Genomic DNA, 57,671 nt, shown 5'->3' with positions numbered 1-57,671 from the left:
ATGCACCAACTCCCACAAACATTTCTACGAAATCTGATCCTGATAATGAGAAGAAAGGCACTTTCGCTTCTCCAGCAACAGCTTTTGCTAATAAGGTTTTACCTGTACCTGGAGGTCCTACTAATAAGGCTCCTTTAGGGATACGTCCACCTAATTTTGTGAATTTTTCTGGGTGTTTCAAGAATTCAACGATTTCTTCAATTTCTTCTTTTGCACCTTCTAAACCTGCAACATCTTTGAAAGTTGTTTTGATATGATCATCACCTTCAAATAATTTCGCTTTCGATTTTCCGACAGAGAAAATTCCTCCGCCACCTCCAGCAGATCCACCTCCGCCCATTCGTCTGAATAGTAAGAAGTAGATTAATCCGAAGAAAATCAATGAAATGAAAAGATTCATAAACAAACTTCCAAAACCATTTGAAATTTGTGTGTTAAGAACGGCAGTTTTATTTGGGCTCTTTTCTACGTTAGCATAAAAATCTTTTTCAAAATTTCCTGCATCAGCAACATTGAAAATAAAGTTTGGAGCACCTGTAGCAAAAGGATTTAAAGTCTCGTTTGATTTTTTAAACTTTTTAAATTCTTCAGTATTGAGAGCTGCGTCCGTTAAATATACACTTACACGTCCTGATTCTTTTTCTAGATTGGCTTCTTTTACGTAACCTTTTTCTACATAAGAAAGGAAAGTCGTACGGTCTATGTTTTTAGTAGTTCCGCCGGCACCTCCAATATTATCAGAAAATAATAGAAAGGCAATCAGCAATAATCCAATAATGGCATATATCCATGTAGGATTAAACCCCGAAGGTTTAAAATTATTTTTTTTCAATTTTTTTTGGTTTCAGTTATGATTAATATTCCATTTCGATACGCGTCTCTACAGCATCACCCCAAAGACTTTCGATATCGTAATATTCTCTGTATTCTTTTTGGAAAATATGGACAATAACATTAGTGTAGTCCAACAAAACCCATTGATTATTTTGCGTTCCTTCTACATGAAAAGGTCTTTCTGACATTTCTGTTTTTACAGTTCTTTCAATCGAACCAGCTAAAGCACTAACTTGTGTATTCGAGTTTCCGGTACAAATAACGAAGTATTGACAAAATGCATTTTCAATTTCGCGTAAATCTAGAATTGTAATTTCTTCTCCTTTAACATTTGTAATTCCGTCAACAATGCTATCTAGCAAGTCTTTTGTATATTGAGTATCTATCATCTTTTATTTTGTAATTCGCAAATTTAGTGAATCCTTATTAAAGTTTAAACTTTTTAAAATAACTTTAACCACTCTATAAAAATAGTAAAAAAAATGTATTTAATTAGTTTTGATTCTTTGCCTAATACGAATGAGTTCTTGGTGGATTTGTCCAAAAAAGATGCCAATAGTTGGACTGTCATACATGCTAAAAATCAAACAAAAGGAAAAGGTTACGCAGGAAATGAGTGGAAAGTTGTCGCAGGAGAAAATTTAACCTTTAGTTTTTTGCTGAAAACGGATTATAGTTTTCAAGAATTAATTTATTTTAATGAATGGATTTCAAATGTTATTTGTCTATTTTTAAAACAATTTCATCCAAAATCTAACGTAAAATGGCCAAATGATATCATTTTAAATGATAAAAAGGTTTGCGGAATTTTAATCGAAAATCATCGTTCCAATGGAATAATGAATTCTGTAATTGGAATAGGAATTAATGTCAATCAAGCTGATTTTAATCACTTACCAAAAGCAACATCTATTCGAAAAGTAACTGACAAAGAATATGACATCGAGGAAATTTTGGCAGATTTAATGCATCATTTCGAAAATGAATATCCAATTTTAGAACAGAAAAATTTCGAACAAATTCATCAAACATATTTAGATAATCTTTTTAGAAAAGATGAAATCTCGCATTTTAGATTGGATGGAGTAGAAGTGGACGGAATTATTAGAGATGTAAATGAAGCGGGAAATTTACTGATCGAAATCAATCAAGCATTGCGAGAATTTAAGCACAAAGAAATCGAACTTCTTTTTTAATCCTACATAAATGGTTATTTTTGTTTTATGGAAGAATTTGTAGTTTTAGTTGATCAGGACGATCAAAAATTAGGATTGATGGAGAAGCAACAGGCTCATGTAGCTGGTTTGTTGCATCGTGCATTTTCTGTTTTTGTATTCAATTCCAAAGGAGAATTGATGATTCAGCAACGAGCTGCGAGCAAATACCATTCGCCAACGTTGTGGACGAATACATGTTGTAGTCATCCGCGCGATAACGAAACATACGAACAAGCGGCGCACAGACGTTTGGAAGAAGAAATGGGATTTGATTGCGAATTAGAATATAAATTTAATTTCATTTACAAAGCACATTTAGAAAATGATTTGATTGAGCATGAATTAGACCATGTTTTTATCGGAACATTTGATGACGAACCAAAGCTAAATCCTGATGAAGTGATGGCTTATCGTTGGGTAGAATTGGATGATTTGAAAAAAGATATGGAAAAAAATCCTCAGAATTATACAGCTTGGTTCAAAATAATTTTTGAACATTACGTTTCGTATATCGAAGAATAAAAATTTATACAGATGAAAGTTACTGTCAACAGAAAAGCACATTTTAACGCTGCGCACCGATTGTTTAACAAGAATTGGAGCGATGAACAGAATTTTGAAGTTTTCGGAAAATGTTCTTACCCAAATTATCACGGACACAATTATGAAATTATTGTGGCGGTGAAAGGTGAAGTTGATCCAGAAACAGGTTTTGTGATGAATTTGGACGAATTACGAAAAATTATCGCGGTTGAAGTTGAAGATTATTTGGATCATAAAAATCTGAATGTTGATATTGAAGAATTTAAAACTATCAATCCAACTGCCGAAAATATTGTGATTTTGATTTGGAATAAAATTAGAGCAAAATTAGCGACTGATTTAGAATTGAAAGTAACCTTATACGAAACTCCACGTAATTTCGTAGAATACGCAGGCGAATGAAATTAGGTGATCACATTCCAACTTTTTCGTTGGAGGATAATAAAGGAAATTGGTTTAATTCGGACGAGTTTTTGTACAAAAAATATTTTGTTTTATTCTTTTATCCAATGAATTTTACGCCAATGTGTACAAAAGAAGTCTGTCAATTTCGTGATGTAAATGCAGAATTTAATGCTTTGGATGCTGTGATTGTTGGAATAAATGGACAATCAACATCTTCTCACGAAAAGTTTTATACAAAACATCAACTCAACTTTCCGTTACTTTCTGATAAAGGCGCAAAGTTGTCGAAATTGTTAGGAATTAAAAAGAAATTTGGCTTAATCACACCACGAGAAACTTTTGTATTCAATAAACAAGGAAAATTAATCAAACACATTGTTTCAAATGTTGCCGAAACGCACATCGAGGAAGCGATGAAAGCAATAAAAAAAGACCAAGAAAATTAGTTTTCTTGGTCTTTTTGTTTGTATAACATTTTTCTTACAACAACGCGATAAATAAAAAAGATAACCGTTCCAATTGCCGAATAAACCAACATTGTTTGTACATCGCTTTTATCAAACAGATATTTTAGTCCAAACAACACGAAAAAGAAAATGATACTATAAATGATATTTTGTTTCATGTGGTAAAAGTAGGGATTAATCCCATTTCATATTAGTTTTTTTCATGTCATCTGTTGGTTCATCAATTTCAATAATATTTACTGTTATCCAAATAGAATAATCACAGTTTCTAAATATTTCATTTTCTTTCTGTTTTTCTTGGGTTATTACTTTCGCATTGTCTAAATCTTCTTCATCTAAAGTTAAATGTATTGTTGATGAATTATCAGTAAAATAATATGATCCAGTTTTATCTTTTAAAACTTTGCCATAATATACTTTTATGTCATCTTCTTTATTTGAATTTTCTAGGATTAGGCAGATAGATTTGTCTAGTAGTTTTTTACGATTTCTCATTTATTAATTTATAATGTTTAGGGTTGTCTTAAAACTTCAACTCTCTAATTCGAACTTCGAAACTTGTTTCTTTTGCGGTTAATGAAAAGTAAAGGTTAGAAACTAGATATTTGTTATTGCTTCATATTATTTTCTAATATAATATCCTTTTTCATTGGTTTGATTATTTTTTATAATTAAAATATATCCAAAACAATACTGAGTTTCATTGTTAGAAACTCCTTTAGATTTTTCCAAGATATCTCCAATATGATATCCATTTCTATATTTCCAATTCTGATTATTTATATAATAGTTAGAATTAAAATAGAGAAATGTGCAGCATATTATTAGAAATACAATTTCTATTATTTTTTTCTTTTTCATAAAGTTATTTCTCCAATCCTAACTAATTTCTCAGAAGTTGCTAATTGATTTGGATTTGTTCCTGGTTCATTTTGTGGAACATCTTTTCCTTTTTTACGATAAAAATCTATCCAAAAATCATCAATAATTCCGGTTCCTTTGTTTTTAAAATTCATAGGAATTAGTTCAAAAACGTTATCATCACGAAAAGCTCTTTCTATAAAATCGGAACAATATAATTCGTCATCATTCAGAATATATAACCAATTATAAGGCTTTCCGAGCATTGTTTTAGCTTTTTCAATTGCATGAGGAATCGTAGATTGATATTCATTTTTGAGACGATAAATGACAATTTTATTATTTTTTTCGGTTTGAGAAGTATAAAAATGATGAATTTCTTCTCGTTGCGATCCGCCCATTGGAGCAGCATGTAGAACAAAAATAGAATCAGCCGTTTTTTCGATCAATCCAACATGATCAAAATTGGTTTCATTATTTATTTTTGTCACTCTATTTATCGCACCCGAAAGTTCTTCGGTTTGCGCACCAACAAAAATCAAATCTCCATTTTGAATATTTTGTAATGAAATTGAATGTTTTTCTTTTAATATTTTTGATTTTGTACAACTATTCATTGTCAATGTAAATAGGAGTAAAAAGATAGGAAATAAAACGAATATTTTTTTCATTCGGAATGAATTATTACTTTTAATCCACGAATTAACCAAAAAGATGGATTTTAAAAAAATTTTAACCATATCAATTGTCGTTTTATTGATTTTAGTTGGTGCTGCAATTATTATTGGAAGCAACAAAGATCGACGTGTTTTCTTTATTGAGAGCTTCGATAAACCAATTGAAAATGTTATTAATTCTCGTTTGGATACAGATTATTCGTACGAAATTGTAAAAGTAAAAGGTAAAACAAACGATACCATTTTGATTATTCCTTGCGAAGGTTGTCAACCATTGAAATTATCAGGAAAAATAAACGAAAAGTTTATGAACAAATTTGGTAAAGGAAAATCGGTTATGCGTTTCGAGCCGTATAAAGCGACGGAAGGGAATTTAAAAATTATTCACAAAATTAGATAATCTTCTATTTAAGAAATTTTCCTAACAATTAATTCCTTATTTTTGGGAGAATTATAAACTTATCAAAGCAAACAAACAATGAAAGTAACTGCATTAAACCAAAAGCACAAAGATTTAGGTGCGAAAATGGTTCCTTTTGCTGGATATGAAATGCCAGTGCAATACGCAGGTGTTAACCAAGAACACTTTGCTGTTCGCGAAAAAGTTGGTGTTTTTGACGTTTCTCACATGGGACAATTTTTTGTAAAAGGAGAAAAAGCAACAGACTTATTACAACACTTATTGACTAATGATGTAACGAAAGTTGCAATTGGTCAAGCTCAATATAATGCAATGCCAAACGAAAAAGGAGGAATTGTAGATGATTTAATTATTTATAAAATCTCTGATGATGAGTGGATGGCAGTTGTAAATGCATCTAACATCGATAAAGATTGGGAATGGATGAACAAACACAATACGTTTGGTGCAGAGTTAACAAACAAATCTGATGAGATGTCTTTGTTAGCAATCCAAGGTCCAAAAGCAATTGAAGCAATGCAATCGTTGACAGATGTTAATTTAGCTGAAATTCCGTTCTATCATTTCGCAATTGGTACATTTGCAGGTATGGAAAATGTGATTATTTCTGCAACAGGTTACACTGGTTCTGGAGGTTTCGAGATTTATTTCGCGAATGAACAAGCAAACGAAATGTGGGATAAGGTGATGGAAGCTGGAAAATCTTTCGATATCGAGCCTTGTGGTTTGGCTTCTCGTGATACATTGCGTTTAGAGAAAGGTTACTGTTTATACGGAAATGATATCAACGATGACACAACTCCATTAGAAGCTGGTCTTGCTTGGGTAACAAAATTGGATACAAATTTTATTTCTTCTGATATTTTGAAAGCTCAAAAAGAGGCTGGAGTTGAGAAAAAATTAGTTGGTTTCAAAATGATTGAAAGAGGAATTCCTCGCCACGATTATAAAGTTGTAGATGACAATGAGAATACAATCGGTATTGTAACTTCTGGAACGCAATCTCCAATGTTGAAACAAGGAATTGGTTTAGCATATGTTCACACAGATTTTGCTAAAGTTGGAACAACAATCAGAATTCAGATTCGTGATAAAAATGTATTAGCAGAAGTTGTAAAAACTCCTTTTGTTTAAAACAATATAAAGTCAAAATATAAAAAAGCTTTCGAGAATTTCGAAAGCTTTTTTTATGAATTCATATTAATTGATACTTTTATAGATGTCTTTTTTAGATAAAATCAATAAAATAGATTATTAACTACGAATATTATAAAATTGTTAATATTTCTTAAAAAAAACACAACTTAGATTTGTTTAAATATGATATATGTTATATTTTTGAGATAACAATATTACTAATCAGTAATACAATTAACACTAATTATGATTTTAAGACCTCTTATTTAAGAGGTCTTTTTTTATTGAAACTTTTGAGAATCAGAACTTGGTCCATAACTAGAAGGTAAATCTATTCCCAATAAACGATAAAATACCCCTAATTGAGCGCGATGATGTGTGATTTGATTTAGTGCATGACGAATTGCTTCATATTTTGTAAAATCTGCGAAGACTGTATCACCAGCAACAATTTTCCAATTATTATTCAATTCTTCATCCGTTGCGTTTTTCAAGGAATTTTCACCCGCTTCGTAATCTTCGTCTAATTTCTTTTGTAAATCTTGCACAGAAGTAAAACTTGTCGGTTTGTAATCTCCTGTAGCAAAATCTAATTTATCAGTTGTTAAAATCAAAGCTGGCCAAGCAAATATTTCGACAATATGATTCGTCAACATTGTAATGTCCATACTTTTTTCATGAGGTTTGTATGTCGTTTTATCCTCAGGGAATCTTGCAATAAATTCTTTGGTAATTTGAAACTCGTTTTGCAATTCTTTTGCTAATAATTCTACTATTTTCATGTTGTTTTGATTTGTAGTTAAAAGGTACAAATTTTTGAAATAATTCATAAAAAAAACTGCTTTACTAAATTGTAAAGCAGTTTATATTTTTAGATATCGTCTGTGTATAAATCAATAATTGGACGAGGTTTTTTTCGCTTGATTTGAGTCAGCCAATAGACAAAAATTCCTATTCCATTTCCAAAAATAATAATCGTAATCCAGACCAAGCGATCATCACTTTTTATCAAATTTGGATTCTTTAAAGCATGCACAATAAAGTATACAAAAGAAATCACGCCAGTGAAAAAACTCATCAATACCAAGAAGATAAAAATGATAAGATTTCCTAATAACGCACTCAATAGCGATTTAGAACTTCCTGAATGTCCTAGCTGCACATCGAGCGTACTAAACATCGAATAAAAAATTCCAAAATAACTTAACAAGCCAAGTACAAATAAAGTGATAGGAACAATTGCCAAAGTGGCTTGTAGCTTTGGATTGTTCAAAAGAGACGTTAAATCTCTGTCAATTAGTAGATTTTTCATCATTCGAAAAATAATCTTTTATTTTTTTTGCTTTAGATTTTCCTATACAATCGGTTAATTCTAACAAAGATGCATTTTTTATTCGTTCGACCGATTTAAATTTTGTTAATAATTCTTTAATTGTTTGCGGACCGATACCTTCTATTTCTTCCAAAACCGAATTATAAGCATTTTTACTTCGTCGATTTCGGTGACGTGTAATTCCAAATCGATGCGATTCATCTCGCACATGTTGAAGCACTTTCAAGGTTTCAGAATTTTTGTCTAAATATAACGGATAAGGATCATCTGGATAATAAATTTCTTCTAAACGCTTCGCAATTCCAATCACCGAAACTTTTCCGCGCAATCCTAAACGATCAATAGATTTTAGAGCCGAACTTAATTGCCCTTTTCCACCATCAATCAAAATTAATTGAGGCAAAGATTCTCCTTCAGCCAAAACTCTCGAATATCGTCTTTCAATCACTTCTTCCATCGTCGCAAAATCGTTCGGTCCTTCTACGGTTTTAACATTGAAAATGCGATAATCTTTCTTACTTGGTTTTCCATTTTTGAACACCACACAAGCCGAAACAGGATTCGTTCCTTGAATGTTAGAGTTATCAAAACCTTCAATATGTCGAGGTTCTGCAGGTAAACGCAAATCAACTTTCATCTGATTCATGATACGATTTGTATGACGATCAGGATCGACGATTTTGGTTTGTTTGAGCTCTTCTAAACGATAAATTCGTGTATTTTTTAACGATAAATCGACAATATGTTTTTTATCGCCAATTTTCGGAACGGTAATTTTTCTGAACGGAATTTCTAAACTCAATTCGAACGGAACATAAATTTCTTTCGAAGTTAAATTAAATCGATCCGAAAAATCAATAATTGCGCGTTCCAATAAATCTTCGTCCGTTTCATCCAATTTCTTTTTCCATTCCTCTGTATGGGACTGTATAATTGCGCCATGATAAATTTTCATAAAATTGACATAGGCATATTCTTCGTCCGACGTAATCGAAAAAACATCAACATTGGTAATCGTAGGCGAAACAATTGTAGATCGAGATTGATAATTCTGTAACACTTCGATTTTTTCTTTAATCATTTGCGCTTTTTCAAACTTCAAATCCAATGCATATTTTGTCATTTGGTTAATCAAATATTGCTTTGCTTCGTTAAATTCTCCTTTGATAATATTACGAATTGCCGAAATTTGCTCGTTGTATTCTTCTTCTGTTTGATAAGCTTCACAAGGTCCAAGACAATTGCCAATATGGTATTCCAAGCAAACTTTGAATTTATGATTTTCGATATTTTTTTCACTCAAATCATACGAACACGTTCTTAGTTGATACAATTCTTTTATCAAACCTAACAAAACTTTCATCGCTTTTCCGTTAGAATATGGTCCAAAGTATTCCGAACCATCTTTGATAACATTTCGAGTCGAAAAAATACGAGGAAATCGTTCATTTTTGATGCAAATCCAAGGATAGGTTTTGTCATCTCTTAACAGGATATTGTATCGTGGTTGATGCTCTTTAATCAAATTATTTTCCAACAACAAAGCATCATATTCAGAATTAACGTTTATCGTTTCGATGTTATCGATATTGCTCACCAAAACACGCAAACGTTTCGAATCGTGTTGTTTATTGAAATACGAATTCACGCGACGCTTCAAGTTTTTCGCTTTACCAATGTATAACAAATCTCCTTTTTTGTTATAATATTGATAAACACCGGGCGTTTCGGGTAAACTCGCTAATTTTAATTTTACATTTTCATTCATCAAAATACCTCTACAACATTTATTTTTTGCTGTTCATCATCAATATAAATCAAGATTTTGGTCTGAATATTATAACCTAAATTTCTAAAAAAATTGGCATATCTATTTACTTGAAAATGATGATCTAAATCGGGTTGACCAGTTTTATAATCGATAATCGAACAATTATTTTCTGCATCAATTACCACACGATCGGCTCTGAAAATTTGTCCATTTTCATCAATAAAATCGCGCTCATTCAAAACCGTTAAACCTTCAGCAAAATATGGAACTAATTTAGCATCTTGTAATAAATTTTGCAAGGTTTTTTGCAGATGTTCTACATTTTCGGCTGAAATTGTACCACGTTGTTTTTCACTTTCAATGATTTTTGGCAAATCATTTTGTGTAACAATTTGCGATAAAATGTTATGAACTGTATTTCCAAATTCGGTGAATTTCAACTTTTCTTGCGCTTTTTCCGAATTGGTATTAATTACTAAACGCGTATTCCAATCCGAAGAATAAATTTTTAATTCAGCCGAAGAATTTTCTATGATTTTTGGAGTTGAAATTCGTTCAGGAGAACCTTTCAAAATAATTTCATCCTCAGAAAAACCTTTATACGAAACAAACTCGTGTAAATAATTTGCAATATTTTTTGATTTCGAAGATTCTTTCGGTTTTAGCGCAATCATATACAATTGCTCTTTTGCACGCGTTGTTGCAACATAAAGTGTATTAATTTCATCCAATTGAACCAAATTTTCTTCTTCGTCAATCTTCGATTTTATCGCTTCGTTTTTGATTGATTTTAATTCATTATTAATTCCAACATAAAATGTTTCGAACGGATTTTCTTCATCTTTTTGTAATGGAATCCAAATTTTAGAATTCTTACTTTGCCAATCTAAAAACGGCAAAATTACAACTGGAAATTCCAAGCCTTTTGATTTGTGAATCGTCATAATCTGAATCGCATCGACACCTTTTGGCGTTTTGATACTCGCTTTATCTTTGATTGTCGACCAAAACTCAAGAAATGAATTCAGATCTGATTCATTTTTCGATGAATACTCTAAAATAACATCCAAAAAACTTAAAATATAAGCGGGCGAACGCTCTTGTAAATGTAAAGTTCGAATCGCTTTTTCTGTAAAATCATACAACGAAAGGTTTTGATCTTGAATAAAATCTAAATCTATCCCAACTGATTTGGTTAATTTTAAAAACTTTGGCAAATCTCCTTTTAAAGCTTTTTCAACTGTGATTGTTAAATCATCCGTTTTGAATAATTCTAATTCATAAGCCACCATCAAAAAACGAATTTTTGATTGCTCGTCTTGAGGATTTGAGGTGATTTTGAACAAATATTCAATCAATTGAATTTCGAATGAATTTTTTAACAACAAAGCTTCATTAGAAATCACAACCAAATTATTTTCGGTCAAATATTTCGCTAACAAAATCCCTTGCGCATTACTACGAACCAAAATCGCAATATCATTTAATGAGAAACCATTTGCTCGACAATCTTCAATTGTTTTAAGAACCAATTCTAAATTTTGTTCTTTAAATAAATCTTTCGAACGACCTTCTTGCTCAATGAAATTTATTTTGACAAAACCATCTTTTTGATGATTAGTTAATTGTTTATTTCCGATTTCGTACAAATATTGAAAACTCGGCAAATTGAGTTGTGGCGCGATAAACGAATACAATTCATTGTTAAATTGAATAATATTTTCGTGACTTCGCCAGTTTTTTTCTAATTCTTCAACTTTAATATTTTCTTCCTCTTTTCGATCAATTAAATCAATCATTTGTGCAGGATTTCCACCTCGCCAACGATAAATGGACTGTTTTGCATCACCAACCAACATAATCGTATCAGATTGCGCGCGTGCATTTTCGACCAACGGATTCAGATTATTCCATTGTAACGTCGATGTATCCTGAAATTCATCAATAAAATAATGATTGTAACGCGAACCAATTCGCTCATAAATAAAATTGGCAGGTTGTTGTTGCAGATTTTTACTGATGATAGTATTGAATTCGTTAATCAACAAAACATTTGAATCTTTTTTGATCGAATCCAATGATTTTTCAACTTCATTAATCAACGAAATTGAGGATATATTTTTCTGAATGGAGGTTAACAAAAGTAAGTGATCATTGATGTTCGCAGCTTTTTCGAACAAATCTTTCACTTGAGGAAAAATAGATTCTGCTATTGCCTCTTTCACTTTCGAAAGGTAACCGTCTTCCAAAATATCTTTTGTATTCGCATCGGTTGGTAAAATTAAACCAAAACCATCAAAGTTTTTTAATTTCTGGAAAAAAGCAGCAATTCCTCGACTTTTTCCTGGTAATTCATTTACCGAAATTCCATTGTTTGCAAGCAATTCGAAAAACTCATTTCCAATTGTAATCAAACCATCTTTCAAAGTTTTTATATCATCAAAAATAACATTTCGATAACGAATAAATTCGTCTAACGAAATGTTTTTTAATTTTTCTAAATCTTGCAAATGACGATCATTAGAAATGTCCGAAGTGTCTGAAGAAAGTGTTTTTCGAATATCCCACGATTTATTTTCGTCCATATTATCCAACGCAATTTTGATCATTGTTTGCGTTAGTTTTTCGTCTTCTCCAATTTTTGAATACAACAAATCAACCGATTCATTAATGATTTCATTTGTATTCATTTCGACATCAAAATTCATTGATAAACCTAAATCTTGCGCAAAAGATTTCATCAATCGAAGATTAAATTTATCAATTGTGGAAATCGAAAATTTGGAATAATTATGAAGAATCGCAATCAGAATATTGTATGCTTTTGTCTTGATGATTTCAGGCTTCAAATTCAGTTCCGAAGCTAATTCGAGAATATAACGATCTTCTTTTGGGTTAGGATTTTTAGCAATTTCTTCTAAAGTTTCGATAATACGTTCCTTCATTTCGCCAGCCGCTTTATTGGTAAACGTAATGGCTAAAATATGTTCGAAATGATAATCGCTTTCATTCGTCAATAACAACGAAAGAAATTCCTTTACCAATGTGTAAGTTTTACCTGCTCCAGCGGAAGCATTGTAAATTTTGAAATCGCCTGCTTGTAACAAATTCTGAATTTTTAGGAAAGTTAAACAATCTTCTCAAAAATAGAAAATCAGAATGCCAAAACATGACGTATAAAAAAAAGGAAACTCGTGCGAGTTTCCTTTTTTTGAGAATATGTTATAAAAGAATGATTAGAATGAATATCCTAAACCAACTGAAAATACAGAATTTTTTATATCTCCACCGTTTTCATCAGAGATATTTGAAAGTCCAAAATTGTAACGAGCTCCTGCATTAAGACCATTTGAAAACTCATATCCTAATCCAATGTTTAAACCAAAATCTGTAGATTTTAAGTAATCTTTCATGTCTTGATCAGTGTCTATTTTTTGTCCTAAAGCTGTTGTTTTAACGTTAGCTTTTGCATTAACTAAGAAACCAACTTGAGGTCCAGCTTCAATATTAAAATTTTGAGTTGGATAGAATTTGATCATTAATGGAACATTAATATAATCTAATTTATATTTCACGTCTGCATTAACATTTCCAATTTCTTGATTAACATAAATTTGTCCTGACTGTTTAGCTCCTTGAGCTGAATATAACAATTCAGGTTGAAACGCAAATTTCTCAGCAAATTTTATATTAGCATAACCTCCAATATGAAAACCTACTTTTGCATCAGCATTTTGGTTATCTCCAGATAAATTTGATACATTAAGACCTGCTTTAGCTCCAAATTTAGTTTGAGCATTTGTATTAATAGCGAAAGCTAATAATGGAATAAAAAATAAACATTTTTTCATATAAGTAAAATTTTAAAGTTTGAGTAAAGATATAACAATAATGTAAAAAAGGTACTAACTTTTATTCTTTTTACGCTCTCCTTTTTGTAGTATTTCGATTTCTTTTATTTGCTTTTTAGTATTTTGCTCATCAAGCTTCAACTCTGTTCGCTTTTTATCTAATTGTTTAGATAATGATTCATTAGATTCCGTAAATTTATATTCTACTGAATATCCATTCTTTGGAAGAATCGTAATATTCACATCATCACTATTTATATTATTAACTTTTAAACTTGTAATTGTTTTAGGAGATTTGGATAAATCAAATTCACCATTTTTATTATTTGTAATATAAACCTTATCAATTTCTGAACTAATAATTCTATGCTCAACGCCGTTTTTGTCCGTGTAAATTGAATAACCATTTTTCAACGTAATATTATTTTTTACCGTTGGCATTTTAGCCGTTGTTACTTTTTTATCAATATTCGGAATACCTTTTTCTGATTTGAAAATTTTGATAATGCTTGAATCTTTTTTAATAATTTCAATGAAATTTTCATCTCCGCTTTTTCTTACAAAAACTTTTTCTATTTCTTTTGGATCAATTTTTCGCAAAACTTTTCCATCTGTTCCATATAAAATTGTCGGAACCAACTCTTTTTTCAAGACAATATCTTTTATTTTGATAGAATCATTCAGAATAATATCTCCAGCATCATTCAAAATAATTTTGTTTTGCGGATTACTTTTCAAAATCGTTTTTAACTCATCTTTCGTAATCACTTTTTCTATTGGAGTAGCTGTTTTAACTTGATCAGTTTTGAGAAGCGAATCTCTTAAAGTAGTTGCTTGTCCAAGAAGAATTTGGGTTTGCGATTGAACAGGTTTTTCCAACGCTTGTTCCACTTTTTGAGCTTTTTTCTCTACTTCTTGCGCAAACGATTTTTGACTAAAAAGTACAAAAGCACTCAATATAAAAGGCAAAGAAGCAAAAGACAGAATTTTTACTTTTCGTTTTGATGTATTTTTTGTCATCATAAGTAGGCGCTTTTTGGTTAGAATAAAATTGAAATTACTCGCCATCATCGATGGATTTTGCGTTGCAATACAATCCAAAATTTGATGTTGATAAGTTTTCAAATCTGAGTTTCTTTGCAAAACATATTCATCTGCCAAAAACTCATGATTTAGTTTGATTGATTTTTTATAGAAATAAATAAACGGATTGAACCAAAAAAGAATTTGAAAAATCTCTATCAACAAAATGTCCAAACTATGTTTCTGAATACAATGCGCTTTTTCGTGATCAATTAAGTTTTGATGCAAACTTTTCAGTTGCTTTTTCGGAATAAAAATATATTTCCAAAAACTATATGGTTGATTCGAATCTAAATCGAGAATATATGTAATTTCTTGATCTTTGATTTTTTCTTCAGTCTTAATTTTGAACATCAATTCGTACAAATTGTAGATAAATCTTACAAGAAAAATTGCACCAACCAAAATGTAAATAGTATTTAAAATATCACCAAAATTAATTCCTTTTTCTTGTTGCAACAATTCAGGATTTTGCATCAAAAAAGCCAATAATTCGGGCGAAATATTCGTTTCCGTCGCTGTTATAGGTAAATCAATTTTGTACAAAGGCGCGATTAACGAAAATATCAACGAAAACAACAGATAAAATCGATTGATTTTATACATGCTTTCACGTTCCAAAAAAAGTTTATAAAAAGAATATAAAAATCCGGAACAAAGAATAAATTTTATAAAAAACGCAACCATAGGCTATTTCTTTTTACGGTCTATTTCATTGTCAATTATGTCACGTAATTTTTCTAATTCTTCGACTGACATATTGTTTGATTTTGCAAAAAATGAAGCAAATTGCGTTGCCGAATTATTAAAGAAGTTCGAAATCATTCCTTTTACTTCTTTCGAAAAATAATCATCTTTTTTTACCAAAGCATAGTATCGACGCGAGTTTCCCATTTGCTCGTAATCAATATAGCCTTTGTCGTACATCCTTTTTAATAAGGTAGAAATTGTAGTATTCGCAGGTTTTGGATCGTCATAAGAATCGATAATATCTTTCGCGAAAACTTGTTTTCCGCTCCAAATAACTTCCATCACTTCCTCTTCTCTTCTTGATAATTTAACTTTCATATCTACAACTGTATTTTTGTTACTACAAATATAGAATTTAATTTAATATAGCAAATTTATTTTGCAATTATTTAACGATAAAGCACAAAAAAAAGGAGCAAAAAGCTCCTTCCTATATTTTTGATTTGAAATGAATTACATTTCTGCTAATTTGTACGCTACACCTACACTAAAATATGTGTTTGTAATTTTGTAATTGTCATTAACTGTTTGCGGATAATAATCATTAATATTTGACAATCCTTTTGTAAAACGAGCATTAATCTCTAATTCATCTGTTATTTTATAAGCTGCACCAAAATTTAATCCAAAATCAAATGTTTTGAAATTGTCAGTAGCTTTTATTTTTGTATTTTCTTTACCTAATTCATATTTCTCTTTAGCAGAAACCAAGAAACCCAATTGCGGACCAAATTCAACATTTAATCCATCCATAATTTCATAACGTCCCATCAACGGAATGTTAATATTATGTGTAATTAATTTAGCTTTTGAGTTATCATTTGTTTTCAATCCTGCTCCTTGCTTAGAATACAATAACTCTGGTTGAAAACTAATTTGATCCGTTATTTTATAGTTTGCATAACCTCCCACATAAAAATCAGTTCTGAATTTAGTTTGATTTTCATATAATTGTCTTGAATCACCAGATAAAGTTGGGAAGTTAAGACCTCCTTTTACTCCTAAATCAATTTGCGCGTTTGCTGCACTTAATCCACCAAAAAGTGCTATTCCTAAGATTAGTTTTTTCATTTTTTTATTACTTAAGTCTGAGTTATATATTTAATTCAAAAGTAAAGTTTTATTCATACAAAAGATTGATTTACATCTTTAAAAAATCAATAATGCTTTTTTGACTCACAATTTCTGTGCCTTTTTTGTTAAAAATTGATAAAATTTTAAGATTTACAAAATATCATCTAAATATTCTAAAATAATTTTAGTCGCATTTGGTGAATTTTGAACGAAATCTCCCGCTTTTTTTCCACTTTCTTTTCGGAAATTTTCATCATTAATCAAACGATTCATAATTGTATCAAATTCATGTTGATTCGCAATAGAAAATCCTCCGCCAATTTCAATCAAATCCACAGCTTCCTGAAATTTCTTGTATTTAGGACCAAAAACCACAGGATTTCCAAATGTTACCGCTTCCAACGTGTTATGAATCCCTGCACCAAAACCTCCGCCAATATAGGTAATATCTGCATAAGAATAGACTTTTGATAAAATACCAATTGTGTTGAGAATAAATATTTTCGAATCGATTAAATCTTGTTGCGAAGTTTTTTCTAAATCTGAAAATTTAACAGCTTTTTGATTGATTTTACTCAGAAAAGAATTGATTTCAGTATCATTCAAATTATGTGGCGCAAAAACAATTTTCCAATCATTATTTAATTTTTGATTGATTAAATTCACAAATAATTCTTCATCTTTTGGCCAAGAACTTCCAACCACAATTAATTTCGAATTTTGTTTAAAATCATTCATAAAATCCAATTGATTATCTTGATGAATGATCTGTTTGACACGATCAGATCGGGTATCGCCCGCAATTGTATTTTGAGTGATTTGAATAGAATCTAATAAATCTTTTGACTTTTGATTTTGAACAAAGAAATGATTGATTAAACTTAATTTTTTCGCAAACCAATTTTTTCCATTTTTCTTGAAAAAGTTTTGACTTTCTCTAAAAATAGACGAAACTACAATTGTCGGAATGTTTTGCTGATGTAATTCGGTAATCAAATTGAACCAATATTCGTATTTCACCAAAATCAAAATTTCTGGATGAAGTACTTTTATCAACTTTTCTGCATTCGATTTTGTATCCAAAGGCAAATAAAAAATAACATCTGCACCTTGATAATTCTTTCTAATTTCATAACCAGAAGGCGAGAAAAATGAAACAGCAATTTTATGTGTTGGATAGTTTTCTTTCAATGCTTCGATAACAGGTCGACCTTGCTCAAACTCGCCTAAAGATGAACAATGTACCCACAAAACTTTATCGGTTTCTGAAATTTTAGAAGCTATTTTTTCTTCCCAATTTTTTCTTCCATCTACCCAAAGTTTTGCTTTTTCGTTAAAATTCGAAGCCAATTTTAGCGCCATTCCGTACGCCTTAATTGATGTGTTATAAAATCCTTGCACAATGTTACAAAGTTAAAAATTTAGAATGAGCTTTTTTTGTACATTTGTTGTAATAATAACGACTTTTTAAAGTTGTAGATTTTGAAAGATTCATTAAGTTATGAAAAAAATACAAATGGTTGACTTACAAAGTCAATATCAAAAAATAAAAGGAGACGTTGATGCAGCAATTATGAATGTTTTGGATTCGGCTGCTTTTATTAATGGACCAGAAGTAAAACAATTCGAAACTGAATTGCAAGATTACTTAAATGTAAAACACGTAATTCCTTGTGGAAATGGAACTGATGCGTTGCAAATTGCTTTGATGGCCTTAGGTTTAGAACCAGGTGATGAAGTAATTACAGCAGATTTTACATTTGCTGCAACAGTAGAGGTTGTTGATTTATTGAAATTAAATTCAATTTTAGTTGACGTTGATTATGATACTTTTACAATTGATACAGAAAAATTGAAAGCGGCAATTACGCCAAAAACTAAAGCAATTATTCCAGTTCATTTATTTGGTCAATGTGCGAATATGGACGAGATTATGGCAATTGCAAAAGAACATAATTTATATGTTGTAGAAGATACTGCGCAAGCTATTGGAGCGGATTACAAAGGTCGAAAAGCTGGAACAATTGGTCATATTGGTTGTACATCTTTCTTCCCTTCAAAAAACTTAGGTTGTTATGGTGATGGTGGAGCAATTTTTACAAATGATGATGATATTGCGCATCGTTTACGTGGAATTGTAAATCACGGAATGTACAAACGTTACTACCACGATGAAGTTGGTGTTAACTCTCGTTTAGATTCTGTTCAAGCAGCAGTTTTACGTCGTAAATTACCTTTCTTAAATGATTATAACGCTGCTCGTAACAAAGCTGCGGCTTATTATACAGAAGCTTTTAAAGATATTGATGCATTATTAACGCCAGTAAAAGGAGCAGATACAACTCACGTATTCCATCAATATACGTTACGTGTAACAAATGGTAAACGTAATGAATTACAAGCTTTCTTGACTGAAAAAGAAATTCCTGCGATGATTTATTATCCTGTTCCATTACGCAAACAAAAAGCATACGATAACGGACATTATAATGATGTAGATTTCCCAAATACGAACAAATTGGTAGAAGAAGTAATGTCTTTACCAATGCACACAGAGTTGGATGAAGAGCAATTAGCTTATATCACTTCTGCTGTTCGCGAATTTTTTGGAAAATAATTTATCCTAAAAATAATACGAAAAAGCTTCTGATTAGTTTCAGAAGCTTTTTTATTTTCCTAAATTTGATTTCACTATAAAAACTAAATATTAAAAATGAGTAAAATATTAGTAACTGGAGGTTTGGGTTATATTGGCTCGCACACAGTTGTAGCTTTACAAAATGCAGGTTATGAAGTTGTGATTATAGACGATTTATCGAACACAGAAATTGGTGTGTTGGATAAAATTACTTCTATTACTGGAACAAAACCAACTTATTTTGAGATTGATTTAAAAAATCAAGATAAGGTAAACGAATTTTTCAAAACAAATAAAATAGACGGAATTATCAACTTCGCAGCGCATAAAGCAGTTGGAGAATCTGTTGAAAAACCGTTGATGTATTACCGTAATAATCTTTTAGGTTTAATTAATCTTTTGGATGCGATGAAAGATTTTGATGCTGATAATATTATTTTCAGTTCGTCTTGTACAGTTTACGGACAAGCGGATAAAATGCCTATTGATGAGCAAACTCCACTAAAAAAACCTGAATCTCCTTATGGAAAAACGAAACAAATGGGGGAAGAAATTTTAGAAGATTTCTCAACAGCATTTGATAAAAATGTGATTTGTTTACGTTATTTTAATCCAGTAGGTGCGCATCCGACAGCTAAAATTGGAGAATTACCAAAAGGAATTCCAAATAATCTAATTCCTTATGTTACACAAACTGCGGCTGGAATCAGAGAAGCATTATCGGTTTGGGGAGATGATTATCCAACGCGTGATGGAACGGCAATTCGTGATTATATCGATGTTAATGATTTGGCTGATGCACACGTAAAAGCCGTAACTCGTTTGATCGAAAATAAAAATAAAGCAAAGCTAGAATTCTTTAATCTTGGAACAGGAACAGGATCTACGGTTTTAGAAGTTGTTCACGCATTTGAGGATGCCAATGATTTGAAATTGAAATACGAAATCAAAGAGCGTCGTGCAGGTGATATTATCGAAGCTTATGCAAATAACTCTTTAGCAGAAAAAGAATTGGTTTGGAAACCTGAAACAAAATTGTCAGAAAGTATGCGTACAGCTTGGGAATGGCAAAAAAGTTTAGAAAAATAAAAGATGATTGATTTACCAACAGCGGGTTTATTAGTTATTAAAAATAATAAACTGCTTTTGACATTTAGCAAAAATAAAAAAGCGTGGTATTTACCAGGTGGAAAAATTGATAAAGGTGAAAATTCTGAAACAGCTTTGGTAAGAGAAATAAAAGAAGAATTGAGTTTGGATTTGGTAAAAGAAGAACTCAATTTTTATTGTCATATTACGGCCGAAGCGTATGGAGAGCAAAACCTTTTGATGGAACAAGATTGTTTTTTGTACGATTTGAACGAAGAAATAAAACCAACAAACGAAATTGAAGCTTACAACTATTTTTCTTTTGAAGAATATTTACAAGAGGAAATTCAAGTAATTGGTGTGATCAAAGTTTTTGAAAAATTGACAAAAGATCATTTATTGAACTAAAAATAATTTCAAAAATAAAAGGCAATCCGTAATCGAGATTGCCTTTTATTTTTTATTATTTAGTTTTTTTCAAGATGTATTTATCTTTTAAATTTCCTGTGATCTCTTTTCCTTGTTGATCCAAAACTTTCAATCTATTTTCTTCAACTTTCAACACTAACGGACTTACATTCGAATTTAAATGTAATACATTTCCAGAAGCATCCCATTTATAAAATCCTTCGTCTTGATAAACTGTTTCTTTTCCTAAATATTCTTGCTCAATAAAAAAGTTTCCATCTTTTTTCAATTCAACAATATATTTTATTCCCTCACAATCGGCGCAAGGTAAAGTTCCTTCATATTTTCCAGCCCAATCCAACGAATTCATAGAATTGTGTTCTTTTTTTACAGCGTCTGTAATTTCTTTAGAAGAATCTGTATTTTTTTGTTCTTGTTGAACACCTTTTGATTGGCAAGAGAATATAATGAAAGATGCGATAATACTCGCGAAAATAGATTTTTTCATAAATTAATTTTATGATATTTTTAACAACAAATTTGATACCAAATTACGACTATATTTTTCTAACTTTCAACTAAAATTTTATAAAATGTTTCACTCAAAAAAAATACAAACACCTCTTGGAGAAATGCTTGCAATAAAGTCGGAAAAAGGACTTTGTATGTTAGAGTTTTTTGATGGAAAATCGACTGAAAAACAACTCAAAGAAATAGAAAACTTGGGTGAAATTTTGGAAAAAGATGATGAAGTTTTGAATCGTTTAGAAAATGAATTGAACGATTATTTTAAGGGAAATTTAAAAGAATTTACCATTCCACTTGATTTGATTGGAACAGATTTCCAGAAAAAAGTTTGGAACGAATTAATCAAAATTCCATTTGGAGAAACAAGATCATACAAAGAACAATCCATCGCAGTTGGAGATTTATTAGCGATACGAGCAGTTGCAAATGCGAACGGGAAAAACAAAATTGCAATCGTAGTGCCTTGTCATCGCGTAATTGGCTCAGATGGTTCGTTAACTGGATATGCAGGCGGAAAGAAACGCAAACAATTTTTGTTGGAATTAGAATCGAAACAATTGAATCTGTTTTAGAAAAAATAATTGTAAATTAGCCAATCAGAAAAGTAATGTATGAGTGTTGAGCTATTACCAGATGGAAGAGTAAAAAAACCTGAATGGTTGCGTGTAAAATTGCCTACAGGGAAAAAACATCGCGAATTAAGAGGTTTAGTAGATAAGTATAAATTGAACACCATTTGCCAAAGTGGAAGTTGTCCTAATATGGGCGAATGTTGGGGTGAAGGAACTGCAACATTTATGATTTTGGGAAATGTATGTACGCGTTCATGCGGTTTTTGTGGTGTAAAAACTGGTCGTCCAGAGCAAGTGGATTGGGCAGAACCAGAAAAAGTTGCGCGTTCTATCAAATTAATGCAAATAAAACATGCGGTTTTAACTTCTGTTGACCGTGATGATTTAAAAGATATGGGATCGATTATTTGGGCAGAAACGATACACGCTGTTCGTAGAATTAGCCCAGGAACGACGATGGAAACATTGATTCCAGATTTTCAAGGAGTCGAAAAACACATCGATCGTATTGTAGAAGCTGCTCCAGAAGTGCTTTCTCATAATATGGAAACGGTTCGTCGTTTAACGCGCGAAGTTCGTATTCAAGCAAAATATGATCGTTCGTTAGAAGTTTTGCGTTATGCAAAAGAAGCAGGTCAACGTCGTACAAAGACAGGGATTATGCTTGGTTTGGGTGAATTTGAAGACGAAGTTTTCGAAACAATTCAGGAAGTTGCTGATGTAAATGTAGATGTTATTACAATTGGTCAATATTTACAGCCAACGAAAAAACATTTACCTTTGAAAGAGTTTATCACACCAGAACAATTCAAGAAATATGAAGATTTTGCACGTGGATTAGGATTCCGTCATGTAGAATCGGGACCATTGGTTCGTTCTTCTTATCACGCAGAGAAACATATTTTATAATCAGATTATTCAATAATATTTTAAAAGAGACACAATTAGTTGTGTCTCTTTTTGTTATATTTAAATCTTAATTAAAACTAATATGAAAAAACTAATTGCACTAATCATTTTAATTTCAAGCTATGCGAATGCACAATTTTATGAAGTAGAATATGAGACTCAGATTAAAGTAAAATACAATGAAAAAGGTTTAGATTTTTATAAAGAGATTTCTGATCCTGAAGTAAGAAAACAAAATATTGATCAGAATGAAAATCCTCCTGCTTTAGATTTTAAATTTATTTTCAATAATGATGAAGCAAATGTAATTGAATTACCAAAAGTTCAGAATGGGCAAGGACAGATTGTTTTTATAAAGAAAAGTGCACCATATATGTATTTTGGAACAACTTATTTCAATCATGCAAAACAAGAAACGTTGATGCAACAAGATGTTTATGGAAAAAAATATATTGTTTACGATAAAATAAATAATCTTGATTGGAAATTATCAAATGAAACAAAAAATATTCTCGGATATAAAGTACAAAAAGCAACAGCAAATTTTAATGACAGAATATTTGTAGCTTGGTTTGTTCCAGAAATTAAAACAGATTTGATGCTTATTAATTTCAAAAGTCCAGGCGGTTTAGTTCTTGATCTTGAAATTTCTTATGAGGATGAAATGGGGAAATATTTTGGAGTTTATAAAGCAAATTCCATCAAAGAAAAACCTAAATTCAAATTTATTGTTCCGACAAAAGGAAATAGACTTTCGAGCGATGAATTAGATAAAATTTGGGATGACCTTGATAAAAAAAGAAATGACGCTAACAATCAAGGAATAGAAAAAAAGGACTAATATGAAAAAAATAATCGCACTAATCATTCTGATTTCAAACATTGCAAGTGCACAATTTTATGAGGTAGAATACGAAACATTTGTAAGTTATATTAACAATGAGAAAGGTCTTGAAGAGTTAATGAAAACAGAGCCAAGTGTAAGTGAACGAAACAAAATTATTGAAGGTAATGCTAATCCGCCTAAAGAGTATTTTAAATTTATTTTCAATGAAAAAGAAGGCAATGTTAATTACATCAAAAAAGTGAATAACGGACAAGGAGAAATTGCAAGATTTATTATGGTACCTCCTAATTTGAATACCAATTTTAGTTATTACGATTTTGAAAAAGGTTCGTATTTAGAAGAAAGAGATTTATATGGAAAAAAGTTTTTGATCGAAAATAATTTTAAAACATTAGACTTTAAAGACACAGGAAATACAAAAACTATTTTAGGGTACGAAGCAAGAGAAGCTACTTATTCGAAAGATAATGTTAAGTTTACTATTTGGTATGCCCCAGAATTTAAAAAGAATTATAACATTGATATTTACAAAGGAGTTGAAGGATTGGTTTTAGAAGAATTGATTCACGAAACCTACGAAAAAGGTGATAGAATAATTAAAATAAATGCACTTAAAATTAATACCCCAAAAAAAGCAAAAATTGTAAAACCAACAAAAGTACAAAAAGTTACGAATGAAGAGTTTTACGTGATAATGAAAGAAATAAACCGAAAACGAGACGAATTATACGAACAATCTCAAGGAAATGGTATTGATAAAAAATAGATAAAAACCCGAAACTTGCTTAACTTTAAGCAAGTTTTTTTGTGTATGAAAATTAAAGCGACATTACTCACAATTGGTGATGAAATTCTTATCGGACAAATTATCGATACAAATTCGGCATTTATCGCCAAACAATTGAATACGATTGGGATTGAAGTGGAAGAAATTATTTCTGTTCAAGACGAAATGAGTCATATTATTGAAGTTTTCGAACGAGGAATTTCTAAATCAGATATTGTAATTGTAACAGGAGGTTTAGGACCGACAAAAGATGATAAAACCAAAGCAGCTTTGTGTCAATTTTTAAATTGTGAATTAATTCAAGAACCTAAAATTTTAGAAAATATTGTTCAATTATTTCAAGCAAGAGGTTACACAAAAGAATTAAATAGTTTGAATCAAGATCAAGCTTTAATTCCAGAAAAATCTACATTTATTCAGAACAAATATGGAACGGCGCCATGTCTTTGGACTACAATTAATGATAAAATTATAGTTAATCTTCCAGGTGTTCCTTTTGAAATGAAAGGTTTGATGCGTGATGAAATTATTCCGAGATTACAAAACCAATTTCAATCAGAAACTATTGTTCATCGTGATATTTTGGTCAGTGGAATTCCAGAAAGTGACTTGGCTCTCTTGGTTGAAAATTGGGAGAATAATTTGCCCGAATTTATTCATTTGGCATATTTACCAAACCGAACATCGATTGATTTACGATTTTCTGCATTTGGAACGAATAAAGAATTTTTACAAAATGAAGTTCAACATCAAATCAATCAATTCAAATTAATTGCTGGAGAATATTTGATTTCCGAAAATTCTGGAAGTGCGCAACAAGTTTTGGGTGATATTTTAAAAGAAAAAAGATTGACAATTTCGACTGCCGAAAGTTGTACTGGAGGAAATATTGCAAGTTTGATTACGTCTGTTTCGGGAAGTTCTGCTTATTATTTCGGAACTATTGTTTCGTACAACACTTCGGTAAAAGTAAATTTGCTCAATGTGAATCAATCTGATATTGATGAATTTACAGTTGTTTCGGAACAAGTTGCTGAACAAATGGCTAAAGGTGCTCGAAATCAATTAAAAACGGATATTAGTATTTCTACAACTGGTGTCGCTGGTCCAAACAAAGGTGAAGACAGAAAAGAAGTTGGAACAGTTTGGATATCGATCACAAATGGTCATTCAACATGGAATAAAACATATTATTACCCTTATTTGGATCGAGAAGATTTCATCAAAATTGTTTCCAATAATGCACTTAATTTGGCAATTCAGTTTGTGAGAGAGGAGTGTTAAAATAATGACTCATCGACAAGCTCAGAGTGACATAAAAAGATTATAAATAATACTGCGGTCATTCTGAGCATGTCGAAGAATAAAGCTTTGTTTATGAGAAAAATATATTATGTCTACATTATAAAATGTTCTGACAATTCGTATTATGTAGGGGTGACAAATAATCTCCAAAAAAGAATTAATGAGCATAACGATGGAATAGATTCTATGAGTTATACTTTTTCGAGAAGACCAGTTAAACTAGTTTTTAATCAAGAATTTTTAGACGTAAACTATGCAATAATTTTTGAGAAGAAATTGAAAGGTTGGAGTAGAGCTAAAAAAGAAGCTTTAATTAATAATAGATTTGAAGATTTACCTTTATTATCAAAAAATAGAAAAGACTCTTCGACAGGCTCAGAGTGACAATGTTCTTTTTATTTTGTATTTTGTTAATTCATATAATTTCAAAGATTTAAAATATTTCTTAAAATATATTTAGTCTATTAAATTAATAGAGTTTATATTTGTCGCAAATTTTGTGTCAAATGTTAAAAAAGATTGTGAGCAATACATTATTTCGATTGCTTTTGGGTGTGATTGCCGGTTTGGTTTTAGGAAATTATCTGAACGAAAATACAATTCAAGTTGTTTTATCCTTAAAATATTTTACAGGACAATTAATCTTCTTTTTGGTTCCGTTAATTGTAATCGGTTTTATAGTTTCTTCAATTACGAAATTAAGCGAAGGTTCAGCTAAAATCGTAGGTTTTTCATTGTTAATTGCATATTTGTCTTCGATAGGAGCGGGGTTGTTTTCGATGATAGCAGGTTATCAAATCATTCCAAATTTATCCATTCCAACTTCTGTTGATTCGTTGCGAGAAGTTCCAAAAATTTTATTTCAATTAGATATTCCGCCAATTTTTTCGGTGATGACAGCGTTGGTTATTTCGTTGATGTTGGGAATGGGAATTTTGATTACAAAAGCGAAGGAATTAGAAAAGATTTTTGATCAATTCAAAGACATTGTAATTCTTTTGGTGAATAAAGTTTTGATTCCTATATTACCTTTTTTCATTGCTGCGAATTTTGCAATTTTAAGCTACGAAGGATCTATTGAAAAACAATTACCAGTTTTCTTAAAAGTAATTTTGATTGTAATTATTGGCCATTTTATTTGGATGACGTTGATGTATACAATCGCAGGATTTTATCATAAAACAAATCCATTCAAACTCTTGAAATATTATCCGCCCGTTTATTTAACGGCAGTTGGAACAATGTCTTCGGCGGCGTCTTTGGGAGTTGCGGTAAAAGCGGTGAATGATAGTAAGGTAATTAAACCTACGATTTCTAATTTTACGATTCCATTTTTCTCGAATACACATTTATGTGGATCAGTGTTGACCGAAGTTTTCTTTGTGATGACGGTTTCACAAGTTTTATATGGTCATATTCCAGATGTTGGAACAATGGTAACTTTTGTCTTGCTTTTGGGAATTTTTGCAGTTGGCGCACCAGGAGTTCCGGGAGGAACAGTTGTCGCATCGTTAGGATTAATATCAAATGTTTTAGGATTTGATGAAGCTGGAGTCGCTTTAATCTTGACTATTTTCGCATTACAAGATAGTTTTGGAACAGCGTGTAATATTACTACTGATGGTGCATTGAGCATGATTGTAGATAAATATGCAGAAGAGAAATAATTTCAACTCATCTATAAAGTATAAAAAAAATCACTTCATTTCGAAGTGATTTTTTTTATAAATTATTTTCTTCTTCCTCGATGAGGATTCTTTGGTTTTGTATCTTTTTTAGGTTTAAAACCAGTATTATTTTTCTTGAAATTATTATTGTTACTATTTGCGTCAGGTAATTTATAAAACTCTTTTGGCGTTTTAATCACCGTCACATAATTACCAATTAATTTCTCAATATTTGCCAAATCTCCTCTTTCATCGGCAGCACATAAAGAAATAGCTTTTCCTTCCCGTCCTGCACGACCAGTACGTCCAATTCGGTGTACATAGGTTTCAGGAACATTCGGTAATTCGTAATTAATCACATAAGGTAATTGATCAATATCGATTCCACGAGCAGCAATATCAGTCGCAATTAATACTTTTAATTTTTCTTCTTTGAAATCATTTAAAGCACGTTGTCTAGCATTTTGAGATTTATCACCATGAATTGCAGCAGCTGGAATTCCTGCTTCTTCCAAGTGTCTTACCAAACGATTTGCGCCGTGTTTTGTTCGTGTAAAAATCAAAGTACGATCTTCTGGATGTTCGTTTAAAATGCTAACCAAAAGTTTTACTTTCATGTCTTTGTCTACATGATAAACAAATTGCTCAACCGTTTCGGCAGTCGAAGAAACAGGTGTTACGCTAACTTCTTTTGGACGACGAAGAACTGAATGAGAAAATTTTCGAATGTTTTTTGGCATTGTTGCCGAAAAGAAAAGTGATTGTCTTTCTTTTGGAATGATTTCTAAAATCTTTTTGATTTCATGAACAAATCCCATATCCAACATACGATCAGCTTCATCTAAAACAAAAATCTCGATTTGATTAATTTTTAAATGTCCTTGTCCAATCAAATCTAACAAACGACCAGGCGTTGCAATTAAAATATCAACACCATTTTTGATAGCACCGATTTGTGGATTTTGATTAACACCTCCAAAAATAGCCAAATGTTTCAATGGTAAATTTTTACCATATAATTTAAAACTTTCGTTGATTTGAATGGCTAATTCACGCGTGGGTGTTAAAATTAATGTTCTAATTTTTCTTCCTTTACTCGGAGAATTTGTTAAGTTTTGTAGAATAGGAATCGCAAAAGATGCCGTTTTTCCTGTTCCTGTTTGCGCGCAACCAATAATATCATTTCCTTCTAAAACTAAAGGAATAGATTGCTCTTGAATTTCGGTTGGTTCTGTATATCCAGCCTCTTCAATTGCGTTTAAAATTGGTTCAATTATATTTAATTCTGAAAAATTCATTGATTAAAATCGTGTAAGTTTTTATATAGAAATAGATAAGCACTTCCGTCGAAGTGCTTTGTAATTAAAAATAAATCTATTCCATTTCTTTTGCGTTGCGATCAATTTTTTCATCAGGTTCTGTTGCATGAACAGAGTTTACTGAATAATTTCTCCAACGTTCTAAAATATCTATCATATCAGCAGGCATCGGAGATTCAAAATACATACGTTCTCCTGTTGTAGGATGATCAAATCCTAATGTACGTGCGTGTAAAGCTTGGCGTGGACAAGCTGCGAAACAATTGTCAACAAACTGTTTGTATTTGTTGAAAGTTGTTCCTTTCAAAATGCGATCTCCACCATAACGAGCATCATTGAATAATGGATGTCCTAAATGTTTGAAATGCGCACGAATTTGATGTGTACGACCTGTTTCTAATTTACATTCGACCAATGTAACGTAAGAAAAATTCTCCATTACTTTATAATGTGTCACAGCATGTTTACCTTGATCTCCATCAGGAAAAACAGCCATTTGCATACGATCTTTTAAGTGTCGACCAATATGTCCTGTAATTGTTCCTTCTTGTTCTGCCAAAACTCCCCAAACCAATGCATTGTACAAACGGTCTGTTGTGTGAGCTGCAAATTGTTCTGCTAAACTTGTCATTGCAACTTCTGTTTTCGCAATAACCAAAAGTCCGCTTGTGTCTTTATCGATACGATGTACCAAACCAGGACGTTCCATTTGATCTGACATTGATGGTAAATTATCAAAATGAAACTTTAAGGCATTTACCAAAGTTCCTGTATAATTTCCATGTCCAGGATGCACAACCATTCCAGGTTCTTTATCAATTACGACAACTTGATCGTCTTCGTAAATAATTTTGATCGGAATATCTTCTGCTATAACTTCATTCTCACGTGGAGGAGTTTCTAACATAATCTGAATAAAATCTCCAGGCTTTACTTTGTAATTCGATTTTACAGATTCATTGTTAACTAAAATGTTTCCGTTATCGGCTGCTTGTTGAATTTTATTTCTTGTCGCGTTCTCAATTCTAACCATTAAGAACTTATCTATACGCAATAACGATTGACCTTTGTCAACCGTTATTGAAAAATGCTCGTATAATTTATTGTCGTCTTCCTCTTGCAAGAAATCTTCTAAATCTTCTGTCATTTATTCTCTTTCTATTCTATAATAACCTCTTCTGGAGCTTTAGGCGCTTCTGTAGGCTTTGGCTGCTCTGTTGTCGGATTATTTTGTTGTTGCTGTTGTTGCATATCTTTGATCTGCTGTTCAGCTTTTTGTGTAATAATATCTCTATATTGAGAACCGCTAATTGTATCTTCGCCAAAGTTTTTGTACTGAACATCCAATTCTTTTAACTGCGTCCTAATTTTATCGCGAGGTTCTGTTGATAACCAAATATCAATTGGTTGACCTTGATCGTAAGTGTCTGTAGCAAAAGGGAACTGATAAACAACCCTTGCGTTAATTGTATCGTGAGATGCGCCAATAAATTTTATTTGACCAATCTCGAAGAAATTATCTTTGATTGATTTCTTAGCTTCTGTCAATGTTAAATTAACCAAATTAGGCATTCTAACACCAGATAACATTCCGCGTCCTAATACCAAATCAACTGTCGCAAAACGAGGTAATTGTTCGCCTGCTTTTACAATTTTTCCGTTGTATAATATTTTAAGAACTGCATCTTTTGCTAAATCTGGTTCGTAAATGATTTTTCCGATTTTAAGACCAGAAATTTCTAATTGCGTAAAGGCCAAACGTTTTGATTTTCCAACTAAATCTGGTAATTCAACTGGACGATATGTTTTCGGATTTGACTTAATAAAGATACGACGACCTTCTTTTACACGCGATTCTGCTGCAGGATAAAAATCCATAATTGCAAAAGGTTTCGTATTTGGATCAAAACGAGAACTATCTACTTCGTATGTCAAACCAAGTTCTTCTAACTTAGCTGTAGCATCAGTAATATTCATTTTAGATAAATCCGGAACTTCAACAAATTCATTGTGATTTGTATACGAATCTAACCAAACGTTAAAAATAAAATGGTAAAGCCCAAATGATAGCGCTATTACAATAGCTACATTCAGCAAAACTTGAATGATTGATTTTACTCCTTTCATTGAAATGATAAATTGTCGCACAAATATAGTTTAAAAATAATATTTATGATTGATGTCAAAGTTCTATATTTGAATAAATTTTAAATTAAACATGTTAAGAGTAGCAGTTGTAGCAGGTGGATATACGGATGAAAGCGTGATTTCGTTGAAAAGTTGCGAGTTAATTTACTCAAGTCTGAATCCAGAAAAGTACGACAGAACAAGGGTTCGAATCTTAAAAGAAGGTTGGTTTGCCGAAATTGATGGAGAAAAATATCCAATCAATAAAGGTGATTTCTCATTTGAAAAAAATGGAGAAAAAATTACGTTTGATGTCGTTTTTAATACAATTCATGGTACGCCAGGCGAAGATGGTTATTTGCAAGCGTATTTTGAAATGATTGATTTGCCATACAATGGATGTCCTTTTTATCAATCTGCCTTAACATTTAATAAAAAAGATTGTATTGCAGTATTGAGTAAATATGGAATTCCGCACGCGAAATCAATTTATATTAATCAAGGTGATCAATATTCTGCAAAAGAAATTATCAATAAAGTTGGTTTACCTTGTTTCGTAAAGCCAAATCGTTCAGGATCAAGTTTAGGAATTTCTAAAGTTCATAAAGAAGAAGAATTTGAGGCAGCAATGCAAAAAGCTTTTCTTGAAGATAAAGAAGTTTTGATCGAATCTTTCTTAGATGGAACAGAGGTTTCGGTTGGAGTTTTAAATTACAAAGGAGAAACAATGGTGTTGGGAATTACGGAAATTGTTTCGCACACAGAATTCTTTGATTATGATGCAAAATATAACGGTTTGTCTGACGAAATTACGCCAGCTCGTTTAACGCCAGAAGTTGAAGCAAGAGTAAGAGAAATTGCAGCTAAAGCATATAAATGTATTAATATGTCTGGATTTTCTCGTTCAGAATATATTATTGTAAATGGAGAACCGCATTTTATTGAAATGAATACGTTACCAGGTTTTTCTCCTGCAAGTATTTTTCCTCAGCAAGCTGCTCATGCAGGAATTGCATTAGAGGATTTGATGGATAGTGAAATAGAATTTGCTTTAAATAGACCTTCAGCATGGATAGAGTAGCCGTATTTCCTGGGTCTTTTGATCCAATTACTTTAGGACATTTAGATATTATAGAGCGTGCAGTTCCTTTATTTGACAAGATTATTGTTGCCATTGGAACAAATTCATCGAAGAATTATATGTTTTCTTTGGAGCAACGAATTAAGTTTATTGAAGATTCTGTTGCGAAATTCGAAAATGTAGAAGTGATGGCTTATAAAGGTCTGACTGTAGATTTTTGTGATGAGGTAAATGCACAATTTATTTTACGTGGACTTCGTAATCCAGCCGATTTCGAATTTGAGAAAGCGATTGCGCACACAAACCGAGCAATTACAAATCATAATATTGAAACAATCTTTTTATTAACATCTTCTGGTAAAGCTTACATCAGTTCAAGCATTGTGCGTGATGTCATGCGAAACGCAGGGAAATATGAGATATTAGTTCCAGATGTTGTGAGGATTTAAGAAGATTTTTTCTATTAAATATTGAGAGAGTAGATAATTTATCTACTCTTTTTTTGTGCTATAAAATTTGAAAAGCAATATATTTACAACAATTAACACAAAATAAATATGAAGAAATTAATTTTACTATTAATTGCGTTCGTATTTAGTACGCTTACTTTTGGTCAAGAAAGGCCGATTGCTAAAAAAGTAGAGCAAGCTAAATTAACGAGTCGTAGTTTCAAATCGTATGATGTATTCAGCGATGTAATTCAACAAAAAGGGAATCAATTTGCAGACTTTGCAAAAGGAGTTTCTGTTTTTAATTTAGAAAAAGCAGAATTAACTAAATTATATCAATCAAAACCAACTTCTTTAACATTAGATGTTCCGTTTGAAGGGCGTCAAATTAGTTTAGAATTAGTAAAGAATGATGCATTGTTTACGGATAATTTTAAAGCAGTCGATCAAAATAATAAATTAATTAATTACAAACCAGGATTGTATTATCAAGGAATTATCCAAGGCGATAAAACGTCTGTTGTTGCAATTTCTATTTTCGAAGATCAAGTGATTGGTGTTGCTTCATCTACTGCTCTAGGAGATGTGGTTATTGGTAAATTACAAAATTCTGAAGAATATGTAACGTATTCTTCATATAATGTAGAAGCAAAAAGTAACGTAAAGTGTGCTGTAGATCAATTAGAAGAAAATAAAAATTATAAACCTAATTATGATCCAAAAATCTTAAAAAAGACAACGAATGAAATGACTGAAAAATGTGTTCGTGTTTATTATGAGATTGCATATGCTCCATATAAGCAAAATGGTTTAGATGAAACAAAAACACTGAATTGGTTAACAGCTATTCATAATAATATTGCGACACTTTATACAAATGATTACATCAGAACTTCTTTATCTAAAGTGATGATTTGGAAAGAGCAAGATCCATATACGGGTAATTATAGTGCTCAGTTAAACAAATTTAGAACAACAAGAACAGAATTTGATGGAGATTTAGCGCATTTGGTTAATTATCCATCTACAACTTCTGTTGCTTATCTAAATTCAATGTGTAATAATGAATATCATTTTGCTTATTCAGGAATTAACATGACTTATAATAATGTGCCTGTTTATTCTTGGACAATTATGGCGATGACACATGAAATGGGGCACGCATTAGGTTCACCTCATACACATGCATGTTCATGGAATGGAGATAATACTGCAATAGATGGTTGTGCTCCAACTTATGATCCTAGTTTAGCAGAAGGAACTTGTCCTACAGGACCAATACCTTACGCTGATAAAGGTACAATTATGAGTTATTGTCATTTAGTAGGTGGAGTAGGTATTAACTTTTCTAATGGTTTCGGAGAACAACCAGGGAATTTAATTCGTGCTACTGTTGATGGTAAAATTTGTTTAAGTACAGATTGTAGTATGACTTGTCCACAAACGATAAAATCTGTAACAGGTTCTCTTGAAGGACAAAATATTACATATACGTTAAATGATGATGTAGGAACTGTTTGGATTTATAAGTTTCAGAAAATTGGTGATACAGAAGCTCAATGGAAAGAAACGACATCAAAAATATTAAAGTTTGAAAATTTAGATCGAAATGCATACTACAGAATTGAAGTAGCAAATAAATGTACAGCAACATCTAATTCTTCTTCTGTAACATCAATTATTGAAATTCCTGGAGATTATTGTAATGGAGATATTTATTATGATTCTGGTGGAGCAAATGGAAACTACTCGCCTAATGAGAATTTTATAAAAGTATTTAAACCTCTTGTTGCGGGCGAAAAAGTGTCAATCACTTTTACAGAGTTTGATGTAGAACCTGCTGATGAAAATGGAGTTTATGATTATATGAATGTATATAATGGAACATCTAGTAATGCTTCAAAATTATTTGAAAATGGAAAAGAATTAAACGGAAATAAAATTCCTGGACCATTCGTTTCTACAGATGACTCTGGAGCAATTACAATTCGTTTTAGATCAGATGGTGGATTAGAGTTAAAAGGATGGGCAGCACAAATTAATTGTAATTCTTTAGGATTAGAAGATTTAAATAAAGTTGAGTTTAATATTTACCCTAATCCTACTGCTGATTTTGTTACACTGTCAAGCAAAGAAAAAATTGTTAGCTATCAAGTTTTTGATATGTCAGGTAGATTGTTAGTAGAAACAAATAAGATAGATAAAAAAGAATCAAAAATAGATTTATCTAAATATCCAAAAGGAGTATATTTATTAAATATAAAAACAGATAAAAAATCTTATTCGCAAAAAGTGACTAAGAAATAAGCTGTACTAATTTTTTTAAGTTTTAAGAGGTTGTTAATTTATTAACAACCTCTTTTTATAAATCTAGACTTAATTGATCTGGTAATAATTTAAATGTCATTCTGTGATAAGGAGTAGCTCCAAATTCTTTTATTGCTAAACGATGAGCTTTTGTTGGATAACCTTTGTTTTTTTTCCAATCGTACATGGGGAATTCTTCGTGTATTCTTTCCATATATTCATCACGATACGTTTTTGCTAAAATAGATGCTGCCGCAATATTCATATATTTTGAATCACCTTTTATAATACATTCGTGTGGGACATCATGGTATTTATTAAAACGATTTCCATCAACAACAATCAAATCTTTCGGACAATCTAATTGATCAATAGCTCGATGCATAGCCAAAAAACTAGCGTTTAAGATATTTATTTCGTCAATTTCATTCGGCCAAACAATTCCAATTGCCCAATATTTAGCATTTTCTTCTATAAATGTTCTCAACGAATTTCTTTTCTTTTCAGATAATTGTTTTGAATCATTAATAATATCATTTTCAAAATCTCTTCCTAAAATAACTGCTGCTGCTACAACAGGACCGCTCAAACAACCCCTTCCTGCTTCATCACAACCTATTTCATATTCGTGATTTGATAAAACTTTATACAATTTTTTATTTTTTTAACAAAGTTATCAAAATTTAGCATAAAAAAGTTTTGTAAATGTTAGAGAAATCTTAAGTTTATGAAAGTTTTAAAAATGTTTTAACAGATGAGGAGAAATTTAAAAAACTTGTTTGTATTAGGAGGACTTCTTTTAGGAGCTTCTTTATATGCGCAAGAAAAGACAGTTACAGGAACTGTAACAGACTCTGATGGACTTCCAGTAGCTGATGCTGTTGTAAAAACAACATCAGGAAAAGAAGCTTACACTGACGAAAATGGGGTGTTTAGTATTGAAGCTAAACAAGGAGATTTAGTAACAGTAGAAGCAATGGGATTACCAACTCAAACTTTTTCAGTTGGTGCAGGTTCAGAATATAATGTAACTCTTAAGCCTTCTGAAGTTGTAGAGTTAGAAGGGGCTGTTGTTACAGCATTAGGAATTACACGTGAGAAAAAATCTTTAGGATATGCATCTCAAGAAGTGAAAGGTGATATTATCTCGGCAGGTGGAGGAGCAAATGCTTTACAATCTTTATCAGGTAATGTTGCGGGAGCTCAAATTACAGCACCATCTGGTTTAGGAACTTCTGCACGTGTTGTATTACGTGGTATTGGTTCTATTACAGGAGAAAATAGACCATTGGTTGTTATAGATGGTGTACCGATGGATAACTCTAACTATAACTCAACTTCAACACAAGGAGGTTCAGGAGGACGTGATTATGGTGATGGAACTTTTGATATAAATCCTGATGATATTGAATCGATGAACATATTAAAAGGTGGTCCTGCATCTGCATTATATGGTTCTCGAGCGAACAATGGTGTAATTATGATTACAACAAAATCTGCCAAAAAAGGAAGAGATGAAATTGTATTTAACACAGGAATAGCTTTTGAGTCGTTAAATATTTCACCAAAATTACAACAATTATATGGAGGCGGTTTTGATACTGTTTTTGACCAAGTATCGATAGGAGGAGTAACTTATAATGTTGTTGATTATGGTGCTGATGAATCTTGGGGACCTCGTTTGGACGGACAACAAGTATTACATTGGGACGCTTTTGATCCTAATGATACAGCGAATTATTTAAAAACAAGAGCGTGGTCTGCTGCAAAAAATGATTATAATACATTATATAATACAGGGATAGCTTATACAAATTCTGTATCTTTTGCTAAATCGTATGAGAATACATCTGCTCGTATGTCGTTATCTCATTTGGATCAATCAGGTATTTTGCCTAACACAAGTTTAAAAAGAACAACAGCTAATTTGAATTTATCAACAAAATTTAATGATAAATTAACAGCTAAAGGAGGTTTAACTTATGTTAGAACAAACGGATACAATCGTCCAGAGTTTGGGTATGGAGATAACTCAATTCCTCAAAAAATGTATCAATGGGGACAAGTTCAGTTAGATTATAATCGTTTAAAAAATTATAAAACATTATCAGGAGAGCAAAAATCTTGGAATCGTACAGCTTGGAATGATGCTACACCAAAGTATTCTGATAACCCATATTGGATTTTATATGAGAACACATCGACTGATCAACGTGACCGTTTCTACGGAAACTTTGAATTGAAGTATGATATCTTGCCAGGTTTATACGCTGTAGGAAATATCTATGGAGATAATACAACATTAAATATTTCTTCGATAGTAGCAGAAGGGTCTCAAGCACAAGCAGGTTATTCAGAGTCAACTCGTGATAAAACGGAGATGAATTACGAAGCTCGTTTGCACTTTGATAAAAAATGGGGAGATTTCAGTTTAAACTCTTTCGCAGGGGTTAACAGAAGACACGAAACTTATACTTCATTATCAGCAAATACAAATGGAGGATTTATTGTACCAGGTTTATATACGATTAATAATTCTGCACAACAAGCATCTGTTACAAGTTATAAATGGAAAAGACGTGTAAACTCTGTATATGCAAGTGTGTCTTTGGGATATGCAAATATGCTTTTTTTAGAAGGAACAGCACGTAACGACTGGTCTTCTACTTTACCATCAGGTGATAACTCATACTTTTATCCATCTGTAACAGGGTCATTTGTGTTCTCTGAAATAATAAAAGCTCCTTGGTTGAAATTTGGTAAACTTAGAGCTGGGTGGTCGCAAACAGGTAATGACGCTCCAGTGTTCTCAATTAGAGATGTTTATGAAAATACAGCATTCAGCGGTTCTTCATTCAATGGAGATCCATACTTCTTAAATTCTTTATCAAAGAAAAATCAATTCTTGAAACCAGAATCTAAAGATGCTTGGGAAGTAGGTTTGGAAATGCAGATGTTCAACAATCGTTTAGGATTTGATGTAACATATTACCACGAAAAAACATACGACTTTATTATGCCAGTTGCAGTTGATCCATCAACAGGAGTTACTACAAAGTATATGAATGCAGGAGAAGCTGTTAATAAAGGAATTGAATTAATGTTAAACATTGTACCTGTTAGAACAACTGACTTTGAATGGGGAATTAATGTAAACTTCGCTAAAAATGACAACGAAGTAACAAAATTGTATGGAGATCTTGAGCAAGTAACAATAGGTTCAGCCCCTTTCAAAGCAACAGTAAATGCAATGTTAGGAGAAAGATATGGACAAATACGTGGAACTGACTTTATTTATGATAGTGAAGGTAACAAAGTGGTAGGAGCAAGTGGATTATATTTGTCTTCAGGTGTTAAAAATTTAGGATCAATTCTTCCTGATTGGAATATGGGAATTAGAAATAATTTCTCATATAAAAATCTAAGTGTATCAGCTTTGCTTGATATACAACAAGGAGGGAAATATTTTTCTGTAACAAATATGTTTGGAATGTACTCTGGTATGTTAGAAGAAACTGCAGCGAATAATGTTCGTGAAACAGGTACTATTTCTCAAGGGGTAACAGGAACTGTAACATCTAATGGAGATGGTACTTATACTGTAACAAATACAGCACAGAATACTAAAAATGTATCAGCAGCATCTTATTATGGACATTACTATTCTGGACCAACAGCTCAAAATGTTTTTGATGCAGATTATGTAAAATTAAGAGAAGTAACAGTATCTTATACTTTTCCTAAAAAGTGGAGTGGACCTTTTTCTAATGTAGTAGTATCTGCTTTTGGTAGAAATTTAGGTACTTGGGGATTAGACAATAAACATATTGACCCAGAACAAGCATCTGGAGGTAGTGGAAATATACAAGGTTTAGAGGGTGGATCATTACCATCTACAAGAACTTATGGTATGAACCTTAAATTACAATTTTAATTTTAAAGAATTATGAAAAAAAATATCGGAAAATATTTGTTAATGGCTACCTTATTAGGTTCTACAGCAATGTTCATTTCTTGTGATAATGGTTTGGAAGCTATTAATGAGAATACAAACAATCCAGAAATTGTACCTACATATACAATTTTTAATGGAGCTAATAGATATTTGATGAACTATACACGTGATGGTTGGTGGTCTGCTCGTATGACATTGCCTTGGATGCAGTATTCTGCACAAAATAATTACATAGACGAAGATAAATACAACTATCGTGATTCTCAAACGACAAATGGTTGGATATATCTGTATCGTGTAGCAAATAACTACAAAGACATTATCCAAAGATGTGAAGATCCTACAACAGCTACTCAAATGAGTGCTTTTGGAGATATAGAAAATCAAATTGCAATTAGTCGTATTATGTTGGCTTATACATTTGATAATTTAGTAACTCATTTTGGAGATGTACCGTATTGGTCTTATGGAAATAAAAATGCAGATTTTCAAGCGTTGCAAGTTGATGACTATATAGCTCCTAAATATGCCACCCAAGAAGTTATTTACACAGATTTATTGAAAGAGTTAAAAGAAGCTTCAGAGCAATTAGATGTTAGTAAATCAGGTTTTACAAATGGAGATAACATATACGATGGAGATGTAGCGAAATGGAAAAAGTTTGCGAACTCATTACGTTTACGAATTGCTAATCGTGTAAAAGATAAATTACCTGCAGCTACTACTCATATTACAGATGCAATTGCACAAGGAGTATTTACTTCTAATGATGATAATGCAGCACATTCTTTTGGTACTACTGACGCAGAAGGTAATCCATTCTGGAAATTATTTTATGTAGATAATCGTACAGATTTCTATGTAAGTACAACTTTTGTACAATTACTAAAAGGTGAAAAAGGAGCTTATGGTTTAGATCCTCGTTTGTTTAAAGTAGCTGCTCCTATTGGAGCTACAAATGGTCAAATTAAAACAGGTTCTGAATCAACGTCACAAGATTTAACACTATATACAGGAATGCCTTATGGTTTACCGACTGTTGAAACAGGATTTTCATCAGATAAGATTAACTTTTTCTCTTCTAATTACACTTATATCAGCAAACCCGAAATTCTTATGGAGTATGCAGAAGTTGAGTTTATTTTAGCTGAGTTAAATGGTTGGTCTCAAGTAAACTATGTTGCTGGTGTTACAGCCAATATGGAGAGAATGGGAGTTTCTTCTACTGACATTTCAACGTATGTAGCTAATTTACCAGCTGCTACACAGGAGCATGTATTGAATCAAAAATATATAGCTTTGTTAGGTAATGCAGATGAATCTTGGAATGAGTACCGTAGAACTGGATATCCTAATGCTTCTATTTTATTATTACCAGGAGGAACAGGAACTCGTCCAAATGGAACAACGTATGTTTTTACACCAGAAATGTCTGGAAATGTTGTAGCAACAGATTTGCCAGCTCGTGTACGTTATCCTGTTGGACAACAAACATCAAATAAGGCAAATTGGACAGAAGCATCTGCCCGTTTATCTAATAGCGATGAAATTGATTCTAAATTATTTTTCGCTAAATAATAAAATCAATATCCTCAATAGTTATAAAAAACCACTTCTTATGAAGTGGTTTTTTTGTTATTATATTTTTGTAGATTTATGATAAGTAAAAAAAAACATGAATCATATCATTTATTATATTGTTTTTCTATCTAGTTTACTGAGTATTGTCGTTGCGCAACCAATCGTGTATAAAGTAGAAATAAATAAGTGTTTGGATTATAATTTCAATGATGACTTATTTTTAGAAAACCCTGCAGATTTAGATGAAATACAAGAGGAGTTTTATTTGCAAAATTCTACTTTAGATCCTACGAAATTTACTCATGATGGAAGTGTTTATAAAAATGCTAATGCTACAACAAGCTATATTTATGATAGAATAAATAGATCTTATATAGTGGATGATGGGGAAAAGAATAAAAAAATATTTTTTTTAAAATTTATAGAAAACACACTACATAATCCTAAACAAGTGTTTGTGGTTGAAGTTACCTATTTTAGGACAAGAACTCCTCCAAATCTTACTGGAGAAATACTTTATGGTTGCCTAGACGATTCAAATAAAGAGAAATATGATTTAAGTAAAATTTTCTTAATCAATACTTTTATTAATGTTCCGCCTGATAAACGAACTTTAGTATTTAGCTTGTATAGAAGCTATAATGATATGATTTTGAATCAAAATATGATTCCCGAAGTAGAGTGGAAAGATTATAGTATAAATTCTAATGATGAGCATAAAGTTTATTTAAGGATATCTTTTAAAGATACCACTAAAAGATGTATATCAGAGTCTGTAATTAATTTACAACTGAAGGATTACTCAACTCAAATGGAACAAACAGAATTTGAATTCTGTGGTAATCCATTTATAATAAGTGGACCTGAAGATCAACAGAATTATCAGTGGTATTATGGAGGGGAATTGAAATCATCTGATCAATCTGTAAAAATTAATGCGCTAGGTGAATGGATTGTATATTTTGACAATGATTTAGGTTGTAGGTCATCTGTGAAAGTGAATATCGTTTCAGAAAAAGAGCGTGCAAGAATAGAGAAAGTTACTGCTACTTCAAATACAATTACAATTATACCACTTCCAAATGCGAACATTGATAGTTATTCCTTAGATGGAGTTAATTATCAAACTAGTGGAACATTTTATAATCAAACAGCAGATGTGATTAATATTTGGTACAAAACAAAATTAGGTTGTGTTTTTGGACCTATACCTTTTGATATTGCAAACGGCTTCAATTTTTTATCACCAAATGGTGATGGAATTAATGACACTTGGAGTTTGAGAAATAAAGATTTTTATAAAAATGCTAAAATTCAGATTTTTGATAGATATGGTAAAATAGTTGCGAATGGAATCGTAAATGATATTTTGCCTTGGAACGGTAAACATAATAATTTTGTATTGCCAACAGGGACTTATTGGTTTATAATAAAAGATGATAAAGAGACACTTAAAACAGGATATATCGTTTTAAAAACAAAATAGCAAGCCAATTAGCTTGCTATTTTGTTTAATATATTGATAATTCTTAATTCGAATAATTAGGAGCCTCTTTTGTAATGACAACATCATGTGGGTGAGATTCGTGTAAACCAGCACCTGTAATTTTAACGAATTTACCGTTTTCAATTAAATCTTGAATTGTTGGAGTTCCGCAGTAACCCATTCCAGCACGTAATCCACCGCATAATTGGTAAACAACTTCTGCAATAGAACCTTTGTGAGGAACACGACCTTCAATTCCTTCTGGAACTAATTTTTTCGCATCAGCTTGGAAATAACGATCTTTAGAACCGCGTTTCATTGCAGCTAAAGAACCCATTCCTTGATATGCTTTGAATTTACGACCTTGGAAAATAATTTCTTCTCCTGGCGCTTCATCTGTTCCTGCAAATAAACTTCCTAACATCACCAAGTTTGCACCAGCAGCAACAGCTTTTACAATATCGCCTGATAATTTGATACCACCATCTCCAATAATTGAAACGTTTCTTGTTTTTGCGTAAGAATGCACGTCATGAATAGCAGAAAGCTGAGGTACACCAACACCAGCTACAACACGAGTTGTACAGATAGAACCAGGTCCAACACCAACTTTTAAAGCATTTGCTCCAGCATCAATCAAAGCTTTTGCTGCTTCTGCAGTTACAATATTTCCTCCCACTATATCTAATTCAGGGAATGCATTTCTAACTTCAGCAACTTTACTAATAACTCCAGCTGAATGTCCGTGAGCTGAATCTAACGCTACGATATCAACACCTTTGTTTACTAAGGCTTGAACGCGTTCTAATGTATCAGCACCAACACCAACTCCTGCTCCAACGCGTAAACGACCTTTTGTATCTTTACATGCATTAGGGAATTCAGTTAAGTTGTCAATATCTTTTATCGTAATTAATCCGATTAATTTATTGTTTTCGTCAACGATTGGTAATTTTTCAATGCGGTAACGAGAAAGAATTTCTTTTGCTTTCTTAAGGTCAGTATCAATATCAGAAGTTACGATATTTTCTTTTGTCATCACGTCTTCTACCAATTGATCGAAGTTTTCTTGGTAACGAATATCACGATTTGTAATAATTCCAACCAATGTTCTATCTTCTTCAACAACTGGTAAACCAGAGATTTTGTATTTCTCCATTAAGTTTACTGCATCTTGCAACTTGTGATGACGAGATAAAGTAATTGGATCAGAAATCATTCCGTTTTCCGAACGTTTTACCATATCAATTTCATTCGCTTGTTCTTCGATCGACATATTTTTGTGAACGAAAGATAAACCTCCTTCACGCGCTAATGCAATCGCTAATCTTGCTTCGGATACAGTATCCATCGCAGCAGAAACTATCGGAATGTTAAGGGTGATATTGTCTGTGAATCTTGTTTGTAGAGATACTTGGTTCGGTAATATCTCTGAGTAGGCTGGCACTAATAACACATCGTCAAAAGTGAAGCCCGTTTGTAGAATTTTGTCTGTTAAAGGCATTGCTTTTTGCATTGCAAATTTAGATGAAAAAAGTTTAGAATCAAAACTATTTGAGAAAATGTATCTTTATTTTGAAGGATTTTATGTTTTGTTAATATGTAAATGAATCGATTAGAAACTTTAAAATTAATTTTAAAATATTCGATAAATCTATATTGTTTAGATGATATTCTAATCAGAATTTAATCATTTCAATCCTAAGCTATATCAATTTTTTATCTTATTTTCGCAAGATAGTTTATAAAAACAAAATGGATATAAATTTCAAAAAGTGGAACAACATCTTGGGTGTTGCGATGTTCTTGATAGCGACAATATTGTATTTGGCGTCGATGGAACGTTACCTGAGTTTGTGGGATTGTGGTGAGTACATTGTGTCATCTGCAAAATTGGGAATTACGCATGCGCCAGGAGCAGCTTTGTTCCAAATAATGGGAGCAGTTTGGTCTGGTTTAGCTTTTGGTGACGGAAGCAAATATGCGATATTAATCAACAGTACATCTGCCTTGTATAGCGCAGGAACAATTATGTTTTTGTTTTGGACAATTACATATTTTGCTCGAAAAATGTTTGCAAAAACACAAGATCCAATGAATGTTGATGCAATTGGGCTAAATGCTTCTCAAAAAATTATAACATTAGGAAGTGGATTAGTTGGAGCTGCAATTTTTATGTTTAGCGACACATTCTGGTTTTCTGCTGTAGAAGGAGAAGTTTATGCAATGGCATCTTTCTTCACAGCGTTATTATTTTGGTTGATTACAAGATGGGATCAAGTCGCTGATACACCTAGAGGAAACAAATGGTTGGTAATTATTTCGTTGGTGATTGGTTTATCGGTTGGTGTTCACTTAATGGCAATGTTAGCAATTCCAGCAGTTTGTTTTGTTTACTATGCTCGTAAATATAGATTTACAATCAAAAGTTTTTTAATCGCAAATGTTATTACATTGATTATTTTAGCTTTTGTATTCAAAATAATTTTCCCAGTTGTAATGACTTTCTTTGGTAGAACAGAGATTTATGTAGTCAATAATTTGGGAATGCCTTTCAATTCTGGGACAATTATCGCCGCTATTATTTTAATCGCAGTCTTCTATTTTGCGATTAAATTAACTCAGAAATATGGTTCAGCTTTATTGAATACAATTTCGTGGTGTGTGATTTTTATGTTGATTGGTTTCTCATGTTGGTTGGTTATTCCGATTCGTGCCAATGCAAATCCTCACATGAATTTGAATGATCCTGATACAGCTTTGGGTGTTTTAGATTATTTTAATCGTGAACAATATGGTTCTTGGCCTGTGATGTACGGACCAGTTTTTACGGCTCATATTGCAAGTGACGGAATCAAGCGTGATACTAACGGAGCACCAGAAAGTACAGTTCGTAGTTCTGAATATATTAAGGATAAACGTACAGGAAAATATTTGAAAGTTTCGGATCGTTTAGATTATACATACGAAGATAAATATGTAAAGTTTTTCCCTAAAATGTTTAGTCCAGACCCAGGTGTGATGGAGAATTATGCGGCAGTTTATGCTTTTCCAAAATTCTCTTTGAATGCACAATATGCTGGTGATAAAGAAGCGCAGCAAATGTACGCTCAATTGGTAGAAAAGCGTCAAAATAGACAATTAAAAGTCGCAGAACTTAAGAAATATGGTGAGATTTTAGATATCGAACCACCTACATTTGGTGAACAATTTAATTACTTTATTGATTACCAAATCAACTATATGTTTATCCGTTACTTTATGTGGAATTTCTCTGGTCGTCAAAATGATTTAGAAGGTAATTTCGAGATTACAAAAGGTAACTGGATTTCAGGAATTCCATTTATTGATAATCCACGTTTAGGAGATCAATCAAAATTACCAGATGAATATAGAAATGATGGAACAAATGTATATTTCATGTTACCATTATTCTTAGGTTTAATCGGATTATTTACACAATTAAACAGAAACTTTGTCAACTGGTGGTCATTGTTGTCATTGTTTATTTTAACAAGTGTCGGAATCATCTTTTACACATCTGTAAAACCTTTCGAGCCTCGCGAACGTGACTACGCATTAGTAAGTTGTTTCTATGCATTTGCGATTTGGGCAGGATTGGGTGTACAAGGAGTTTATTTATTACTTCAAAAATTGATGAAGAAAGAATTGAAGCCGTCTTTAGCAATTGGAACAACTGTAATTTTAGTTGGTATTCCAATTTTAATGGGAGCTCAAAACTGGGATGATCACGATCGTTCAGAGCGTTCTGTAGCTTATTCTTTGGCTTATAATTATCTGAATCCGCTTGATAAAAACGCCATTCTTTTCGTGTATGGTGACAATGATACTTATCCACTTTGGGGATTACAAGAAACCGAAAATTTCCGTGATGATGTAAAAATTGCGAATTTAACGTTGGCTGCTTCTCCATGGAATTTAGAGCAATTATTACGCAGAACGTACAATGCAGCTCCACTTCCAAGTGATTTGAAACCGAAAGATTATCAATCTGGAACTAACGATCAAATTTTTGTTGTTGGAGGTTCTATTAAAAATATTTTTGATCAAATAAATGGTTTCATCAAACCAGGATCTAATCAAACATTAGAAACGTTAAGTCAAATGCCAATCGAGCAAGTTGGTCAATATTTATCTGATCCTGAAATTGATCCAAACCAAGTGATGTCAGTTTATAAAAGTTTAAAACCTTTGCAAAAATATATCACAACAGATAGTATGACAGCTAAAGAAGCGATGGATTTTATTTTAGATAATAAATCACCAGAGAAACAAGCTTTAGCAGATTATTTTGGTTATCCAATTGGTGGAGCAAATTATTTACCTGTTACTAAAATTGTTGTTCCTGTAAATAAAGCAAACGCTCTAAAATATGGAATTGTAAGTGCAAAAGATGCAGATAAAATGGTTGATTCAATCACAATTAATATCAAAGCGTCAAGTTTATTCAAAAACAATTTGTTGTTGTTGTCAATGATGGCGAAATACAATTGGGATCGTCCTATTTACTTTAGTGGAGGAGGAATTTCTGATCCAGAAAATACATTCTACATGAATGATTATTTATTGAATGCTGGAATGAGTTATAAATTAGTTCCTATTTATACGCCTTTTGGTAAAGGAGGAATTATTGGAGCTTCTGATAATGATATGTTGTTAAGAACATTCAATTCATACAAATGGTCTGGTTATAATAACCCTGATGCTTCATTTAGTTTGACAGAGCGTAACTACACATCTTCTTATAGAAATACGGCGGTTCGTTTAGCAGATGATTTATTGAATGCAGGACGCAAAAAAGAAGCAATTGCAGTTTTAGATAAAGTAATGTTAGAAATTCCTGCTTTAGCGAAATACGATATTGGTTATGGAGTAAGTAGAATTGCTGGAATTTATTTGAAAGCTGGAGAGGATAAAAAAGCGCAAGAATTGTTCGCGCACGTTCGTAAAGAAGCGAATGCGAAAATTGCTTTCTTCGAATCGTTGCCTTCAGGTAAAGGATATTCAATTGGTTCTGATTTAGCCGCGGCTAAAAATGATTTGATGATGTCAATCTACAATGAAGCTTCCGCTTTAGGAGAAAGAGGTGACAAAGAAAAAGCATTGAAAGTTTTCGAATCTGCTTATAATCCTGTTTTAAAGAAATTCGAAACCTTATATAAAGAAGTTATTGCAGATGGAAAAGTTGATGCAGCTGATCAAGCAAAAATCATGAATCAGTTTAATTATTTAGACGAAATGATTGGTGTAGCAGCAGAAATTGATACCAATTATGCAAAACAACAACAGAATATTTTATACAAAATGGTCGGACAATAAGTCAAATCAATAAAAATAGAAAAGCTCCAAAATTATTTTGGAGCTTTTTTTGTGAAATAAAGTTTTGAATATTAAGTAATTGTTAATTTTAGTATGTTTTATCATTATTGATTTTTAGAGTTTGGCACACAAATTGAAATTATACAAATAAGTTTAACAAAATTGTAAATATTTTAAAACATTATAAAAATGAAAAAAGTATTATTAACAGCTGCTTTAGCAGTAGCAGGTATGGTAGGAGTTTCAGCGCAAACGTCAGGAGTAGAAGGTACAGTACACGTGGGTATTCCAGTAGGTAATGCATCAGATGTTTCTTCTTTTAACCTTGGAGTAGACTTAGCTTACTTACATCCTATTGCAAATAATTTCAAATTAGGAGCGAAAGTCGGGTATGACCATTTTATTGCTAAAAGTGATTTTAAAGATTTAGGAGGAGAAGATTTTGGGTTTATTCCATTAGCAGCAACTGCAAAATACGAATTCAGTAACAATTTATTTATTGGTGGAGATTTAGGTTACGCAATTGCTACGAAAAGTGGTATGGACGGAGGTTTATTCTGGCAACCAAAATTTGGTTATTCAGGAGCTAACTTTGATGTATATGCTGGATATAAAGGAATTGCTACAAGTAATAACTATGGATTTGATAAAAAGTTTAATGCAGATGCAGTTTCTTTAGGATTTGCTTATAAATTCTAATAACAAGAACAACTTATAATTGATACAAGCTACATCGAAAGATGTAGCTTTTTCATTTTAATTCAATTCTTTAAATGTTAAATATTTGAATTAAAACCATTGTTAATCATTGTTTTAAGATTGTTAAAGTCTGATTTTAACACTATTTGGCACAGCACTTGAAATTATGAATGCATCATAATTAGAACTATAAAATTTAAAAAGATGAAAAAATTATTTTTTATTGCTGCTGCAATGTTAGGAGTTGTTAGTTTGAGCGCACAAGAAAAAACAACATCTGCACAATTTGGTATTAAATCAAGTGCAAATATGTCTTCATTTAACGGAAAAGACGTGAACAATAATGATTATAAGGTTGGTTTTGGAGCTGGTTTTTATGGACATTTTCCAATTACAGAACAGTTTGCAGTTCAGCCAGAGGTTAATTTTACAAGAACGGGGGGACGAGAAAAAACTGACGTAACAGAAGTTGGAAACACGACGGTAAAAAATTACAATAAAACGACTTTAGATTATATTCAAGTTCCAGTAATGCTTCAATTTTATCCTGCTGGAAGTCGCTTTAATATAGAGGCTGGACCTCAATTTGGATATAATGTATATGCGAGTAATAAAACGCAAGTTAGTACTTATGTAAACAATACCGTGTACAATACGGAAGAAAAAACTGACATTAAAGATAATGTGAAAGATTTTGATTTCGGTGTTAACTTTGGTTTGGGATATAATGTAACAGATAATATCAATGTTGGAGCGAGATACTATATGGGATTAACTAAAATAGGAGATAATAAAAACAACAACAATATAGAAGTTGGTGATGTGAAAAATCATTCGTTTTCTGTAGGTGTTGGATATTCATTCTAATCGAGAATATTTAAGTATAAATAAAAGGATTCTGAGTTTTTCAGAATCCTTTTTTATGGTTTTATAAAATTTAGCATTAATCTTTCAATGCAATTTTTTTGATCGATTGTGTCAAAATTATTTTATTAATGATGAATAAAATAATCACGATGATTAGTCCAAAACCAATCACTTCCCAAAGGTGAGAAGTTTCTGTTGCCATAAATTTTCCGACTTTTTCTTTAATGATATCTAAAACAAAATAAACTAACGGAATCGAAATAAGATAACTAATCAACATAAATATAATCGAAAATTTCAGATACGGACGAGCTAATTGATTGATGTTATATCCAATCAAAAATAAATCTTTCGTTTTATGCTTGTTCTTTTCAATCATCAATTGAAAATTAATAATCATCAACCAAATCGCTGCAAAAACAATGATTAAACCAATAAATAAAACCAACGAAAAAGCTAATTTTAGATAATACGTCAATTCATTATTTTTCAATTCATCTTTGTTGATATCATAATTTTGTTGCTCAAAATAAGTCGAAGCATTTTCATCTCCTTGAGATTTCGTTTCAACAACAATTCTTGAAGGTTCAGTATTTTTTTGAGGTGCATATGTATGATTTGCCCATTCCAAAAAGTTTTCAGGAACTAAAATCGTATTAATTTTTGTGGTAAAATCGACAATTCTTGCTTGATATACTTTCTGATTTTCTCCTTTTCCTAAAATCAATTGAAAAGGAATTTTAGTAAATAATCCTTCCGAAACTTGTGGTAAACCTTGACTTGTTGCAAAACCAAAATTGTACAAATTCAAATAACTTTTCGGAATAATAATCGGAATAAAATCTTGTCCTTCTTGCCATTTCCAATCCGATTCTTTTACATCAATGAAATCTTCTGGAACAGATTCGAAAAATAAATCAGTCGAAAAACCACGAATTCCAGCAATACCACCAACTTGTAATTTTACAGGAAATTGACTACTTTTGAATGTTCCAACTTTCGCAACAAAATTTTGCGATTTCAAATCGTTAATTTCATTTTCACTAAAACTTGGTTTTTCTCCAGTCAACGTTTGTAAAGACGATATTTTTTTATTCAAAACCACATAATTTGCTTTCCAAACTGAGCTATCTTCTCCAAAATTTTTGGCATAATCCAAATAAATTGTTCCAGCTAAAATCAAGATAAAAAATCCAATGATTGAGAAAAAACAAAAGGTTGTAATTCGTAAGAAACTTAGATTTTTACGAACTAATTTTTCGATTAAAGTTTTAGAGTTGAATGACATTTGAAAGGCGTTTATCGTGAATTTCGTGTAAGCTTGTAAAGATGATTCCAGCGTTATTTTTTGTAGCTTCTTCGGTAACCAAATCAATCAGAAGTTGTTGATTTACTTCATCTAAATGACTAAAAGGTTCGTCCAAAAGTAAAAAATCAAATGGTTGACAAAGTGCACGAATCACAGCAATTCTTTGACGTTGACCATAAGAAAGATGAATCGCTTTTTGATGTAAATGACTTTTTAAACCAACTTTTTCAATCCATTCAATAATTTGATTTTCGGATTGATGTTGCGTTAATACATTTTTTAATTGAATATTTTCCATCAAAGTCAATTCTTCAAACAAATGTAAACCTTGAAAAACATACGCAATTTTTTCACGTCTAATTTTTGTCCAATCATTCAAAGAATAATTCTTAATATTTTGTCCATCAAATAAAACTTCTCCGTCATAATCTTTTCTATCGCCGTACAAAATATTAATCAACGTCGATTTTCCAACACCAGAATGTGCAACGATTTGATAAATATTTCCGCTCGAAAAAGTGTATGTATTTTTCCAAATTTCAGATTGTTCGAACCCAAATTCCTTCAAAGGATGCGGAACAAGTTGACTGATTTTAATTTCCATTTTGTTGTGCAGCTTGATTGAAAAATAGTGAATAAGCTTGGTCTAAAAGCAAGAAAATCACTTCCAAACTATTTTTATCCGTCTTTTTCATATGTATTTTTCCTGTTTTTGTGTATTCATTCGAAACGCGGTAATCGACGTAATCAAAATAAGATAAAACCGTTTGCATTTCTTTCGTATTTCCGAACGGAATTTGTTGATAAATATAATTTTGAACTTCTTTTGGATATTGATCAAAATTTAAATTCACGTAACCAAACATCGGATTTGAAGCGTTTGTAGCATATTCTGATGTAACAAAATTTGAAGAACTTACCATGTTGTTCAAATATTGATTCATAATCGATTGATTATTTGTGATGTACATCAAATTGTTTTTGTACGCCATATAAATCTTCATATTTGTCGAAATTGGCAGCATGTAATAAGGTCCAATTTTCTGAATATTTTCTTGATGGGCTTTAATAAATTCGTTGAAGAAAAGATCGTTTTTCATTTTTCCTCCTAAAACAAATTGCGGATAAACAACTTGCTTGATAAAAGCTTCTTTCTTACCAAAAAAATCATTTGGATTAAATGCTTTTCCGATCTCAAAATCATATACACTAAACAAAGCTTCGCCTTCAAAACTTTGCTCTAGTTTGTTCAAATCAATGTCATATTGTTCTAAAAAAGTAGTTAAGAAATTTTGATTTTCGAATACATAACGCGTGTTGGCAGGATAAATTCCAAGTCCAATGTTCATGTAACTTTGCGCAGGAAAATATTTAAAAAAATCAGTATTGATTTTCGATTTCCACATCGGATGTTTTTGCAATTCAACTTTTGTAATTGCATCTGGATGAAATTTCTGCGTAAAACTAATTCCGTCCGAAGTAAATGAAATAAAATTAACCCAAGAGCTTTTTGTAAAATCAAGGTTTTTCTTTTCAGAACTTTCATGTTTCGAGAAGTTTTTCAAAAAGTTTCCAGTGTACCAAATGTTGATATCCTGTGAGTTTTTGACAAAATCTCCAAAACTATTATTTTCCTTCGCAAGTGAATGTTTATCGTTGATAATTTTCGTAAAATAATCTTGAATCGCTTTTTCTCCAACACCAAATTCAGAAACAATCAATAAGAATTGAGATTTATTCCAAGCCATAAACGGTTTATTGAATCCAGAGATCGTTGTAAAACCATCTTTCTTTTCAAAAGAAATATCTTTTTTGTATAAACCTTTGTAAATCGTTGATAAATGTTTTTCAAATTGATCTTTGTCGCGCATATTTGTAATCAACGCCACCATATTTTTTCCATTAATTTTTTGTCCAAAAAGGTAAATAGGACTGATAATATCTAGGCCTGCTGAGGTCGGATTGTTTTTGATATCATTTAATAATTGATCAAAAGTAGGATCTTGATTTTTAATTTCACCTTCGGCTAATTGATAAATTTTGTATTGTTCTAATTTCTGAAAATTACCTTTTTCTGCAATTGATTTTGGATTAATCAACGCAACAAAATCTGCATCTGTCGGAATCAAAACCGTATAATCTTCGTTTTTGGAACAACTTGCAAAAAGCAAAATTAGAAATAGAATTGAGTAATATTTGAAGCCTTTTTTCATTGAAAAAATATCTTAAAAAATTGTTGTTAATTATTTGGTTAATGCTGAATTAAATCTGAAATCATCTGATTTTTATTCAAGAATTGTTAAATCTATAATGTTGGGATAAATTTAAGCAATTATTAATATGATTTTCGTTTCTATAGCAATAAAAATATGTAAAAATTTCTTATATTCGCACTCCTTGATTTAGAAGAAATAAGAAAGAATTCGATGGCAAAAAAGTTTAGAGAATATAAGCACTTAGACTTGGTACAAGTCTCAAAAGAAACGTTAGAAGATTGGAAACAAAATAATGTTTTCGAGAAAAGTATTTCTACGCGCGATGGAAATCCATCTTTTGTGTTCTATGAAGGTCCTCCTTCTGCAAACGGAAAGCCAGGGATTCACCACGTTTTAGCACGTTCTATTAAAGATATATTTTGTCGTTATCAAACCTTGAAAGGAAAACAAGTTTTTCGTAAAGCGGGTTGGGATACGCACGGTTTACCAGTAGAATTGGGAACTGAGAAAGAATTAGGAATTACCAAAGAAGATATTGGAACTAAAATTTCAATTGAAGAATATAACGAAGCGTGTAAACGTACAGTAATGCGTTACACAGATTTGTGGAATGATTTGACTGAAAAAATGGGTTATTGGGTGGATATGGAAGATCCATATATCACGTATAAACCAAAATATATGGAGTCTGTTTGGTGGTTGTTGAAACAAATTTATAACAAAGATTTGTTGTACAAAGGTTATACAATTCAACCATATTCTCCGAAAGCTGGTACAGGTTTATCTTCACACGAGTTAAATCAACCAGGAACTTATCAAGATGTTACAGATACAACGATTGTTGCTCAATTTAAAGTAAAGAAAGATTCGACAGATTTATTTAATGATTTTGATGGAGATGTGTATTTCTTAGCTTGGACAACAACACCTTGGACGTTGCCATCAAATACAGCGTTAACAGTTGGTCCAACTATCGATTATGTTGTAGTTGAAACATTCAATCAATATACATTCGAGCCAATTCGCGTAATTTTAGGAAAACCATTGGTTTCTAAGCAATTTGGAAAACCATATTTCTTAGCAGAAACAGAAGAAGATTTCAAAGTTTATGCGGCAGGAAATAAGACAATTCCTTACAAAATTGTTGGAGAATACAAAGGTGCTGATTTAGTTGGAACTCGTTATGAGCAATTATTACCTTGGGCGTTGCCTTACGAAAATGCAGAGAATGCTTTCCAAGTAATTCCTGGAGACTTCGTAACAACAGAAGATGGTACAGGTATCGTACACACTGCGCCTACTTTTGGTGCTGATGATGCGCGCGTTGCAAAAGATGCTGGTGTTCCTCCAATGTTGGTATTAGATACGCATGGAAATCCTGTTCCTTTGGTCGATTTACAAGGTCGTTTTGTGGCTGATTTACCAGAAGGTTACGGAGGTAAATATGTGAAAAATGAATATTACGATGATGGAACTGCTCCTGAAAAATCGGTTGATGTCGAAATCGCGATTTTATTGAAAGAGCAAAACAAAGCTTTCAAAGTAGAGAAATATAAACACAGTTATCCACATTGTTGGAGAACAGACAAACCGATTTTATATTATCCATTAGATTCTTGGTTTATCAAGGTAACGGATGTAAAAGACCGTATGGTTGAATTGAATAAAGAAATCAATTGGAAACCAAAAGCGACTGGTGAAGGACGTTTCGGAAATTGGTTAGAAAATGCGAACGACTGGAACTTATCTCGTTCTCGTTATTGGGGAATTCCATTGCCAATTTGGAGAACAGAAGAAGGTGACGAAGTAACTGTAATTGGTTCTGTTGAAGAATTAGTTGCTGAAATTGAAAAATCAATTGCGGCAGGCGTAATGACTTCTAATCCTTTCCAAAATTTCGAAGTTGGAAATATGACAGAAGAAAATTATGATTTGATCGACTTACACAAAAATGTAGTAGATGAAATTACATTAGTTTCTGCATCTGGAAAACCGATGAAACGCGAAGCTGATTTGATTGACGTTTGGTTTGATTCTGGAGCAATGCCTTATGCGCAAGTTCACTATCCATTCGAAAATAAAGAATTGATTGATAATGGAACAATGTATCCAGCTGATTTTATTGCAGAAGGTGTCGATCAAACACGTGGATGGTTCTATACATTGCATGCGATCGGAACATTAGTTTTTGATTCGAAAGCATACAAAAATGTAATGTCAAACGGATTGGTTTTAGACAAAAATGGTCAAAAAATGTCAAAACGTTTGGGGAACGCTGTCGATCCATTTGATACATTGGCAACTTATGGTCCTGATGCAACGCGTTGGTACATGATTGCGAATGCGCAACCTTGGGAAAACTTGAAATTTGATATTGCTGGAGTGGACGAAGTTCGTCGTAAATTCTTCGGAACATTATACAATACCTATTCATTCTTCGCTTTATACGCGAATGTGGATGGATTTACATTTGAGGAAGAAGAAATTCCTGTAAATGAAAGAGCTGAATTAGATCAATGGATTATTTCTGAATTGAATACATTAACGAAAAAAGTTGATGCATTTTTAACAGATTATGAACCAACAAAAGCGGCTCGTGCAATTCAAGAATTTGTGATTGATAATTTATCAAACTGGCACGTACGTTTATCAAGAAGACGTTTCTGGAGAGGTGATTATTCGAAAGATAAAATTGCTGCTTACCAAACATTGTACAAAGTTTTAGAAACAGTTTCAATTTTAGGTTCGCCAATTGCGCCATTCTTCATGGATCGTTTGTACAAAGATTTGAATGCTGCTACAGGTAAAAATGCAGCAGAATCTGTGCATTTAGCAGATTTCCCAGTTGTGGATGAATCATTGATTAAAGCAGAATTAGAAGAACAAACGCATTTAGCACAAACGGCGACAAGTATGATTTTATCACTACGTAAATTGAGTGATAACAAAGTACGTCAACCATTACAAAAAGTAATGATTCCTGTGTTGAATGATACAATGAAAGCTAATTTAGAGGCTGTATCAGAATTATTGAAACAAGAAGTTAACGTTAAAGAAATTCAACTTTTAACAAACGAAGAAGCATCAAATCTTTTAGTGAAATCTATTAAACCTAATTTCAAGACTTTAGGCCCGAAATATGGAAAAGAAATGAAAGCTATTTCGGCTGCTACAGCAGAATTGACGAATGAAGAAATTGTTAAATTAGAGCAATCAGGTAAAATAGATTTGTTAATTGACAACAAAACATTAACTTTAGATTTAGAAGATTTTGAAATCGCTACAAAAGACATCCCAGGATGGACTGTAGCATCTAATTCTACATTGACAGTAGCACTTGATTTACAATTAACTGAAGAGTTAATTAACGAAGGTGTTGCGCGTGAATTGGTAAATAGAATTCAGAATCTACGTAAAGAAACCGGACTAGAAGTAACCGACAAAATTATACTTAACTTAAAAAATGATGAATCAATCGTAAATGCAGTCGAGCAAAACAAAGATTACATTTGTTCTGAGACATTAGCAGAAGATCTTGTTTTACAAGACAAAGTTGCAAATGGGGCAGAGGTTGAAATTAATGGATTGATGACGCAAATTGCGATTACTAAATTGTAAGCGTATGGCAACAACAGATGAAAAAGTAAGGTACTCTGACGCAGAATTGGAAGAGTTCAGAGCAATAATTCAAGAGAAATTAGATCAAGCGATAAAAGATTACGAATTATTGAAAGAAGCTTACACAAACGATAGTAACAATGGTACTGACGATACGTCTCCAACGTTCAAAGCGTTTGAGGAAGGTTCTGAAACCATGTCGAAAGAACAAAATGCACAATTAGCAGCACGCCAAGATAAATTTATCCGTGACCTGAAAAATGCATTGTTACGTATTTCGAACAAAACATACGGTATTTGCCGTGTAACAGGAAAATTAATTAACAAAGACCGTTTGAAATTAGTTCCGCATGCTACATTAAGCATCGAAGCTAAAAATATGCAACGTTAATCAAGTATTTTGAAAAAAGTAGTACTCATTACCATTTTGGTTTTAATCATAGACCAAATCTCAAAATTTTACGTAAAAACACACTTTTTTTTAGGTGAAGACGTAGATGTTTTGGGTTGGTTTAAAATAGCATTTGTAGAAAACCCTGGAATGGCATACGGTATGCATTTCGGAGGAGAAACAGGAAAAATAATTTTATCACTTCTACGAATTGCTTTAATCGGAATGATTATCTACTATATTAATGCATGGTCGAAAAAACTAAATAATAATTTCTTTATCATTCCGATTGCGCTTGTTTTGGCAGGCGCAATAGGGAATGTACTTGACGGAATTTTTTATGGCGTTATTTTCGATAAAGGAACTACTTACAATGAAATGTTTCAGGATTGGGTAGGATATCAAGGTATTGCAGAACCAAACTTCGCTGGTTATTCTGGTTGGTTTACGGGCTGTGTCGTAGATATGCTTTATTTCCCGATTGTGGAGTTTGATTGGCCTTCTTGGATTCCAATTGTAGGCGGACAACATTATAAGTTCTTTCAGCCTGTATTTAATATCGCAGATTCGGCTATTTTTATTGGAGGACTTACTTTGTTCCTTTTCCGTAAAAAAGCCTTTACAACCGAAAATGGTGTAAGATTAAGATTTTAAAAAGATAAAAGCCTCGCTAATTAATTAGTGAGGTTTTTTTTAGAATCAGTAATCGTAGATAAAGATAAATAAATTATGAAACTTCAAAATGATTATTATTTCATTAGACAGATATATGCCCTTTTTGGATGTATTATAGCATTATCTATTTGTCTGTATTTCTATAACAGAAACATTAGAATTGCTACTCAGAATAAAGTTGTTACCACTACAATTGTTGAAAAGTCTTGTAGTGGATCTAAAGGGTCAAGTAGTGTGTATGTTTCTTATAAACAATTAATTTATAAGGTGAAATATGGAAGAAATGCTTGTGCGGAATTAAACCTCGGCGAAAAAATAAAACTTTATTATGATAATGAACGTAATATTCTAATAAAAAAAGAAGAAGCTAAACATAATCTATTTCAATTGACAGTTTCTTCAATAGCGATATTATTTTTTTTACTGCCTTGGAAAAAGATATTAAGTTGATGATGAATGAGCTAAAATAAACTTAGTATCGGTAATAATATAGATAACTGTATATTCACAATACTACCAAAGGTAAACATTGATTTACATTTGGTTATTTTATCAGTTTTTTTATTAGAGATAGAATTTTAACTTCTATAATATGTCATCCAGAGCTTGTCGAAGGATAAAAACGTTTTAAAAATATCCTTGTCAAGGTTTCAAACCTTGACAAGGATTTACATACTTCCGAACTTCTAATTTCGTAAAACATACAACTTAAAACGTATAACATTAATCTCGGTTGATTACACAGAGTTGTTTTATCCTTTCCTGAGAGTTATAAGCTTTACAGTACGAGTTTCAAAATTTAGCATTTACCGTAAAATAAGATGTGCTACTTGAATAGTTAAAACAAAAAAAACTCCTTTCAATTTCTTGAAAGGAGTTTTGTTGTGGTCCCTACTGGATTCGAACCAGTGACCCCCTGCTTGTAAGGCAGGTGCTCTGAACCAACTGAGCTAAGAGACCTTTTTAGAATTTTATTTGAAAGACTTTCTAATTGTCTTTATGTGGTCCCTACTGGATTCGAACCAGTGACCCCCTGCTTGTAAGGCAGGTGCTCTGAACCAACTGAGCTAAGAGACC

The 57,671-nt window shown here is 31.8% G+C and carries 52 protein-coding genes and 2 tRNA genes (1 of these 54 only partly in view); 29 read left to right on the top strand and 25 right to left on the bottom strand.

Translation table 11 applies throughout. The features are described 5' to 3' along the window. Positions 1–832 carry the 5' end (the start) of an ATP-dependent zinc metalloprotease FtsH gene (gene ftsH, locus HXZ74_RS05170; protein ID WP_038331821.1) on the bottom strand. 1,181 nt of this gene lie to the left of the window's left edge, so only the first 832 of its 2,013 coding nucleotides appear in the window; the start codon lies at positions 830–832; its stop codon lies off the left edge, out of view. Between the two features lie 22 nt (positions 833–854). Beyond that, positions 855–1,223 carry a ribosome silencing factor gene (gene rsfS / locus HXZ74_RS05165; RefSeq protein WP_038331822.1) on the bottom strand — a complete coding sequence of 123 codons (369 nt, stop codon included), beginning with the start codon at positions 1,221–1,223 and terminating at the stop codon, positions 855–857. A 93-nt stretch (positions 1,224–1,316) separates the two neighbouring features. Between rsfS and HXZ74_RS05160 the strand changes: the two genes are divergently transcribed. From HXZ74_RS05160 to HXZ74_RS05145, 4 genes are read left to right on the top strand one after another with little or no spacing between them, the layout of a single operon-like run. Continuing rightward, entirely contained in the window at positions 1,317–2,030 is a 714-nt protein-coding gene (locus HXZ74_RS05160) for a biotin--[acetyl-CoA-carboxylase] ligase (RefSeq protein ID WP_115001589.1), read from the top strand. A 27-nt stretch (positions 2,031–2,057) separates the two neighbouring features. Continuing rightward, positions 2,058–2,573, top strand: coding sequence for an isopentenyl-diphosphate Delta-isomerase (gene idi / locus HXZ74_RS05155; RefSeq protein ID WP_115001587.1), 516 nt, complete (start codon positions 2,058–2,060; stop codon positions 2,571–2,573). 12 nt (positions 2,574–2,585) lie between these two features. Beyond that, complete coding sequence (locus HXZ74_RS05150; RefSeq protein ID WP_038331829.1) at positions 2,586–2,996, top strand: 6-pyruvoyl trahydropterin synthase family protein; 411 nt, start codon at positions 2,586–2,588, stop codon at positions 2,994–2,996. Continuing rightward, a complete protein-coding gene (locus HXZ74_RS05145) occupies positions 2,993–3,445 on the top strand; it encodes a peroxiredoxin (RefSeq protein ID WP_286474153.1) in 453 nt (150 codons plus the stop codon). The genes HXZ74_RS05150 and HXZ74_RS05145 overlap by 4 nt, the downstream gene beginning before the upstream one ends. On the opposite strand, the gene HXZ74_RS05140 is transcribed toward HXZ74_RS05145, so the two are convergent. The 3 genes from HXZ74_RS05140 to HXZ74_RS05130 all read right to left on the bottom strand — a co-directional run bounded on the left by HXZ74_RS05140 (position 3,442) and on the right by HXZ74_RS05130 (position 4,998). Further along, positions 3,442–3,624 carry a hypothetical protein gene (locus HXZ74_RS05140; RefSeq protein ID WP_038331833.1) on the bottom strand — a complete coding sequence of 61 codons (183 nt, stop codon included), beginning with the start codon at positions 3,622–3,624 and terminating at the stop codon, positions 3,442–3,444. The two genes, HXZ74_RS05145 and HXZ74_RS05140, sit on opposite strands and share 4 nt — an antisense overlap. Before the next feature lie 16 nt (positions 3,625–3,640). Continuing rightward, on the bottom strand, positions 3,641–3,961 hold the full coding sequence (locus tag HXZ74_RS05135; protein ID WP_115001582.1) for a hypothetical protein: 321 nt from the start codon (positions 3,959–3,961) through the stop codon (positions 3,641–3,643). A gap of 362 nt (positions 3,962–4,323) precedes the next feature. Then, positions 4,324–4,998, bottom strand: coding sequence for a YiiX/YebB-like N1pC/P60 family cysteine hydrolase (locus tag HXZ74_RS05130; RefSeq protein ID WP_181816327.1), 675 nt, complete (start codon positions 4,996–4,998; stop codon positions 4,324–4,326). A gap of 43 nt (positions 4,999–5,041) precedes the next feature. Here HXZ74_RS05130 and HXZ74_RS05125 point away from each other — a divergent pair, with 43 nt between their 5' ends. Together HXZ74_RS05125 and gcvT are read left to right on the top strand one after the other, a co-directional pair. After that, positions 5,042–5,404 (top strand): hypothetical protein, encoded by a 363-nt coding sequence (locus tag HXZ74_RS05125; RefSeq protein ID WP_115001578.1) that lies wholly within the window; start codon positions 5,042–5,044, stop codon positions 5,402–5,404. Between the two features lie 78 nt (positions 5,405–5,482). Further along, positions 5,483–6,559, top strand: a complete 1,077-nt coding sequence (gene gcvT, locus HXZ74_RS05120; protein WP_115001576.1) for a glycine cleavage system aminomethyltransferase GcvT — start codon at positions 5,483–5,485, stop codon at positions 6,557–6,559. Positions 6,560–6,843: 284 nt separating this feature from the next. On the opposite strand, the gene HXZ74_RS05115 is transcribed toward gcvT, so the two are convergent. The 9 genes from HXZ74_RS05115 to HXZ74_RS05075 all read right to left on the bottom strand — a co-directional run bounded on the left by HXZ74_RS05115 (position 6,844) and on the right by HXZ74_RS05075 (position 17,825). Continuing rightward, positions 6,844–7,344 (bottom strand): DinB family protein, encoded by a 501-nt coding sequence (locus HXZ74_RS05115; RefSeq protein WP_286474152.1) that lies wholly within the window; start codon positions 7,342–7,344, stop codon positions 6,844–6,846. Between the two features lie 89 nt (positions 7,345–7,433). Then, on the bottom strand, positions 7,434–7,877 hold the full coding sequence (locus HXZ74_RS05110; protein ID WP_038331840.1) for a hypothetical protein: 444 nt from the start codon (positions 7,875–7,877) through the stop codon (positions 7,434–7,436). Then, positions 7,855–9,663, bottom strand: a complete 1,809-nt coding sequence (uvrC, locus tag HXZ74_RS05105) for an excinuclease ABC subunit UvrC (protein ID WP_286474151.1) — start codon at positions 9,661–9,663, stop codon at positions 7,855–7,857. The genes HXZ74_RS05110 and uvrC overlap by 23 nt, the downstream gene beginning before the upstream one ends. Beyond that, positions 9,663–12,773: a UvrD-helicase domain-containing protein gene (locus HXZ74_RS05100; RefSeq protein ID WP_286474149.1), complete on the bottom strand. Its 3,111-nt coding sequence runs from the start codon at positions 12,771–12,773 to the stop codon at positions 9,663–9,665. The genes uvrC and HXZ74_RS05100 overlap by 1 nt, the downstream gene beginning before the upstream one ends. A 129-nt stretch (positions 12,774–12,902) precedes the next feature. Continuing rightward, positions 12,903–13,517 carry a porin family protein gene (locus HXZ74_RS05095; RefSeq protein WP_280049087.1) on the bottom strand — a complete coding sequence of 205 codons (615 nt, stop codon included), beginning with the start codon at positions 13,515–13,517 and terminating at the stop codon, positions 12,903–12,905. Between the two features lie 54 nt (positions 13,518–13,571). Continuing rightward, positions 13,572–15,206, bottom strand: a complete 1,635-nt coding sequence (locus tag HXZ74_RS05090) for a M56 family metallopeptidase (protein WP_286474147.1) — start codon at positions 15,204–15,206, stop codon at positions 13,572–13,574. A gap of 84 nt (positions 15,207–15,290) precedes the next feature. Then, positions 15,291–15,668, bottom strand: coding sequence for a BlaI/MecI/CopY family transcriptional regulator (locus HXZ74_RS05085; protein ID WP_286474144.1), 378 nt, complete (start codon positions 15,666–15,668; stop codon positions 15,291–15,293). Between the two features lie 135 nt (positions 15,669–15,803). Then, positions 15,804–16,421 (bottom strand): porin family protein, encoded by a 618-nt coding sequence (locus HXZ74_RS05080; RefSeq protein WP_286474140.1) that lies wholly within the window; start codon positions 16,419–16,421, stop codon positions 15,804–15,806. A gap of 153 nt (positions 16,422–16,574) precedes the next feature. After that, a complete protein-coding gene (locus HXZ74_RS05075) occupies positions 16,575–17,825 on the bottom strand; it encodes a 3-deoxy-D-manno-octulosonic acid transferase (RefSeq protein WP_286474138.1) in 1,251 nt (416 codons plus the stop codon). Positions 17,826–17,925: 100 nt separating this feature from the next. Here HXZ74_RS05075 and HXZ74_RS05070 point away from each other — a divergent pair, with 100 nt between their 5' ends. From HXZ74_RS05070 to HXZ74_RS05060, 3 genes are all read left to right on the top strand, one after another. Then, positions 17,926–19,041 carry a DegT/DnrJ/EryC1/StrS family aminotransferase gene (locus HXZ74_RS05070; RefSeq protein ID WP_286474136.1) on the top strand — a complete coding sequence of 372 codons (1,116 nt, stop codon included), beginning with the start codon at positions 17,926–17,928 and terminating at the stop codon, positions 19,039–19,041. Positions 19,042–19,137: 96 nt separating this feature from the next. Next, positions 19,138–20,151: a UDP-glucose 4-epimerase GalE gene (gene galE / locus HXZ74_RS05065; protein ID WP_286474133.1), complete on the top strand. Its 1,014-nt coding sequence runs from the start codon at positions 19,138–19,140 to the stop codon at positions 20,149–20,151. A 3-nt stretch (positions 20,152–20,154) separates the two neighbouring features. Continuing rightward, positions 20,155–20,559: an NUDIX hydrolase gene (locus HXZ74_RS05060; protein ID WP_280062905.1), complete on the top strand. Its 405-nt coding sequence runs from the start codon at positions 20,155–20,157 to the stop codon at positions 20,557–20,559. Positions 20,560–20,614: 55 nt separating this feature from the next. On the opposite strand, the gene HXZ74_RS05055 is transcribed toward HXZ74_RS05060, so the two are convergent. Continuing rightward, positions 20,615–21,067 carry a copper resistance protein NlpE gene (locus tag HXZ74_RS05055; RefSeq protein ID WP_280062907.1) on the bottom strand — a complete coding sequence of 151 codons (453 nt, stop codon included), beginning with the start codon at positions 21,065–21,067 and terminating at the stop codon, positions 20,615–20,617. 85 nt (positions 21,068–21,152) lie between these two features. On the opposite strand from HXZ74_RS05055, the gene HXZ74_RS05050 reads away from it, so the two are divergent. The 7 genes from HXZ74_RS05050 to HXZ74_RS05020 all read left to right on the top strand — a co-directional run bounded on the left by HXZ74_RS05050 (position 21,153) and on the right by HXZ74_RS05020 (position 27,174). Beyond that, the gene (locus tag HXZ74_RS05050; protein ID WP_286474130.1) at positions 21,153–21,659 is read left to right on the top strand and encodes a methylated-DNA--[protein]-cysteine S-methyltransferase; all 507 of its coding nucleotides are present in this window, start codon (positions 21,153–21,155) and stop codon (positions 21,657–21,659) included. Between the two features lie 39 nt (positions 21,660–21,698). Beyond that, positions 21,699–22,568, top strand: coding sequence for a lipoyl synthase (lipA, locus tag HXZ74_RS05045; protein WP_286474128.1), 870 nt, complete (start codon positions 21,699–21,701; stop codon positions 22,566–22,568). An 82-nt stretch (positions 22,569–22,650) separates the two neighbouring features. Continuing rightward, positions 22,651–23,409, top strand: a complete 759-nt coding sequence (locus HXZ74_RS05040) for a GLPGLI family protein (protein WP_286474125.1) — start codon at positions 22,651–22,653, stop codon at positions 23,407–23,409. Between the two features lies 1 nt (position 23,410). After that, positions 23,411–24,181, top strand: coding sequence for a GLPGLI family protein (locus tag HXZ74_RS05035; RefSeq protein ID WP_280063324.1), 771 nt, complete (start codon positions 23,411–23,413; stop codon positions 24,179–24,181). A 45-nt stretch (positions 24,182–24,226) separates the two neighbouring features. Beyond that, complete coding sequence (locus HXZ74_RS05030; protein WP_280063326.1) at positions 24,227–25,486, top strand: CinA family nicotinamide mononucleotide deamidase-related protein; 1,260 nt, start codon at positions 24,227–24,229, stop codon at positions 25,484–25,486. Positions 25,487–25,579: 93 nt separating this feature from the next. Continuing rightward, on the top strand, positions 25,580–25,891 hold the full coding sequence (locus tag HXZ74_RS05025; RefSeq protein WP_115001547.1) for a GIY-YIG nuclease family protein: 312 nt from the start codon (positions 25,580–25,582) through the stop codon (positions 25,889–25,891). Positions 25,892–26,013: 122 nt separating this feature from the next. Beyond that, the gene (locus HXZ74_RS05020; RefSeq protein WP_286474123.1) at positions 26,014–27,174 is read left to right on the top strand and encodes a dicarboxylate/amino acid:cation symporter; all 1,161 of its coding nucleotides are present in this window, start codon (positions 26,014–26,016) and stop codon (positions 27,172–27,174) included. 62 nt (positions 27,175–27,236) lie between these two features. Here the strand turns inward: HXZ74_RS05020 and HXZ74_RS05015 are convergent, their stop codons facing one another. The 3 genes from HXZ74_RS05015 to HXZ74_RS05005 all read right to left on the bottom strand — a co-directional run bounded on the left by HXZ74_RS05015 (position 27,237) and on the right by HXZ74_RS05005 (position 30,620). Further along, entirely contained in the window at positions 27,237–28,472 is a 1,236-nt protein-coding gene (locus HXZ74_RS05015) for a DEAD/DEAH box helicase (RefSeq protein ID WP_280063330.1), read from the bottom strand. Between the two features lie 76 nt (positions 28,473–28,548). Beyond that, the gene (locus HXZ74_RS05010) at positions 28,549–29,640 is read right to left on the bottom strand and encodes an RluA family pseudouridine synthase (RefSeq protein ID WP_280063332.1); all 1,092 of its coding nucleotides are present in this window, start codon (positions 29,638–29,640) and stop codon (positions 28,549–28,551) included. Positions 29,641–29,651: 11 nt separating this feature from the next. After that, a complete protein-coding gene (locus HXZ74_RS05005) occupies positions 29,652–30,620 on the bottom strand; it encodes a PASTA domain-containing protein (RefSeq protein ID WP_280063333.1) in 969 nt (322 codons plus the stop codon). A 91-nt stretch (positions 30,621–30,711) separates the two neighbouring features. Here HXZ74_RS05005 and HXZ74_RS05000 point away from each other — a divergent pair, with 91 nt between their 5' ends. The 3 genes from HXZ74_RS05000 (at position 30,712) to HXZ74_RS04990 (ending at position 34,457) form a co-directional block, all read left to right on the top strand. Then, positions 30,712–31,701, top strand: coding sequence for a D-alanine--D-alanine ligase (locus HXZ74_RS05000; RefSeq protein ID WP_280063334.1), 990 nt, complete (start codon positions 30,712–30,714; stop codon positions 31,699–31,701). Beyond that, on the top strand, positions 31,689–32,150 hold the full coding sequence (gene coaD / locus HXZ74_RS04995) for a pantetheine-phosphate adenylyltransferase (RefSeq protein ID WP_219033660.1): 462 nt from the start codon (positions 31,689–31,691) through the stop codon (positions 32,148–32,150). Before HXZ74_RS05000 ends, coaD begins: the two co-directional genes overlap by 13 nt. Before the next feature lie 108 nt (positions 32,151–32,258). After that, positions 32,259–34,457: a T9SS type A sorting domain-containing protein gene (locus tag HXZ74_RS04990; RefSeq protein WP_180905040.1), complete on the top strand. Its 2,199-nt coding sequence runs from the start codon at positions 32,259–32,261 to the stop codon at positions 34,455–34,457. 55 nt (positions 34,458–34,512) lie between these two features. Here the strand turns inward: HXZ74_RS04990 and rnhB are convergent, their stop codons facing one another. Beyond that, the gene (rnhB, locus tag HXZ74_RS04985; RefSeq protein WP_180905039.1) at positions 34,513–35,109 is read right to left on the bottom strand and encodes a ribonuclease HII; all 597 of its coding nucleotides are present in this window, start codon (positions 35,107–35,109) and stop codon (positions 34,513–34,515) included. Positions 35,110–35,211: 102 nt separating this feature from the next. On the opposite strand from rnhB, the gene HXZ74_RS04980 reads away from it, so the two are divergent. The 3 genes from HXZ74_RS04980 to HXZ74_RS04970 all read left to right on the top strand — a co-directional run bounded on the left by HXZ74_RS04980 (position 35,212) and on the right by HXZ74_RS04970 (position 41,479). Continuing rightward, a complete protein-coding gene (locus HXZ74_RS04980; protein ID WP_286474121.1) occupies positions 35,212–38,391 on the top strand; it encodes a SusC/RagA family TonB-linked outer membrane protein in 3,180 nt (1,059 codons plus the stop codon). 12 nt (positions 38,392–38,403) lie between these two features. Further along, a complete protein-coding gene (locus tag HXZ74_RS04975) occupies positions 38,404–39,990 on the top strand; it encodes a SusD/RagB family nutrient-binding outer membrane lipoprotein (protein WP_286474118.1) in 1,587 nt (528 codons plus the stop codon). A gap of 97 nt (positions 39,991–40,087) precedes the next feature. Next, complete coding sequence (locus HXZ74_RS04970) at positions 40,088–41,479, top strand: T9SS type B sorting domain-containing protein (protein WP_286474115.1); 1,392 nt, start codon at positions 40,088–40,090, stop codon at positions 41,477–41,479. A 43-nt stretch (positions 41,480–41,522) separates the two neighbouring features. On the opposite strand, the gene guaB is transcribed toward HXZ74_RS04970, so the two are convergent. Then, the gene (gene guaB, locus HXZ74_RS04965; protein ID WP_286474114.1) at positions 41,523–42,983 is read right to left on the bottom strand and encodes an IMP dehydrogenase; all 1,461 of its coding nucleotides are present in this window, start codon (positions 42,981–42,983) and stop codon (positions 41,523–41,525) included. Between the two features lie 251 nt (positions 42,984–43,234). Between guaB and HXZ74_RS04960 the strand changes: the two genes are divergently transcribed. The 3 genes from HXZ74_RS04960 to HXZ74_RS04950 all read left to right on the top strand — a co-directional run bounded on the left by HXZ74_RS04960 (position 43,235) and on the right by HXZ74_RS04950 (position 48,385). Next, positions 43,235–46,819 (top strand): glycosyltransferase family 117 protein, encoded by a 3,585-nt coding sequence (locus HXZ74_RS04960; protein WP_286474112.1) that lies wholly within the window; start codon positions 43,235–43,237, stop codon positions 46,817–46,819. Positions 46,820–47,008: 189 nt separating this feature from the next. Next, on the top strand, positions 47,009–47,518 hold the full coding sequence (locus tag HXZ74_RS04955; RefSeq protein ID WP_280035980.1) for a hypothetical protein: 510 nt from the start codon (positions 47,009–47,011) through the stop codon (positions 47,516–47,518). Between the two features lie 204 nt (positions 47,519–47,722). Next, on the top strand, positions 47,723–48,385 hold the full coding sequence (locus HXZ74_RS04950) for a porin family protein (RefSeq protein ID WP_280063312.1): 663 nt from the start codon (positions 47,723–47,725) through the stop codon (positions 48,383–48,385). A 76-nt stretch (positions 48,386–48,461) separates the two neighbouring features. Here HXZ74_RS04950 and HXZ74_RS04945 read toward each other — a convergent pair whose 3' ends face one another. Genes HXZ74_RS04945 through HXZ74_RS04935 form a run of 3 tightly spaced genes read right to left on the bottom strand, consistent with a single transcriptional unit; the run spans position 48,462 to position 51,907 of the window. Then, positions 48,462–49,673: a transporter gene (locus HXZ74_RS04945; protein WP_286474110.1), complete on the bottom strand. Its 1,212-nt coding sequence runs from the start codon at positions 49,671–49,673 to the stop codon at positions 48,462–48,464. Next, positions 49,657–50,298, bottom strand: a complete 642-nt coding sequence (locus HXZ74_RS04940) for an ATP-binding cassette domain-containing protein (protein ID WP_219033651.1) — start codon at positions 50,296–50,298, stop codon at positions 49,657–49,659. Before HXZ74_RS04940 ends, HXZ74_RS04945 begins: the two co-directional genes overlap by 17 nt. Next, positions 50,288–51,907: a DUF4836 family protein gene (locus tag HXZ74_RS04935; protein WP_286474108.1), complete on the bottom strand. Its 1,620-nt coding sequence runs from the start codon at positions 51,905–51,907 to the stop codon at positions 50,288–50,290. Before HXZ74_RS04935 ends, HXZ74_RS04940 begins: the two co-directional genes overlap by 11 nt. A gap of 213 nt (positions 51,908–52,120) precedes the next feature. Between HXZ74_RS04935 and ileS the strand changes: the two genes are divergently transcribed. The 4 genes from ileS (at position 52,121) to HXZ74_RS04915 (ending at position 57,044) form a co-directional block, all read left to right on the top strand. Beyond that, complete coding sequence (gene ileS, locus HXZ74_RS04930; protein ID WP_286474106.1) at positions 52,121–55,528, top strand: isoleucine--tRNA ligase; 3,408 nt, start codon at positions 52,121–52,123, stop codon at positions 55,526–55,528. A gap of 4 nt (positions 55,529–55,532) precedes the next feature. Next, on the top strand, positions 55,533–55,919 hold the full coding sequence (locus tag HXZ74_RS04925; RefSeq protein WP_115001530.1) for a TraR/DksA family transcriptional regulator: 387 nt from the start codon (positions 55,533–55,535) through the stop codon (positions 55,917–55,919). A 9-nt stretch (positions 55,920–55,928) separates the two neighbouring features. Continuing rightward, complete coding sequence (locus HXZ74_RS04920; protein WP_286474103.1) at positions 55,929–56,573, top strand: lipoprotein signal peptidase; 645 nt, start codon at positions 55,929–55,931, stop codon at positions 56,571–56,573. Between the two features lie 75 nt (positions 56,574–56,648). Continuing rightward, positions 56,649–57,044 carry a hypothetical protein gene (locus HXZ74_RS04915; protein ID WP_115001528.1) on the top strand — a complete coding sequence of 132 codons (396 nt, stop codon included), beginning with the start codon at positions 56,649–56,651 and terminating at the stop codon, positions 57,042–57,044. 435 nt (positions 57,045–57,479) lie between these two features. On the opposite strand, the gene HXZ74_RS04910 is transcribed toward HXZ74_RS04915, so the two are convergent. Both HXZ74_RS04910 and HXZ74_RS04905 read right to left on the bottom strand, forming a co-directional pair. After that, positions 57,480–57,554, bottom strand: a tRNA-Val gene (locus HXZ74_RS04910). A gap of 42 nt (positions 57,555–57,596) precedes the next feature. Continuing rightward, positions 57,597–57,671, bottom strand: a tRNA-Val gene (locus HXZ74_RS04905).

This window comes from Empedobacter sp. R750, from assembly GCF_030324345.1.
GTDB classification, from domain to species: domain Bacteria; phylum Bacteroidota; class Bacteroidia; order Flavobacteriales; family Weeksellaceae; genus Empedobacter; species Empedobacter falsenii_C.
Note: the sequence above shows the minus strand (reverse complement) of the source record. Positions and strands in the feature narration are given on the sequence as shown.

What these genes read in the sequence shown, in the direction of transcription:
- rsfS (WP_038331822.1), bottom strand. Translation starts at nt 1,223, where the DNA reads ATGATAGATACTCAATATACAAAAGACTTGCTAGATAGCATTGTTGAC.
- HXZ74_RS05160 (WP_115001589.1), top strand. Translation starts at nt 1,317, where the DNA reads ATGTATTTAATTAGTTTTGATTCTTTGCCTAATACGAATGAGTTCTTG.
- idi (WP_115001587.1), top strand. Translation starts at nt 2,058, where the DNA reads ATGGAAGAATTTGTAGTTTTAGTTGATCAGGACGATCAAAAATTAGGA.
- HXZ74_RS05150 (WP_038331829.1), top strand. Translation starts at nt 2,586, where the DNA reads ATGAAAGTTACTGTCAACAGAAAAGCACATTTTAACGCTGCGCACCGA.
- HXZ74_RS05145 (WP_286474153.1), top strand. Translation starts at nt 2,993, where the DNA reads ATGAAATTAGGTGATCACATTCCAACTTTTTCGTTGGAGGATAATAAA.
- HXZ74_RS05140 (WP_038331833.1), bottom strand. Translation starts at nt 3,624, where the DNA reads ATGAAACAAAATATCATTTATAGTATCATTTTCTTTTTCGTGTTGTTT.
- HXZ74_RS05135 (WP_115001582.1), bottom strand. Translation starts at nt 3,961, where the DNA reads ATGAGAAATCGTAAAAAACTACTAGACAAATCTATCTGCCTAATCCTA.
- HXZ74_RS05130 (WP_181816327.1), bottom strand. Translation starts at nt 4,998, where the DNA reads ATGAAAAAAATATTCGTTTTATTTCCTATCTTTTTACTCCTATTTACA.
- HXZ74_RS05125 (WP_115001578.1), top strand. Translation starts at nt 5,042, where the DNA reads ATGGATTTTAAAAAAATTTTAACCATATCAATTGTCGTTTTATTGATT.
- gcvT (WP_115001576.1), top strand. Translation starts at nt 5,483, where the DNA reads ATGAAAGTAACTGCATTAAACCAAAAGCACAAAGATTTAGGTGCGAAA.
- HXZ74_RS05115 (WP_286474152.1), bottom strand. Translation starts at nt 7,344, where the DNA reads ATGAAAATAGTAGAATTATTAGCAAAAGAATTGCAAAACGAGTTTCAA.
- HXZ74_RS05110 (WP_038331840.1), bottom strand. Translation starts at nt 7,877, where the DNA reads ATGATGAAAAATCTACTAATTGACAGAGATTTAACGTCTCTTTTGAAC.
- uvrC (WP_286474151.1), bottom strand. Translation starts at nt 9,663, where the DNA reads ATGAATGAAAATGTAAAATTAAAATTAGCGAGTTTACCCGAAACGCCC.
- HXZ74_RS05095 (WP_280049087.1), bottom strand. Translation starts at nt 13,517, where the DNA reads ATGAAAAAATGTTTATTTTTTATTCCATTATTAGCTTTCGCTATTAAT.
- HXZ74_RS05090 (WP_286474147.1), bottom strand. Translation starts at nt 15,206, where the DNA reads ATGTATAAAATCAATCGATTTTATCTGTTGTTTTCGTTGATATTTTCG.
- HXZ74_RS05085 (WP_286474144.1), bottom strand. Translation starts at nt 15,668, where the DNA reads ATGAAAGTTAAATTATCAAGAAGAGAAGAGGAAGTGATGGAAGTTATT.
- HXZ74_RS05080 (WP_286474140.1), bottom strand. Translation starts at nt 16,421, where the DNA reads ATGAAAAAACTAATCTTAGGAATAGCACTTTTTGGTGGATTAAGTGCA.
- HXZ74_RS05070 (WP_286474136.1), top strand. Translation starts at nt 17,926, where the DNA reads ATGAAAAAAATACAAATGGTTGACTTACAAAGTCAATATCAAAAAATA.
- galE (WP_286474133.1), top strand. Translation starts at nt 19,138, where the DNA reads ATGAGTAAAATATTAGTAACTGGAGGTTTGGGTTATATTGGCTCGCAC.
- HXZ74_RS05060 (WP_280062905.1), top strand. Translation starts at nt 20,155, where the DNA reads ATGATTGATTTACCAACAGCGGGTTTATTAGTTATTAAAAATAATAAA.
- HXZ74_RS05055 (WP_280062907.1), bottom strand. Translation starts at nt 21,067, where the DNA reads ATGAAAAAATCTATTTTCGCGAGTATTATCGCATCTTTCATTATATTC.
- HXZ74_RS05050 (WP_286474130.1), top strand. Translation starts at nt 21,153, where the DNA reads ATGTTTCACTCAAAAAAAATACAAACACCTCTTGGAGAAATGCTTGCA.
- lipA (WP_286474128.1), top strand. Translation starts at nt 21,699, where the DNA reads ATGAGTGTTGAGCTATTACCAGATGGAAGAGTAAAAAAACCTGAATGG.
- HXZ74_RS05040 (WP_286474125.1), top strand. Translation starts at nt 22,651, where the DNA reads ATGAAAAAACTAATTGCACTAATCATTTTAATTTCAAGCTATGCGAAT.
- HXZ74_RS05035 (WP_280063324.1), top strand. Translation starts at nt 23,411, where the DNA reads ATGAAAAAAATAATCGCACTAATCATTCTGATTTCAAACATTGCAAGT.
- HXZ74_RS05030 (WP_280063326.1), top strand. Translation starts at nt 24,227, where the DNA reads ATGAAAATTAAAGCGACATTACTCACAATTGGTGATGAAATTCTTATC.
- HXZ74_RS05025 (WP_115001547.1), top strand. Translation starts at nt 25,580, where the DNA reads ATGAGAAAAATATATTATGTCTACATTATAAAATGTTCTGACAATTCG.
- HXZ74_RS05020 (WP_286474123.1), top strand. Translation starts at nt 26,014, where the DNA reads ATGTTAAAAAAGATTGTGAGCAATACATTATTTCGATTGCTTTTGGGT.
- HXZ74_RS05015 (WP_280063330.1), bottom strand. Translation starts at nt 28,472, where the DNA reads ATGAATTTTTCAGAATTAAATATAATTGAACCAATTTTAAACGCAATT.
- HXZ74_RS05010 (WP_280063332.1), bottom strand. Translation starts at nt 29,640, where the DNA reads ATGACAGAAGATTTAGAAGATTTCTTGCAAGAGGAAGACGACAATAAA.
- HXZ74_RS05005 (WP_280063333.1), bottom strand. Translation starts at nt 30,620, where the DNA reads ATGAAAGGAGTAAAATCAATCATTCAAGTTTTGCTGAATGTAGCTATT.
- HXZ74_RS05000 (WP_280063334.1), top strand. Translation starts at nt 30,712, where the DNA reads ATGTTAAGAGTAGCAGTTGTAGCAGGTGGATATACGGATGAAAGCGTG.
- coaD (WP_219033660.1), top strand. Translation starts at nt 31,689, where the DNA reads ATGGATAGAGTAGCCGTATTTCCTGGGTCTTTTGATCCAATTACTTTA.
- HXZ74_RS04990 (WP_180905040.1), top strand. Translation starts at nt 32,259, where the DNA reads ATGAAGAAATTAATTTTACTATTAATTGCGTTCGTATTTAGTACGCTT.
- HXZ74_RS04980 (WP_286474121.1), top strand. Translation starts at nt 35,212, where the DNA reads ATGAGGAGAAATTTAAAAAACTTGTTTGTATTAGGAGGACTTCTTTTA.
- HXZ74_RS04975 (WP_286474118.1), top strand. Translation starts at nt 38,404, where the DNA reads ATGAAAAAAAATATCGGAAAATATTTGTTAATGGCTACCTTATTAGGT.
- HXZ74_RS04970 (WP_286474115.1), top strand. Translation starts at nt 40,088, where the DNA reads ATGAATCATATCATTTATTATATTGTTTTTCTATCTAGTTTACTGAGT.
- guaB (WP_286474114.1), bottom strand. Translation starts at nt 42,983, where the DNA reads ATGCCTTTAACAGACAAAATTCTACAAACGGGCTTCACTTTTGACGAT.
- HXZ74_RS04960 (WP_286474112.1), top strand. Translation starts at nt 43,235, where the DNA reads ATGGATATAAATTTCAAAAAGTGGAACAACATCTTGGGTGTTGCGATG.
- HXZ74_RS04955 (WP_280035980.1), top strand. Translation starts at nt 47,009, where the DNA reads ATGAAAAAAGTATTATTAACAGCTGCTTTAGCAGTAGCAGGTATGGTA.
- HXZ74_RS04950 (WP_280063312.1), top strand. Translation starts at nt 47,723, where the DNA reads ATGAAAAAATTATTTTTTATTGCTGCTGCAATGTTAGGAGTTGTTAGT.
- HXZ74_RS04945 (WP_286474110.1), bottom strand. Translation starts at nt 49,673, where the DNA reads ATGTCATTCAACTCTAAAACTTTAATCGAAAAATTAGTTCGTAAAAAT.
- HXZ74_RS04940 (WP_219033651.1), bottom strand. Translation starts at nt 50,298, where the DNA reads ATGGAAATTAAAATCAGTCAACTTGTTCCGCATCCTTTGAAGGAATTT.
- HXZ74_RS04935 (WP_286474108.1), bottom strand. Translation starts at nt 51,907, where the DNA reads ATGAAAAAAGGCTTCAAATATTACTCAATTCTATTTCTAATTTTGCTT.
- ileS (WP_286474106.1), top strand. Translation starts at nt 52,121, where the DNA reads ATGGCAAAAAAGTTTAGAGAATATAAGCACTTAGACTTGGTACAAGTC.
- HXZ74_RS04925 (WP_115001530.1), top strand. Translation starts at nt 55,533, where the DNA reads ATGGCAACAACAGATGAAAAAGTAAGGTACTCTGACGCAGAATTGGAA.
- HXZ74_RS04915 (WP_115001528.1), top strand. Translation starts at nt 56,649, where the DNA reads ATGAAACTTCAAAATGATTATTATTTCATTAGACAGATATATGCCCTT.